Source organism: Flavonifractor porci (assembly GCF_037572415.1).
In the GTDB taxonomy this organism is placed as follows: domain Bacteria; phylum Bacillota; class Clostridia; order Oscillospirales; family Oscillospiraceae; genus Flavonifractor; species Flavonifractor porci.
Genome location: NZ_JBBHLB010000009.1, coordinates 1 through 51353 on the forward strand (window position 1 = coordinate 1; position 51353 = coordinate 51353).

Sequence of the window (51353 nt, forward strand, 5' to 3'; positions counted from 1 at the left end):
TGCGCGTTTATCGGCTCCTCCGGTGTGGGAAAATCCACCCTGATCAACTGCCTGCTGGGCGCACAAGCCATTTCCACTCAGGTGATTGGCAAGGGCGACAAAGGTCGGCACACCACCACTGGGCGGGAAATGTTCCCCTGCCCGTTGGGCGGCGTGGTGATCGACACACCTGGTATGCGGGAGATGGGGGCGGAGAGCGCGGACCTCTCCCAGACCTTTGGGGAGATCGAGGATTTGGCTGGACATTGCAGGTTCCAGGACTGCACCCATACCAACGAACCGGGGTGTGCTGTCCTGGCAGCGGTGGAACAGGGACGGTTGGATCACAGACGGCTGGACAGCTATTGCAAACTGGAGCATGAGAGTAGTTACAACGGACTGAGCAGCAAGGAAGTTGAGGTCAAAAAGGCGGAGCGTATGTTCAAGGAAGTGGGCGGCATAAAGCAGGCCCGGCGGTTTGCCAAGGAACACAATCAGCGCAAGCAGGGCAAATTCCCCGGCGGAGGGATGTAAGGAGGACAAACGTATGAAGCAAGAGAACATCATCATCCGCCGGGAGATGCTGACAGACTGCGCTGCCGTAGAACATCTGACCCGGGAGGCCTTTTGGAATGTGTACCGCCCTGGCTGCCTGGAGCACTATGTGGTCCATGTGCTGCGTGAGGATCCGGACTTTGTGCCGGAGCTGGATCTGGTCATGGAGCGGGACGGAGAGCTCATCGGCCATGTGCTGTATATGCGGGCCAAAATCGTAGCCGACGACGGCCGGGAGATCCCCATGATGACCTTCGGCCCCATAAGCATCCGTCCCGACCTGCAGCGGCAGGGCCTGGGCAAGTATCTGCTGGACTACTCCATGGAGTTGGCCAGAGACCTGGGGGCCGGGACTCTTTGCATCGAGGGCAACATTGACTTCTACGGCAAGTCCAGCTTTGTGGTGGCTGGGACGAAAGGTATCCGCTACCACGGGGAAGCGGAACAGGAAATTGTCCCCTATGTCCTGCTGAAAGAACTCCAACCCGGTTTTCTGGACGGTATCACCGGCGTCTACCACACGCCAAAGGGCTACTATGTGGACGAGGCAGCGGCGGAGGAATTTGACCGCAGCTTCCCGCCCAAGGAAAAATTGAAGCTGCCAGGGCAGCTGTTTTGAGGGAAGAAGCCCTTCAAATTCTGGGCCGCAGAAAACAAAATAAGGCGGGCACCCCTGAAAAGGGGTGTCCGCCAAGTGGTCAAAACAGAAATCCGTCTGTGGTATTTCTGTGGTCAAATGAGAAATCGCCGCAGTGAAAACTGCGGCGATTTCCAGTTTTGGTGGACCAAAAGAGACTTTATACGAACACCCGGCGGGAGTATTGTTTTCTATGCTGTCCACAAGAGAGGCATCCAGCGGGACATCCACAAAATTCTTTTTCCCAGTGATATTAAATTCGAGCTTGAAGTGGTCGTCGTAGAGGTACACGGCCACCAGGAATGCGTCGAACAGTTTGGTCTGGTAGCCCTTGTTCTCGACATCGCCGTTCCGATATAGGGACATAGCCGAAATGATGTCGTCCCTGGAGTAGTCCAGAAGCGACGCCTGCTCCTCGGCCAGCCGGGAGACAAGGACGGCCTGCTCCCGCTCCAGCTCCAGCAGCCGCTCCTTTGTGGTGGGAGTGATGATCCCCTGCTCAATGGCCGTCAACAGGTTTTTCGTGGCCCTTTTATTGTCGGCGAGCTGGGCCTCCAGTGTACCTACGCAAGTCTGCTCCCGATATTCCTTAGCAAACTTCATGGCGCTGTCCGCGATCCACTCCAGGACGTCATCCCGCATGATGTAGTCGCGGATCGCCCGGGCGACCTCCCGCTCTATGGTGTCCCGGCGCACGGTGGCCTTATCGCAGGATTTCTCCATCCGCTTCTTCTGGCAGATGTAGTAGTAATGCAGCTTCCCGCTCTTGCCCGTCCCGGATATTCCGACCATCGGGCTCTTACAATGGCCGCAAAACAGCTTCCCGGTAAGCAGGTACTCCCCGTTTGTCCGGTGGCGGCCCTGTGGATTCTTCTTCGTTTTCAACACCTCCTGCACCCGAAGGAAAAGGCCCTTGTCCACGATCTGGGGGACGCCGCCCTCGATGCGGATGTCCCCGTAGATGTAGACGCCGGTGTATCGTTCATTGGTGAGCAGAGCGTGGAAGCTGTTCTTCCCCCACTGGCCTCCCCTGCTGGTCTTTATGCCCCTGGCATTCAAATCTGCAGCGATGTCAACAAAAGGCTCCCCGCAGGCCACCCGGCCGAAGATCTCCCGAACGATCTCATCCTTCGGGGGATCGAGGGCATACCGCATATCCTCGCCCTTCTTGTAGCCGAGGGGGAGGCCGCCGTTTGCGATTTTGCACTTGGAGGCGTTGTCGTAAAGCCCGCGCTTGATGTCCTCGGCCATGTTCTCGGAATAGAACTGGTTGACGTTCATCATGGAGCGGAGGGCAAAGCGGCCGGCCGCGGTGTCATCGAAGTCCTCCTCGGTGTAAAGCACCCGGATTCCAAGGTCGTTCAGCTTGGCCTCGTTCATCATGGCCTGAAGCATATTGCGGCCCATGCGGTTTGACTTCCAGGCAATTACATAGCGGAACTTCCCCTTTTCGGCATCGCGCATCATTCGCTGGAAGTCGGCGCGCCGGTCGGTCTTTCCTGTTATGGCCCGGTCGGAGTAGGTGGCGACGATGCGGATGCCCTGGCTCTTTGCATAGGCCAGGCACTCCTTGATCTGCTGCTCGATGCTGGCGTCTTTTTGGGAGTGGCTGCTGTATCTGGCATAGATGACGCCGTCCTCCTGCTCCTGGAGGGTAGCGCCCCTTTTCATGACCACCGGCGTCACCTCCTTCTACCGATAGCTTTCCTAAGACTGGTTTTAGAGTTTTAGATTTAGAACAGGTGTAGGTATAGGGATAGAGATAGAGAGTAGATATAGGCGCGTCGCGCGCGTGTGCGCGCGAGTATCCATACCCTATCCATACGGTATCGATAGCGTATTTACAAGCCGAGCAACTGACGCTTCTTTGCGTCGAATTCCTCCTGAGTCAGAATTCCGTCATCCAGCAAACCTTTCAGCCCTCGAATTTCTTCGACCACAGATACAACCTTCGCTCCGGCGGCGGTATCATCGGCAGAACGCTGCCTCTCCTCATAGCTGGTGACATAATCCCGAAGCGCCAGCGCCGCCCCCAGATCCCGCTTTTGGTAAAAGAAGTTCTTTTCTGCTCCGATTGAAGCCCCGAAGCCAAAGCCGAGGCTTACTCCGGCGGTCGCGGCCTGCGCCGTGCGGAACGTAACTGTCCCTTGACTTAATCCTCTGGGCTCTTTAAGCGCGAAAGACTGGATCTTGGAAATGGGGAAAATCTCCTCGCCGCGCTTCGTTGCAACAATCAGATTTTGCCCTTTTGCGTGGAGCGTAAAGCCGTTCATGCAGGGCAGGGTAATATCGTATTCCGACATATTCCATCCTCCCACTTCATGTCGCGATTCAAAAAATCGCGTCGAAGTCCGTCATAAGTGATTTTATATCTTTTCCAGCAAAAATCTGTATGATTTGCTATAATGGTGACACTGCCGGCAGCAATTCAACTTGAAGGAGCTGACCAAACATGAAAGAAACTGAATACCAGGCTTGCTGTGAAATGGGTTTGGTCGCAAAGCGCGCCCTCCGTGCCGAGGGCGTCGACGGCGGCGAGGACTTTATTGCTTTCCTTCGGTATTGCTCTGGGAGGTTAAATAAAGGCGACTCAGTTCAAGCAATTTGGCGCGATTTTCAGAAGAAAGCGCAGTGAAAATCTTTACGATCTCTGCCAGCCCGTCATCATCCTTGGTGGCGGGCTGCTCTGTTTCTATCCAGCCCATCAAATAGGCCGGGGAAACCTGCAGGGCCTCGGCCAAGGGGCCGATGATGGATATGGGAAAGTTCTCAATATCATCGCTCTCATAGCGGTAGACGGTAGCCCGGTTTTTCCCGAGCCGAGCCGCCAGCTCGTCGACGGACATACCGAGCTCCTGGCGCTTTTGACGAATTCTGCTGCCGATTGTAGACATCTTATAGCACCTCCTGCACGACCACCATTCTACCATTGAAATCGCATATTTGCAACACCAAAAGACGACTTTTATAAAATTTTTCGCGTCAAGCGCGAAAAATGTGTTGACAGGCCGGTGAGCAGGTGGTAATATGCAAGTGTCGCATGGGACGCGAATGAGAGGAGGTGCAACGATGAACGTCAATGTGAACAAGCTCAAGGGTAAAATCGTTGAAAACGGGATGACCGTCTCCGCCCTGGCTGAAAAGATCGGTGTTGACCGGGCCACGCTCTATCGGAAGTTAAGCAATAATGGGGAAACTATGCTCGTCAAGGACGCGAACGCCATTGTTTCCGCGCTGCATCTGACTGCCGAGGACGCGCTGGCGATTTTTTTTAGTCAGGTAGTCGCATAGTGTGCGACAAATGCGTGGAAAAGGGGTGATGGTTTGTACCGAGAGCGGTCGACGGGCGGCGTGGCCCAGCTCGACTTCACGGTGGCGGACATCCCGGAGCACGCCGTGAGGATCGCGGCGATGGCGGCCATTGAGCTTACCGAGAGCATCCTCAGGCAGCCGGGCGGCCGCGAAATGCTGGACGCGGAAACCGCGCGGCGAAAGGCGGCGAAGGCCGCAGGCCAAAAAAACGAAAGGAGCTGATATTCCCTCATGTATTTCAAAGTGTGCTCCCGCTGCGGTGCGCACCTCGACCCCGGAGAGCTGTGCGACTGCCGGGAGACAGAAAAAGAGGCCGCCCCCGCTGCCACGGGAACGACCTCACGCAAATGGACACAAGCCCAGTCTATCAGCCTGCCGGCTGGAAGTCAAGGGCTGGAGGTAATGCCATGCCGGACAATGAACTGAGAAGCCTCCGCATTGAGCTGGGCCTGCCGGCCCGCGACATGGTGGCTGTCGTCCAGGGGCTCTACCCCAAGTACGACAAGACCATGCAGAGCAAGTGCGAGAACGGCGATGACTACGGGATCTCCCTCCGGCCGGACGCCATGAGGGCGCTGTATGAGAAGTTCGCCCCTGGCGGCACCAAGGCCAGTCGGCGGAAGAAAGACCGCCACCGGCTGACGGGCCGCATCACCTGCCGCCTGGAGGACGCTGATATGGAGGCGTTGCAACAGCGCATGAAAGCCGATGGGTACTCCACCGCGCAAGAACTCCTGGCTGACCTGGTGCGGCGGTACCTGCTGGGAGGTGACTTAGATGCCTGACCTCCCGGATCACCCTGTCATCCGCAACCTGGAGCGCACCGGATATCCAGACGGTGAGGAGCCGCGATACCCAAAGTGCCCTGTCTGTGGAGGGGAGTGTGAAACGGTCTACAAGACCAAAGACTACGAAATCGTCGGCTGCGACCTTTGTCTGCGACCGGTCGACGCCTGGGAGTGCTCTGAGTGCTTCCAGTGAAAGGAGCGAAAAGAATGATTGAAGCGAAACAGACCTATTGCGGTCAGCGCGTACGCTATGGCGACTTCTTCCGCGTTTGGGATGTGCACACGGACCTGCCTGAAGAAGATGCTATTAAGTGGTGCTTCGAACACCTCTACAACAACCGTGTGGTTCCGCCTATTCAGGAGTGGAAGGCAAACATCGGTTATGGCGCCCCCAAGTTTAACGATGCGGGCTACTACTTCGCGGGCTACTACTCGACCAGGAAATTTGAGGGCGGCTTTGAATTCACTATCTGCGTGCCGTATGCGGACTGATGGAGGGTAAGATGCCTAAGTTTTATTTTACCTATGGCACAGAGGGGCAGCCGTTTGTCGGTGGCTGGACGGAGGTTGATGCCCCGGACGACCACGCGGCCTGTGATGTGTTCCGGGCCTATCATCCGGATAAGACCGACGGCCTCCTGAACTGTTCCGGCGTGTACGACGAGGCCCATTTCAAGCTGACTGGGATGTATCGGAGAGGCAATTTTGGCCACCGGTGCCGCGAGGTCATACGGGTCACCAGAGAGGAGGTCTCCGGGTGAAAGGGATTGTCATCACCACCGCGGACGATGTCAGCGTGCAAGACTTCACGCCCCCTCTTCACGAAAGCCTCGGCCGAGCTGTCGGCGGCTACATCGAGATTGTCCATCCGCAGGGGCTGAACCGGCCGTACTGCATGGTGGTCAATGAGGAGGGCCTGATTCATGGGCTTCCCCTCAACCGCGCCGGCTCGCTCTTGTACGGCACCCAGTTCCACGGCTCGCCCATCGTAGGAGACATTGTCATCATGGCTGAGGGCGAAATGGACGGAGGAATTGACTTCGTGGACATTCCGAGTGACCGGCTCGAGGCCATCAAGAAAGAACTTATCAATTCGTTTGAGCTGAAAGGAGCAGAACAATGATTAGAAATCCCAATGAAATCCAGGAGGGCGCCAAGAAGATCCGTATGCTGATTGCCGGCTACCCTGGCATCGGTAAGTCCACCCTGGCCCTCTCCGCCCCCCGTCCCCTGCACATTGACGTGGACTTCGGCATCGACCGCATCGAGCCCCGGTACCGCAAGCCCTACATCCAGCCCAAGAGCTACGACGAGATCCTGGAGGACCTGACCCCCCTCAACGTCAAGGACTTCGACACGCTGGTCTTTGACACCGGCGGGAAGCTCATTTCCCTCATGTCTCAGTGGGCCATCAAGAAAGACGTCAAGTATGGCCAGCGCGACGGCTCTCTCTCCCTCAAGGGCTATGGCTTCATCGGCCGAGAGTTCCAGCGCCTCATGGATTACTGCTTTTACGAGCTGGACAAGCACATCGTAGTGGTGTTTCACGCCATCGAGGAGAAGGACGGCGACAACACTCGGCTGCGTATCAAGGTAGAGGGCCAGACCAAGAACAACGTCTGGGAGCCGATGGACCTGGGCGGCTTTGTGGAGATTCAGGGCAATAACCGCACCATCGGCTTCTCCAACTGCGAGCGGTACTTCGCGAAGGGCACCCGGGGCATTCACGGCGTTTGGCAGGTCCCCGAGCTGGGGCCGGACAAGCCCAACGACTTCTTGACCCGGCTTTTTGCCCAGTACAACGCGCTCTCCGCCGCGGAGGTGGCTCAGAACGCGGAGGAGCAGGAAGCCTACGAGGCGGCCATGGCCGAGGGGCGGGAAATCGTCGCCGGTATCACCGATGCCGACAGCGCCAACGCTGCCATGTCCAAAATCAAGGCCGTCAACCACGCCTTGACCTCCAAGAAAGAAGTCAACGCGGCGTTCAACGCCAAAATCAAGGAGCTCGGGCTGTTCTACGACAAGGTGCTGAAAAAGTACACCCCGGCGCCGGCGGAGGGAGAAAAGGGGGCGGAGTAAATGGCCCGGTATCTGATGACCCACTCTCTGCTGTCGTCCTGGCTCTACGCCATGAAGGAAAACCCCTACGAGGACGCCAGCACCGAGCGGGACCCCTATGCCGAGTTCCTCCAGGTGCTCCGGCGGGAGCCGACCCCCACCACCGAGGCCATGCAGAAGGGCGTCGACTTCGAGGACCTGGTGACCGACATCGTAAACGGCGCCGGCGACACTCAAAACCGCTGGTATGACGCCGCACAAAAGGTCGCCGGGTATGTCCGGGGCGGCATCCTCCAGTACAAGGCCCGCCGGATCATCACCGTCCGGGACACTGAGCTGGTGCTATATGGCCGGCTGGATTGCCTCAAGGCTGGCGACATCAAGGACATCAAATTCTCCAGCAGCTACGACCGGGGCAAGTATTTCAGCAGCACCCAGCACCCCACCTACTTCGAGATCGTCCCGGAGGCCAAGTCTTTCACCTACCTGGTGAGCAACGGCTCCGAGGTCTGGACGGAGCGGTACTACCGCGAGGAGACGCCCAGCATCATCCCCACCATTTCAGACTTTCTGGAATGGCTGGATGCCCTGGAGCTGGACCCGCTCTACAAAGAAAAATGGCTGGCCCTATGAGGGGGCGGCTGGTCGACCTGACCATCGGGCTCAACCGCAAGCAGCGCATCACCGTGGAGGTCGACCGGGATTACCGCGAGGACTATGAGCGGCTGAAAGACGCCGAGCTGGACATCGAAATCAAGAAGCACCGGGAGAAACGCTCCAAATCCGCCAACGCCTATTTCCATGTGCTGGTGAACAAGATCGCCGCCGAGCGCGGCGGCAGCGACGAAGCTACCAAAGCCTCCCTCGTCGTGGAGTATGGGGCGCTGGCAAAGGACGCTGATGGGCTGACGGTAGGCTTTAAGCCCCCCGCCTCTGTGGACGTGTCTACCATCTATCCCTATGTGAAATGCTTTGACACCCGCGAGGAGAACGGCAAGCTGTTCAAGTGCTACCTGGTCTACAAGCAGACGCACCTCATGGACAGCAAGGAAATGGCCCGGCTGATTGACGGCGCCATCGAGGTAGCCAAGGAGCTGGGCATCGAGACGGACACCCCGGAGCAGCTGGCCCGGTACAAGGAGGACTGGAATAAGGAATGAGAAAAGTTTACTGCGACTACTGCGGCCGGCAGGCCGAGTATGTGGACAGCAAGGTCGTCTACGGCAAGAGCTACGGCATGATGTACCTCTGCCGGAATTGCATGGCCTACGTCGGTGTTCACAAGGGCACCGACAAGCCCCTGGGCCGGCTGGCCAACGCGGAACTCCGCTACTGGAAGAAGCGGGCCCACGCCGTTTTCGACCCCCTGTGGCAGCGGGGCCGTTTCCGCGGCCACCGCAACGCGGCTTATGGCTGGCTGGCCCAGAAGATGGGCCTGCCCGTGGAGCAGACCCATATCGGAATGTTTGATGTGGCGCAGTGTCGCAAGGCCATCCATATCATCGAGAACGAAACGAGAGGAGGAAGCTCACATGGATGAAAAGAGAAGCCCCGAGGAGCTGCTGGCGCAGCTGTGCCTGGAGCCTGGCTTCGTGCTGGTGCCGCAGGATCGCTTTGAGGAGCTGGTACGGGCCGAGGCGGAGCGCGACGTCCTGGAGGCCACGATCCCGGGCGAAAACAGGTATGCCGTCGGCACCGTTTTGGACGCCATCAAGAAAGCCCGGAACAAGGTGCTCCTGGGCAAGCCGGAGGTAGAGGGCGATGCTCAATAGAATCATCATCATGGGTCGGCTGACCCGTGACCCGGAGCTCCGCCATACCCAGAGCGGCACGGCCGTCGCCTCTTTCTCCCTGGCGGTCGACCGCGACTTCAAAAACCAGAACGGGGAGAAAGAGACAGACTTCATCGACGTGGTGGCCTGGCGCAATTCTGCGGAGTTCGTGTCCCGGTACTTCGCCAAAGGCCGCATGGCCGTGGTGGAGGGGCGGCTGCAGATCCGCCCCTGGCAGGACCGGGACGGGAACAAGCGCCGCTCGGCTGAGGTCGTCGCCGACAACGTGTACTTCGGGGACTCCAAGAAGGACGGGGACGGAGGCGGGGGCTACCAGGGCGGCTACCCCCAGGACGCCTACGGCGGCGGGTATGGCGGAGGCTATGCACCGTCCCAGGCTGGGCGGTCTGGCCCGCCGGCCGGAGGCTATCCGCCATCCAACTACGGCGGCGGAGACTTCACGGAGCTGGGCGATGACGATGACGGGGAGCTCCCGTTCTGATCTGTGCGGGCCGTCCCTTCGGGCGGCGGCCCGCCACCAAAAGGAGGTGACGCAAGTGTGGCAAAGGGACGCCTTATCAGCACAAATTTCTGGATGGACGGCAAGGTGGAAGATGATTTCACGCCGGAGGACAAGTACGCATACCTCTGGTGCCTGACCAATCCGCACACCAACCTCTGCGGCTGTTACGAGGTCAGCATCAAGCAGATTGCCCATGAGCTGGGGTACAACACCGACACCGTGGAGCGGCTCTTGAAGCGGCTGGATGGGGCGCACAATGTCATCCGATACAGCGCCCCCACGAAGGAGCTCCTGGTGCTCAACTGGTACCGCTACAACTGGAACGCCTCGGAAAAGCTGGATAAGCCCCTGCTGGCCGAGATTCGGACGGTGAAGTGTGACAGCTTCAGGGAGTATCTGGCCGACCGCTACAACGAGCGGGACAGCGTGAGTGTCCCCTATGAATACTGGGCCGACCAGCCGCCGGCGGGCAGCGAGCCGCCTCCCCCGCCCAGGAAAGGCGGCGACGGCGCCGAGGCCACCCCGGAAAGGCAGGTGCGCCACAAGCGCGGCCAGTACGGATGGGTGCGCCTTACCGACGAGGAGATGGACCGCCTCACCCGCGACCTGGGACCGGACGAGCTGGCCCGCTGCATTACCTATGTCGACGAGGCCGCCCAGACCACCGGCAATAAGAACAAGTGGAAGGACTGGAACCTCGTCATTCGGAAATGCAGCAAGGGGCGCTGGGGACTTGAGCGGACGCCGGCTCCAGCGGGCGGCACGAGGAAAAGCGCATCCCAGGGCGCTGCGGAGGATCTGCGGGAGCTCCACGAGCTATTCGGCGAGGGGTGATGTTGTGACCAAGAAGGAAATGACGGAGATCTTCAGCGTCATGCTCCTGGCGTGGCCCAACGCTGAAATGTTCAAGGGCGGCGTCGCCAAGCTGGGGCCGACCATCGAGCTCTGGACAGCCTGCCTCTCTGATGTGGACTTCTGGCTGGGCCAGCAGGCCGTTATCCGGCTGTGCCGCGAGTGCAAATTTCCACCCTCTATCGCAGAGTTCAAGGAAAAGGCGGACAACGTCCAGCAGGAAATCAGGTCGCGCATCGACCTGGATTGGAACGATATCAAGTTCTCCCGCTTGCTGGATAAGGCGCCGCAGGAATGGTATCAGAGGCTACCCCCCAACAGCGACGTTAAGGCTGTGATTGACGCCCTGGGCGGCGTGGAGAAGTTCGCCACCAAGGGAGAAGGGGGATGGAACTACTACGAGTTCCGGGATATGTACGAAAAGCTGATACGAAAAGAAGTGCCCGGGGCGGTGGCGCGGCTGACCTCCGGGAAAAAGAAGGAGTTGAGTCCATGAGAACGAGAAAAAGCTACCGCCGCCGGGTCTGGGCGCAACGCATCGTGCTGGTGCTGCTCCTGGCGGTCGTTGCAACGCTGGTAATCGCCCGTATAGGGGCGGAGCCGGTGGCGGGCGAGGTATCTACCACCCCGGAGACAGCGCCCCAGGAAACGGCTGTATTGCGGCCGGAGCCTACCTATGTCGTGGAGGTCATCCCGACCCCGGAGCCGACGCCGACGGTAATGGCCCGATATGCGGATGTCACCATGACCGAGGCAGAGCGCGACGAGCTGGCGGCGATTATCTACCTGGAGGCTCGCGGAGAGCCGGCCGAGGGACAGCAGGCGGTGGCCGAGGTCGTCTTGAACAGGGTGGTTTCCCCGGACTTCCCGGACAGTGTGAGCGAGGTGCTGCACCAGGGGGAGGGTACTGCGGTGCCGCAGTTCTCCACCATCGGCCTCCTGTCTGCGGCCGAGCCGGGACAGGCCCAGTATGATGCCATCGACGCGGCACTGTACGGCCCGTCCATCCTGCCGGTCGATGTGGTGTTCTTCTCCCGGAACGGAGAGAATGACCGGGTGTGGGGCAAGATCGGTGGCCATGTGTTCTGTTACGCCTATGTCTGGGAGTGAGTTTATGAGAGCAAAGAAATTCCGAACTATCTGCGGGATCGTGGCTTGCGCCGGACTATTCCTCATGCTTGGGGCGGCCGGTGGAAGCGATACTGGAACCCTTGACCTCCAGGAAATCTTTTGGATGACGGTCCTGGGACTCGGGCTTTTCGCCGGCGGGTGCTATCTGGGAGGCTACATCGAATGACCAAAGAAAAGGACCCCCGCCGCCAGCTGATGGGAAAAATCAGCAAGGCCAAGGGCAAGCACTTCGAGGAGCGTCTGGACGCCTCCTTTGCCTACTACCGCGACCGTGGGTACGCCATCATCGAAAAGACTCCTGAGCCCATGCGCCCGACAAAGAACCTGGGCAACGGAAAGTTCATCGCTTTCTTTGAGAAGAAAGCGCAGCCCGACTATAAGGGCGTCATCAAGGGCGGTCGCACCGTCATGTTTGAGGCGAAGTTCACGGCAAAGGAGCGGATGGAGCAGGACCGCGTGGAGCGGGAGCAGGGAGAGTACCTGGACCGGCACGAGCGCCTGGGGGCGCGGTGCTATGTCCTGGCCGGCTTTGGCTCCGGCGAGGTCTACCGCATCCCCTGGGCCATCTGGCGCAGCATGAAAGAGCATTTTGGCCGAAAGTATGTTACTGAGGCCGACCTGGAGCAATACCGAGTACATACGGCGTGGAACGCCACGCTGCAGCTGCTCGACTGAAAGAAAGGAGATTACCATGAGCGAGATTTCCATGTACGAGGCCCAAAAGAAGAAGCTGCAGGGCCTCTGCGACGAGCACGACCTTGTTTTCCGCTTCATCAAAGACCGCTACCCCATCACCCTCACCATCAAGCCTGTGCAGGGCATGGACGCACAGATTTCCATGCTGGAGAATGTCGAGGAGGTCGGCTATCGGAGCCCGGATGCCTCCATGACCTGGATCTTCGAGGACGGGGTGCTGGAGACGAAGGTCACCGGCGGTACCTTCACCATCAGCAAGACCCTCCGGGGGAAAATCGAGAACGTCCTAGTGAAGATGATCGCCTACTGGCAGCAGTACTTCTTCCGGGACGTGATGGAGAAGAATGCCCTGCGCCCCGGCGTAATGCCCGTCATCGACGAGGACGAGGCCGACGACAGAGAGGCCCCGCCTATGCCGGAGGGCGCCGAGCCCCTGGAGGAATACGAAGACGACGGCGAGATCCCCGGGGACGAGGAGCTCGACGAGGATGACCCGGACATCCAGGAGGCTACCCGCATCGTCCGGGGCGAGAACAAGGCCTCCACGGCCCTCTTGCAGCGGCGCATGAACATCGGCTATGCCAAGGCTGCCCGCCTCCTGGATGCTTTGGAGCGCCTGGGCGTGGTCGGCCCCTACAATGGCTCCGACCCGCGAGAGGTGCTCCCCAGCGACCTCCCCGATGACGATGACGGCGAGGAGGGCGAGAGCGATGATGAGGCGTGAGGACTACAAAGCCGTGAAACACATGGGCAAGACCCAGATGGAGAAATATCTCCAGACGGTCTACCAGCGCGGCTTCGATGCGGGCGTCAAGTCTGTCATCGCCAAGACCAAGGCTGCCATCCAGGCGAAGGCCACCAGCAGCGTGCCGGAAGCGGAGGGGTAAGTCATGGGAAAGGCCATCCGTCTCCGTGGTGAGTGCCAAAAGAATATCGTCAAGTTGCTGGACGGCTTGTGCGGCCGCTACTCCAGGTGGGAAGTGTGGCAGGACTTCATCATCATGTCCGCCATCAGCATTGCGAACGTCCTGGGCGGCCCTCACCGGGAGGCCCGGGAGCGGGAGTACACGAATCACGCCTCCCGGTATTCCCTGAAGGAGCTGGAGGTATTCGCGCAGATGCTGGCGGAGGTAGCCATGGAAATGGAGCGAGAGCCCGACCAAGACCTCCTCGGGGAGCTTTTTATGGCCCTCGGCCTCAGCAACGAGTGGAAGGGTCAGTTCTTCACCCCGTACTCCGTGTGCCGGGCGATGTCCACCATGACCTACGGTGACGATTTCAAGGCGCGCATCGAGCAGAAGGGATGGGTGGCCGTCAATGATCCGGCCTGCGGGGCAGGGGCCCTGCTGATTGCCTTTGCAAACGAGTGCCGCCGCCCTGGCCACGACATCAACTTCCAGACGTCGGTGCTGTTCGTGGCCCAAGACATCGACTTCCTGGCAGGGATGATGTGCTATATCCAGCTGAGCCTCATGGGCTGCCCTGGGTATGTGGTCATAGACGACAGTATCTCCCACCCCATAACAGGGATTGATCCTCATGGGCTCATTCCTCGCGACGGACCAAACGTCTGGTACACGCCCATGTACTTCCGGGACGTTTGGCACTGGCGCCGGCTGTGGGTGCAGATGGATCGCGTATTGTTCACGGCGGCTCCGAAAGGCCAGGCGGAAACGCTGGCCCCGGAGCCGCCAGGCACAAATGGGCCTACATTGTCCGAGGGCAAGGGCGGCCAGCTGACACTGTTTTGATGGGAGGGGAGAAAATGCGCGTATCGCCGCCGCTTGGGAAAAGGACATGGACGGCGGAGGAAGAAAACTACCTCCGGGAGAGCTGGGGTACCGTGACGGTCGATGGAATCTGCCGCCACTTGAACCGCACAAAAAACGCTATCATGGTAAGGGTAAACCGGCTGGGGCTTCCGCCCTACCTGGAGAGTGGAGAATACATCACCCTGCACCAACTGTCACGCGCACTTGGCTTCGGGGCATCATCGGATAAGTATTTCATGAAAAGCTGGGTGGAAAACCGGGGCTTCCCCCTGCACTACAAGCGGCGGGGAGCATCGACGATCCGTGTGGTCTACCTGGGTGAATTCTGGGCGTGGGCCGAGAAAAACCGCTCTTTCCTGGATCTCTCCAAAATGGAGCCCCTGGCACTGGGGGAGGAACCAGACTGGCTGCCGGGGCAGCGCCGAAAAGATTATGAGGCCTATGCGCTTCAGAGAAAGGACGCATGGACACCGACAGAGGACTCCCGCCTAAAAATGCTGGTCAGCCTGCACAAGTATTCGTGGGCCGAAATTTCCGACATGATGCACCGCTCCAATGGAGCGATTTCCCGCCGTTGCCGCGACCTTGGTATCAAAGACCGGCCTGTGGCTATGGAGTTGACCGGGAAGCGCGGGACATGGTCACCGGAGGACTTTGAGGCACTGGTTGACGGTATTCGCAATGGCGACAGCTACGCCGCCATCGGGAAGGCCGTAGGCCGGTCGGAGAAATGTGTCCGCTCCAAGGTCTACAACGACTACCTGACCGAAAACATGGACAAGGTGCGTGAAATGCTCGGCGACGGACCCTGGGGATCCGGAGCCCCGGAGATGGACGTCAAGCACGGCTTCTATATCTCGCGCACCAGACAGCAGGTCCGGCGCGACCTCTCCACGCTGGCGGTGCTGCTCCGCAAAAGGATGAACGACCTCGGCTACGACCCCTACTGGCAGCGGTTTATGTGCATGAACTGGGATGACGTTGGCGGGTGTTCCGCTGGTTGTAAGGACTGTGATTCCTGCACGGAGTTCCGCCGCATACCCCCGCAATACTGCGCCCGCTGCGGGGCCACCTTCTATGAGCGCAAGGAAAATCGCTTCTGCTCGGCCTGCCGCACAGCCAGGAAGAAGCAGGCACAGCGCCGGTGGTGCCGGATGAACGGAAACATGAGAAAGGAACGCTGAAATGTTTTTCCTGGAACGCAAAGAGCCGGTTGCTATGCCGAACATCCTCGGCAACACCAGCCAGCCGGTCCACACATACCGATGGAAAGCGATATACACCTGTCCGGAGCGGTGGCCCCTTGAGGCCCTCCTCCAGCACATGGACCCCAAGACGCACCGCATCACATCAAATTCCCCGGCCGAGGGATAAGCCGGCCACGAAAGGAGCTTGTATGAAAAAATCAATCAACGACCGCTGCCCGTTGCAGGTCGAATGTGAGCGGAAGAAGTGCGACTTCATCCGTAAGGAGCTGGAATGCCCCTACTACTCCGTGAATGCGCGCAAGGATTATTACATCGACGACCAGGAGGAAATTCGGGAGCGGCAGTATCGGGAGTGGCAGGATGCGCAATTCCTGGAGTCGCTGGGTAGCAATGACGATGATGACACCGCCGACGGCGGCCTGGTCTATATCCCCATTGAACAGCTCTACCCCCATCCCGACAACCCCCGTAAAGATCTGGGCGACTTGACTGAGCTGGCCGATAGCATCAAGGCCAACGGCGTCCTCCAGAATTTGACCGTTGTCCCCCGTACCGTGACCGGGGAAATCACGGGCGAAACCTGGCAGAAAGGCTATACCGTGGTCATCGGCCACCGCCGCCTTGCGGCCTCGAAGCTGGCTGGGCTGAGAGAGCTGCCCTGCGTCATCACTGATATGGATCTTCGGAGCCAGGTGCAGACCATGCTTATGGAGAACATTCAGCGGTCCGACCTCACCCTTTACGAGCAGGCCCAGGGCTTCCAGATGATGCTCGACCTGGGGGACAGCATCGACGAGATCGCCCAGAAGTCCGGCTTCTCCCAGACGACCGTGCGGCGCAGGGTGAAGCTGCTGGAGCTCGACCAGGAGAAATTCAAGGCTTCCGTGAGTCGTGGCGCCAACCTCATGGATTACATGGAGCTGGACAAGATCGACGACCCGGAGCTGAAGAATGAGGTCCTGGAGGCCATCGGCACCAACAACTTCCGGCAGAAGCTGGCCAGCGCCATCGAGATAGAGAAAAGCCGCAAGCTCATCGCGGAGCGGGTGCAGGCCCTTTCCGCCTTTGCGACTCAGGTTGAGAAGGTGGACCACTCCACCATGCGGTATGTGCGGAATTACGGCACCTGGAATAAGAAAGATGAGGTGACGCGCCCCGATGACGCGGACACAGTGGCTTACTTCTTCTGTGTGGGAATGCACCAGGTAGACCTTTATCGCCAGATCGTTGAGGAGCCGGAGGACAAAGAGGCGGCAGCCCGGGCGGAGCGAATCAAGGCCGAGCTGGAGCGCAGGCACGCAGAGCTTGAAACCATCTCCAGGGCAGCATACCAGGCCCGATACGCATTCATCAAGGACTTCTCGGCGGCGAAAAAGAACGTGGCGACTGTCTGCCGGTTTGTCGCTGGGATGCTCCTCCGGGGCCACGACGATCCGGACGACGCCATGATGTCCGAGCTCTTGGGGATTGGCATTGATGCCGAGAATGACGAAATCGACATCCCGGCCTTTGATGAACGGTCGAAGGAAAGCCCGGAATATACTCTCCTGGCTACCGCCTACGCGTCCTTTGACGACGAGAGAGTAAATTATTTCTGGTGGCGCTGGGACTCTGCAAAGCACAGCATGGCCTGCGCCTACCAGGAAAACGAAAGCCTGGACTTCCTGTATAAGATCCTCACTGAGCTCGGATATGAGATGTCCGACGAAGAAAAAGCCCTCCAGGACGGCACCCATGAGCTGTTCCAGGAGGTGGACGGATGAAGGCCCTCACCATTTGGCAGCCCTGGGCCTCGCTGCTGGTGTCCGGCCAGAAGAAATACGAAACCCGGAGCTGGGCCACCGCCTACCGAGGCCCTATAGCCATTCACGCCGCCATGCGGCCGGTGCGCCGGACCATCGACGCGCTGGTTGCCGACAGGGAGGGGAGCGGGTGGGATGTGCTGGAGCGGCTGGATAGCCTCTTCCTCCGTCCCGGGGCGCTTGACCAGTTACCTACCGGGGCCATCGTCGGAAAGGCGATTCTGACCCGTTGCAATCTGATTACAGAGGACTTCCGGGCAAAGCTGTCGCCCCAGGAGCTGGACCTGGGTGACTTTTCGATTGGCCGGTATGCGTGGGAGTTTCATGTGATGGTCCCGGTAGACCCGCCGGTGAAAGCCTCCGGGAAGCAGGGGCTCTGGACTTGGGAGGGAAACCTGGAATGAAGAAAAAGCGAGCGAGATCCCAGCCGATACCGGGGCACACCGCCCCGGCGCCGGCGACCGGCGGCCGTGTCCAGGTGGGCGATGTAGTCTACCGCAAGCCCATCTCCTTTTCGGACAGCGACGCCAAGAACGCCCAGACGATGCGCGGGACGGTGGTCTGGGTACACCCGGCCGGCCGCTTTCATGTGGTCGAATTCGAGAAGGGCGTCCGGGAGAGCTTCATGGGGGTGCAGAGGTAAATGCTGATTATCACCATCGAGGTCAACGCCCGGCCAGGCCAGGCCATCGGCATCAAGGAGGACCTGGCCCTCTACCTGGAGCGGTACGGGGACGCGCGGGTGGTGTCGGTCGAGGAGGCCCCGCAGAGGCAGATGGAGCAAATGACGATAGGAGGTGGCTCATACCGTGAGGAAAAGCGTGTGTCGAGGGTGCGGCGCTGAAATCATCTGGGTCAAGACGCCCGCCGGAAAGAGTATGCCGTGTAATCCCCGCATGGTCCCGTTCTGGGAGCGGCCTGGCGCACCCGGAAAGGTAGTGCTCCAGAGTGGAAAGGTTATCAGCTGTGATTTTGAAGGGCCGAGGAATGAGCTGACCGGTTTCGGCTACACGTCGCATTTCAGCACCTGCCCACAGGCAAGGAATTTTCACAAGAAGAAGTAGACGATATAAGGGGGTGAGCCAAAATGACGCTACAAGAATTATCCCATCATTTCAAGTTGCGCGAGCGGCTGGAACGGGACACGGATCTTCTCAAATCCCTGGAGGCCGCGGCTTGCCCTGGAGCGCAGGTTTTGACGGGGATGCCCCACGCCCCCGGCGTTCGAGATAAGGTGGGAGACCTGGCCGTGGAAATCGCCGACCTGAAGGAGCGCATCCGGTACCTGGAGAATGAGATTGAGGTTGAGGAGCAGGAAGTCACCCGCTTTATCACCGCCATCCCTGACGAACAGCTTCGGGTCATTTTCCGGCTCCGCTTTCTTCGGGGATTGACCTGGGGCGAGGTTGCGGCCGTCGTAGGAGGCCGGAACACCGAGGAGGCAGTGAAGTCCTCGGCCTACCGTTATCTCAACTCCTGAGAAGTTGCAACGGCGTGTTACGCCGTGTTGCGTGACATTCCGACCATCATAGAGTAGGATTAGACTCGTAAAGTCCTACATAGCCAGGCGGCCCTTCTTCGGAGGGGCCGCCATTCTTATGGGAAAGGAGGTCCGGGCCTGCGCGTTACTCCTTGCGCGCCGGTCATGCGCCGGGTCAAACGCTTCGCCAGCGGACGGCAGCGGCGACACGACATAAGGAGGAGTTCCCCACAATGTACGGCTTCATCGTACTCGCGGCCTATACGGTGCTGATGGTTCTCGTGACCATCGCCCTATCCAAAAGGTCGCAGACATCCGAGAGCTTCCATGTCGCCGATCGGAAGCTCGGCCTGGTCCAAAGCGCCATGAGTATTGCGGCCACATGGATCTGGGCTCCCGCACTGTTCACCTCGGCAGAAAAAGCATACACCAACGGCATCCCGGGGCTGTTCTGGTTCCTGGTACCAAATGTACTTTGCCTCCTGGTATTCGTCCCCTTCGGAAAGAAAATCCGAAGCCAGATGCCCGGAGGCATCACTCTTTCCGGATACATGGCCGAGCGGTACCGCTCCAAGGCGGTGCATGGCGCATACCTATTCGAGCTGTCGGCTCTGTCCGTCCTCTCGACCGGGGTGCAGTTGCTCGCCGGCGCCAGCATTCTCGCGGCGGTAACGGGCTGGCCATTCTGGCTTCTGACCGTTATCCTGGCAGCCATCGCCTATTCTTACTCCCAGTACTCCGGCATCAAGGCATCGGTGCTCACCGACGCCCTGCAGATGATTTTGATGCTCGCCTGCTGCGCGCTGCTTGTTCCGTGGGCACTCTCCATGGATGGGGGCGTTGACCATCTGGCAAGAGGCTTCGCTGGTTTCTCCGGCGAGTACATCAGCCTGTTCGATAGAAACGGCCTGCAGGTCTTGTTCTCCTTCGGTGTCCCGACGGCCATCGGCCTGCTCGCTGCGCCTTTTGGAGACCAGTGCTTTTGGCAGCGGGCGTTCTCCATCCGCGAGGACAAGGTGGGCGGGGCGTTCAAGCTCGGCGCTCTGCTCTTTGCCGTTGTCCCGCTCTCCATGGGCATCCTCGGATTCATCGCCGCCGGCTCTGGATTCGCGGCCACGAATGCGGGCCAGGTCAACTTCGAGCTGGTGGGCAGCCTGTTCCCAGCCTGGGTCATGCTCCCGTTTCTGTTCATGCTGCTCTCTGGCCTGCTGTCTACCACGGACAGCAATCTTTGCGCGGTTGCCTCGCTGACCAGCGATTTCGGAGGCGGCGTCAAATCGGCCAAAGCCTCCATGCTCGCCCTGCTCGTTCTGGCCGTCGGCATTGCCAACATCCCAGGGCTTACGGTGACAGGACTGTTCCTCGTGTACGGGACGCTTCGGGCCACGACAATGCTCCCTACGGTGTTGACGCTTATGGGGAAATCGTTGTCGGCGCGCGGGGTGTTTGTCGGCATTCTGGCATCCATCGTTATCGGAATGCCGATTTTCGTTGCTGGAACCGTACTGAGCAGTGCGGCGCTCAAGACTGCTGGCAGCCTGTGCGCGCTCCTGCTCTCCGGCGCGGTGTGCGTTTTCACCGCCCCCAGAAAGGCGGTGGCCGCATGAGCCTCGGACGGAAGCAGCGCATCACCAACGACACATGGCTGGAGGCCGTCGCCTCCATCGAGAGCGTGGTTTCACGGGAAGAACTGGCTGACCTGTCGGCCCTGGCCATTCAGGACATAAAGTCCAAGGCAAAGGGAAAGCGAGCAGCCTATGCCTGGAGCGGCGGTAAGGATAGCATCGTCCTTGGCAAGCTCTGTGAGGCCGCCGGCGTGACCGACTCCATGATTGGCGTATGCGACCTGGAGTACCCGGCCTTCGCTGCGTGGATCGAGTCCAACAAACCGAACGGGTGCGAGGTCATCAATACGCACCAGGACCTGGACTGGCTGGCCGCTCACCCGGAGATGCTATTCCCACAGAGTTCTGCGGCGGCTGGGCGATGGTTTTCCATCGTGCAGCACCGGGCGCAGCGCATCTACTCCAAGACCCACGGCCTTGACCTCATCATCTTGGGCCGCCGCCGGGCGGACGGGAATTATGTGGGCCGAGGCTCCAATATCTACACCGACGGCAAGGGCGTCACCCGATTCAGCCCGCTCGCGGACTGGACACATGAGCAGATCCTTGCCTTCATCCATTACCACCAGCTCCCCGTGCCGCCCATCTATGGCTGGCCAAATGGCTACCTGTGCGGCACGCATCCGTGGCCAGCTCGTCAGTGGACGGGCAGCGTCGAAAACGGCTGGCGTGAAGTGTACGACATTGACCCGACTATCGTCATCGAGGCCGCCGAGAAGATCGACAGCGCCCGGACCTTCCTTGAGGGGGTGCGGGCATGACGGTTGTGAGAAAACCTCTGTCGGAGCTTCGCCGTCCGAACCGAAATGTGCGGATGCACACCGACAAGCAGCTGAAGGAATTCCGACGCTCCGTGGAAATGTTCGGCCAGATCCGGCCCATCGTGGTCGACGAGGCCGGCGTCATTCTTGCCGGCAACGGCCTGTATGAGACCCTGGTCCAGATGGGGGCGTCCGAGGCGGACTGCTATGTAGTCTCTGGCCTCACCGAAGCGCAGAAGAAAAAGCTCATGCTGGCCGACAACCGTGTCTTTGACCTGGGCGTCGATGACCTCGCTGCGCTGGATGCCTTCATCCTGGAACTGAAGGACGACCTGGACATCCCGGGCTTTGAAGAAGACCTGCTCCGGGCGATGGTGATGGAGGCCGACGAGGCCGCCGCCACTCTCAGCGAGTACGGCACCATCGACGAGGATCGGGTCGAGGAGATCCGGGACGCCAAAGAGCGGGTAGAGGCCCAGGAGGAGGCGGCCGCCCAGAAGGCGGTCGAGTATATTCCTCCAAAACCGGAGGAGCGAGAGGGCCAGCCGGAGCCGGCCCGCAGGTTCATCCTGTGCCCGAAGTGTGGTGAACGGATATGGCTGTGAAGCGTGTCCGCTCGAACTTGGATGTGGTGACGGCCGCCCGGCAGCGCATCAAAAACGTGTTCTCCAACGGTGTCCCGGTCTATATGTCGTTCTCGGGCGGAAAGGACAGCCTGTGCCTGGCCAACCTCACCTTGAAGCTGATCCAGGCCGGGGAAATCGACCCGGCCCTGCTGACCGTCCTCTTCATCGACGAGGAGGCCATCTTCGACTGCATCGAGGAGACGACCAAGGCTTGGCGCAAAAAATTCCTGCTGGCCGGCGCTAAGTTCCAGTGGTGGTGCATCGAGGTCAAGCATTTCAACTGCCTCAACGAGCTCTCCAGCGACGAGACATTCGTCTGCTGGGACCGCCGCAAGCGGGATGTCTGGGTGCGGCAGCCGCCGCCCTTTGCCATCCGCAACCACCCTCTGCTCAAGCCCAGGGTGGACAACTATCAATCCTTCCTGCCCCGCGTCACCCGGGACGGCATTATGATGACCGGCGTCCGGGCGGCCGAATCCGTCCAGCGCCTCCAGTACATGGCGGCTCTGGGCGTGGGCGGCAAGGGGATCACCAACACCAACACCATCTACCCAATCTACGACTGGAAGACCACCGACGTGTGGCTCTACCTTCGCAACGAGCGGGTGGAGATCCCCAAGGTCTATCTGCAGATGTACCAGGTCGGGGTCAATCGCAACCAGCTGCGGGTTTCGCAATTCTTCTCTGTCGATACTGTCCCCGTCCTGGTACATCTTGCGGAGTATGACCCCACTCTGATGGAGCGCGTGCTCCGCCGTGAGCCCAACGCCTACCTTGCCATGCTCTACTGGGACAGCGAAATGTTCCACCGCACGACGCGGAAGCGCCGGGAGCTAGAGGGCAAGGACACGAAGGACTACCGCGCGCTCCTGAAGGAGATGCTGTTCGAGCGCCCCGCCGATTTCTTCAACACACCGCACAAGTGCGAGGTCGCCAAGCAGTACCGCAAGCTCTTTATCCGCATGGACGGCATGGCCCGCCCCCGGGACTATCGGAAGATGTACGAGGGGCTGGTGGCCGGCGACCCCAAGCTCCGCACCCTGCGGGCGATCTACCAGGATATTTACTGCGCCTACGCAGCCTACGCCAAGTCCTTCCGGAAGGGAGGTGAGGCAAATGGCTGATGTGGACCTGTTCGCCCCTCTGTCCTCCCTGCAGTGGGTGGACCGCGACCAGCTCAAGCCCAACGACTACAACCCCAACAAGGTCAACCGGGAGAACTTGAAGCTGCTGGTGCAGTCCATCCTCACCAACGGCTGGACGCTACCCATCGTGGTGCGCCCCGACTACACCATCATCGACGGCTTCCACCGCTGGACGGTGGCCGGAGAGGAGCCCTTGCACACGAAGCTGGGCGGCAAAGTACCCGTGGTTGTCGTGCGGCATGACGACCAGACCGAGGACATCTACGGAACCGTCACCCACAACCGCGCCCGTGGTACACACCTGCTGGAGCCTATGAAGGCCATCGTCAAGCGCCTGCTGGCCGACGGGAAAAGCGTGCAGGAAATCGGGAAGCAGCTGGGCATGAAGCCCGAGGAGGTATTCCGCCTGTCTGATTTCTCACGAGATGACTTCCTCTCGATGATGACGAAAGGCGTACATGGGTACAGCAAAGCAGAGCTGCTGACCAAGTACTGAGGCATACCCCATGCCCCCATACACCAAGCATAGCCCAGGACAGGGCCATACAAGGCGTGAGAGCCGCGTATGTGTTCTGCCCTGGGCGTTCTCATGCCGGGGCGTGGAGGGGCGTTGCAAGCCCTGGAAACGGGCATTGAGGGCAACGACGAGAAGCGCGGCAAGGTACTGTGACGGCCCCTACCCAAAGGGTGCGGGCTCGCCGACCCCAAAAAACGATTAGTTAGTGCGCGAGAAAAGGGCAACTTTAATTGAAATCTTGTATGAAATTATCGACTTCTTGACCTTCCGCCGGGCGTGGGACGCCCGCCTCCTATCACATGGCCTGGCCCCGGAGCGGAAACGCCCCGGGCGTCGGGCGGAGGGCCAAGACACAGGAAAGGAGCGTGGCCTATGGCGGCAAAGAAGCAGGATGTGGTCGTAGAGGACGGAGCCGTGTACGTGCTGCGCGCCGGGACGCCTGTCTACGTCAAGACTGCCGACATCTGCTCGATGACCGGGAAAAGCAATCAGTGGATCGGACAGCTGGCAGCCCAGGGGACGCTGCATAAACGCAGCACCCCCCACGGGAGCCTGTTCGATGTCACCGAGGCTGTGCGCGCCTACTGTTCCATGCTGGAGGCCCGCGCGGGACCGGCCAAGACCGAGGAGGAGATCAAGCAGGAAATCAAGCAGGAAAAGGCGAAGGCGGCCGCCGACGTGACAATGAAGATTGCCAAGGCCAACATCGCCAAGGCCGAGGCCGACGAGCTCCAGGGCAAAATGCACCGGAGCGAGGACGTGGCCGCGATGACTACCGACTTGATCTATGCCATTCGCGGGGCGATGATGGCCCTGCCCGGCCGCCTGGCCGTGGACGTGGCCTCGGCGAACTCCCCAGCGGAGGCCGCCGAGACTATCCGCCGCGAGGTCAACAAGGCCATGCGGGAGCTCTCCAATTACCGCTATGACCCAAAGAAATACGAGGAGCGCGTCCGGGAGCGGAGGGCCTGGGAAGCTGACAGCGGGCGTGATGCCGATGACGGATAAGGAAACGCGCCGGCTCATAGAGGAGAAAGAGGCCCGCGAGCGGGTAAAGAGGCTGAATGCCGTCATCGGGAAAGTCTTGGCCGGCATGAAGCCGCCGGACGACCTGACCGTGACGGAATGGGCGGAGAAAAACCGCCGCCTGTCCACCGAGGCCAGCGCCGAGCCCGGCCCCTGGCGTACCGACCGCACCCCTTACCTCCGGGAGCCGATGGACGCCTTTACCGACCCCAGGGTGCACCGCATCGTCATGGTGGCGGCGTCCCAGGTGGGAAAGTCGGAGTTCCTCAACAACACCATTGGCTATATCATCGACGAGGACCCCGGCTCCATCCTGTTCGTCCACCCCACGACCATTGACGCCAAGGAGTACTCCAAGCTCCGTATCGCTCCGATGATTCGGGACTGCCCCACCCTCAAAAAGAAGGTGGCGGACCCCAAGAGCCGCGACAGTGGAAACACCATCCTGCAAAAGACATACCCCGGCGGCATCCTGACGATGTGCGGCTCCACAGAGGCCCACGCCCTGGCGTCCAAGCCCATCCGCTACATCATGGGGGACGAGCGCGACCGCTGGGCGACCTCCGCCGGCAACGAGGGCGACCCCTGGGAGCTGGCCCAGGCCCGACAGACCACGTTCTACAACGCCAAGGCGCTGGAGGTCAGCACCCCCACCGTCAAGAACGCCAGCGCAATCGAGGCGTCCTACGCCGAGGGCACAATGGAGCGGTGGAAAAGCAAATGCCCCCACTGCGGCGAGTACCACGAGATCAACTTCGAGGACATCCGCTATGAGCACGAGGAGGGCGTGGTAGCCGGCCGCAAGACCTTCAAGGTGCTGCACGTCTGGTATGTCTGCCCCGGCTGCGGAAGCATATCTGACGAGACGACCATGAAGCACCAGCCCGCGCGCTGGGAGGCGGACAACCCCGACGCATACGCCCAGGGCGTCCGCTCTTTCTGGCTGAACGCCTTTGTTAGCCAGTGGGCTTCCTGGAGCTCCATCGTACTCAAGTATCTCAAGGCTATCGGCAACACCAGGAAGCTCCAGGTGGTCTACAACACCTGCTTCGGCCTGCTGTGGGAAGACCGCGGCGACCTGGAGGACGAGGACAGCCTCATGGCCCGCCGGGAGGATTACGGTACCCGGCCGGACGGCTCCCCCGTGGAGCTGCCGGAGGGGGTGCTGGTACTCACCGCCGGCGTGGACACCCAGGACGACCGCATGGAGTATGAGGTCGTCGGGCACGGCCACTTCGGGGAAACCTGGGGAATTGAAAAGGGCATCGTCATGGGCAGGCCGGATGACCCGGACACCTGGGCCAAGCTGGACGAGATGGTGTTCAACCGAGTATTCCGCTTCGAGGACGGCCTGGGCCTCCGAAGCTCTATGACCTTCGTGGACGAGGGCGGCCATTTCACCCAAGACGTCCGCCTCCAATGCCGGGCGCGCATCTCCCGCAAGGTGTTCTGTATCAAGGGTATGCCCGGGGCGGATAAGCCCTACACCTCTCCGCCGAAGAAGATGAAGATCGTGGTCAATCAAATCGCCATCGGCACCTGCTGGCAGTACCAGCTCGGCGTCGACTCCGGCAAGCAGATCATCATGGACAACCTCAAGGTGCAGAAGCCGGGCTCGAAGTACTGCCACTTCCCGAGGCGGGACGACTACGGCCCCGGCTACTTTACCGGCCTGCTCTCTGAGCACCTGGTATATGACCCGGCCAAGAAGCAGCCCTGGGTGTGGGAGAAGATACCCGGCCACGAGCGCAACGAGGCCCTGGACTGCCGCAACTACGCTCTGGCGGCCTTCAAATGCACGCCGGCCAACCTTGACGAGATAGACAGGCGGCTAAAGGCGGCTCGGGGGAAAGCCCCCTCTACGGGCGTTGCAACAGCCCCGCCGCCCCCCAAAAAGCAGACCAAGCGCGGCTCCGCGCTGAAGAAATACTACGACGAATGGTAGGTGATGCCCGATGGCAGATATGACCGACGTGAAAATCCGGCTGAACTTCTGGCGCTCCGCCTATGAGAAGCTGACTGCGGCTTACACCGCCCTGGTGGACGGCCGCGTCAAGAGCTATACCATCGACGACCGGCAGCTCACCCGCTTCGACCTCGGCACCCTCAAGGACGAGATCGAGGAGGCTGAGCAGAAGATCGACGAGCTGAACGCCCTGCTGAACGGCAGGCGGCCCCGCAAGGCCTTCGGCGTCATCCCCCGCGACTGGTGACCTTTTTCGTGAGGTCACGAAAATGATATGGGTACAAGCCTGAGAGGGCTTTACCACGGGCAGCCCGGCGGAGTTTGTCAGCTCCTTTCGCCGCCGGGCGGCCCGTTTTTTATGCAACACATAGGAGGTGGGCGACATATACCGCGATAAGAAAACCGGGCTGTTCCTGCCCGACACAGCGCGCCCCCAGGCCAAGGGATACAGCGAGGCCGGCGCCAGCATGACCCGGCGGGCGCTCAAAGGCTTTACCCCGCGCAGCGGCTCCCCCAGGGAGGACATCGACTGGAACAACTTTACCCTCCGCCAGAGGGGGCGGATGCTGTATATGTCCTCCCCGGTGGCGACGTCAGCCATCAATACCAACCGGACGAAAGTGGTCGGCGTCGGCCTGACCCTCAAGAGCTCCGTGGATCGGGAGGTGCTGGGCATCTCCCCGGAGGCGGCCAAGGAGTGGCAGCGGCGCACCGAGGCGGAGTTTTCCCTGTGGGCCAAGAACAAGGCGAACTGCGACGCTACCGGCATGAACAACTTTTACGGAATGCAGCAGCTGGCGCTGGTGGCGTGGCTCCAGAGCGGAGACGTTTTCCCCGTGTTCAAGCGGAGAAACCCCACGCCGGTAAATCCCTACTCCCTGCGCATCCATCTTGTGGAGGCCGACCGGGTGCGCACCCCCGCCGAGTACGGGGGTGGAACGGCCGTGGCCCACATCACGGACGGGAAGAACCCGGAGAACGGCAACCGCATCTTTGACGGGGTGGAGGTGGACAACGACGGCATGGTCGTCGCCTACTACATCCACAACACCTACCCCTGGCAGACCACGACAGAGCCGACCAAGTGGACGAGGGTGGAGGCCTACGGCCCCAGGACAGGCTTGCCGAACATCCTCCACATCATGGGGAGCGAGCGGCCGGACCAGTACCGGGGCGTGACCTATCTGGCCCCGGTGATCGAGCAGCTGCTGCAGCTGCGCCGGTACACGGAGAGCACGCTTATGGCCGCCCTCGTCCAGTCTTTCTTTACGGCGTGGATCATCACAAAGACCAGCCAGACCGAGATCCCCATCAACGAGGTCGGCGCCGGCGACATCGCCGGTGTCCCCGCGGCAAATCCCATCGAGAACAACCTATCCGGGAGCGACAGCGAGTATGAGATGGGCCCCGGCACGGTTTCCCACCTAGCGGAGAATGAGGACATCAAATTCGGAAACCCCAGCATCCCCACCACGGGCTTTGATGCTTTCGTCAAGACCTTCTGCCAGCAGGCCGGCGCGGCCCTGGGCGAGCCCTACGAGGTGCTGATGAAGACCTTTAACTCCAGCTACTCGGCCTCCCGCGCTGCTCTCCTGGAGGCCTGGGAAGAGTTCAAGATGCGCCGGAGCTGGTTTGTGGCCGACTTCTGCCAGCCGGCCTACGAGGTATGGCTTGCGGAGGCGGTGGCCCGTGGACGCATCAAGGCCCCCGGCTTCTTTGAAGATCCTCTGGTGCGGGCCGCCTGGTGCGGTGCGCGCTGGATCGGCCCCGTCCAGGGGCAGCTCGACCCGCTGAAAGAGGCCAACGCCGCCGCTGTCCTGGTCGACCACGGATTCAAGACCCACGAGCAGGTCACGCGCGAACTGGGCGGTGGTGACTGGGAGGCCAACGTGGAGCAGCTGAAAGCAGAAAACGCGAAACTCGCGGAGGCGGGCGGCGCGCGCATCACCAACCTGCCAAGCTCCGGCGCCGATGATGGCGACGGCGGCGATGGCAAAGGAACAGGAGGAAACGCATGAGCAAAACAGTGCCTACCACGCAGCCCGTCGTGAACATCAAGCGGGCCGCCTATGCGATGGCTACCGCCGACGGCCAGAGCGCAGAGATCACCATGTACGGCGACATCTACGAGCAGCAGCCCACGGACTGGTGGGGCGATCCCGTAGAGGGGCAGTTTATTACCCTGACCGAGTTCCTTGAGGACCTGGGGCAGATTGCCGCTTGCAAAGACATCACCATCCGCATGAACAGCTACGGCGGCGACGCCGGCGTGTCCAACACCATCCACAACCGCCTACGGGAGCTGTCACGGGACGGAGCAAAGCTTACCTGCATCGTGGACGGCGTGGCGATGTCCGGCGGCTCCCTTATCATGTGCGCCTGTGACACAGTGAAGGTCAATCCCTCCAGCCTGATTATGATTCACAAGTGCTGGGGCTTCTTCTGGGGCGGCTACAACGCCGACGAACTGCGCGAGGCGGCTGGGCAGTACGACGCCTGGGACAAGGCCCAAATCGCAATCTATAAGCGAAAGACCGGCCTGACCGAAACTGTCCTGTCCCACATGATGTCCGATACAACCTACATGACAGGCCGCGAGGCGGTGGAAAAGGGCTTTGCCGACGAGCTGATCGAGGACGCGGAGCCCCTGGACGTTGCCGCCAGTGCAGACGGCCGGCGCCTGTTCGTCCGAGGCCGCACCATCCACCTTACGGCTGGAATGTTTGCCCCGGACAATATCCCTACGGTCGATCCCGAGGCCTCGGCCCCGGCTGAGACACATACAAATCCGCCGGCAAAGACCGGCAGAAAAGGAGGAAGTACATCTATGGCAAGTACTGTTGAGGAGCTCCGGGCGGAGTACCCGGAGCTGACCGCGCAGCTGGAGGCCGAGGCAAGAGCTGCTGCCACCCCCGCCCCCAGCGCAGCAGCCGCAGGCGACGGCGGGGCTGACCCCGCCCAGGTCGAGCGCCAGAGAATCCAGGACATCGACGCCCTGGCTTCCCTCTATGACGCGGAATCCATCCGCGAGGCCAAGTATGGCGAGCACCCCTGCACCGCCCAGGAGCTGGCTTACCGCATGGCGCAGAAGGCCGCCCAGCAGGGCAAGAGCTATATGTCTGCCCTGGAAGCCGACACTGGCGCATCTGGCGCGCAGCAGGTCGGAGCGGCCAGCAACGAGGGCGCGCCTGTCGGCGAACTCACCCCGGAGCAGCGCATGGCAAAGGGCCGCGCCGACGCGAAGGCCCTGAACAAGAAGGAGGACAAGTAATATGGCGAAGCATCTGAATGACAAGATCGGCTCTATGGAGTACGACAAGCTGATCGCCGGTATGACCCCGCCTCCCAAGGTGGCTTCCGGCGTCATCACCAAGCTGGCGACCGCCGCTACCTATCCGCGCGGCACCATCCTGTGCCGCAGCTCCGGCACCGGGGGCGACGGCAAGCTGAAAATCCTCGGCACTACCGCCGGCTCCAACGAGACCCTGACCCCCGACTGCATTCTCTGCGATGACGAGGACATCGGCACCGACGCCGATGCCAATGTCGCCGTCTATGTGATGGGCTGCTTCAATGAAGACGCCCTGACCGTGGATGACGAGTACACCATCACCCAGGCCGACAAGGACACCCTGCGCGAGCGTGGTATCTATCTGGCCCAGGTCCTGGACTAAAAGGAGGACAAGAATATGCCTTTCGACATTTTTGATACCTACTACATGGCGGGCATGGTCCAGGAGATCGCCCCCGTCCAGAGTTTCTTCCGCGACCGCTATTTCCCCACCAACGCGGCGACCGACATCTTCAACGCCAACAAGGTGCTGGTGGAGTACCGCGACCGCGACCGGGCCATGGCTCCCTTCGTTGTGCGCCGCGCCGGCGACATCCCTGTGGCCCGCGGCGGCTACGAGATCCACGAGTTCGAGCCGCCCTTCACCGCTCCGTCCCGTCTGCTGACCCTGGATGACCTGCAGAAGCGCGGCTTCGGGGAGGCTCTGTATGCTGGCAGCACCCCCGCCGAGCGCGCCCGGGCGCTCCAGATGCAGGACCTCACCGACCTGGACCGCCGCATTCAGCGCCGTGAGGAGTGGATGGCCGTCCAGACCATGATCAACAACGGCTGCACCATCGTCGCCTACATCGACAACGACACCGTGGGCGAAACCTACGACATCTTCTACTTCGACACCACCGGCTCCAACCCCGCCAAGTACACCGTGGCGAACAAGTGGGACGCGTCCGGCGGCGACTGGAAGGGCGATGTCGCTGCGATGGTGAACGACCTGCTGGACCGCGGCCTTCCTGCCGCTGACCTGATCGTGGGCACCGACGTGGCCGCCTTCATCCAGAGCGACGAGGCCACGCTGAAGCTGCTGGACAACCGGCGCGCCGAGTATGGCCGCCTGGCGCCCCAGGTGCGTTACCCCGGCGTGGTGTGGATCGGCAACCTGAACTTCGACGGCACCGACCTGGACATCTTCTCCGTGCGCGAGACTGTGCTGGACAAGGACGGCACCATCCGCCTGTTCCCCGCGACCTCCGCGATGGTCACCGCCCCCGACTGCGGCCACATGATGTACGGCCGTGTCGACCAGATCGAGGACGACAACGAGTACCACAGCTTCGCCATGCAGCGCGTGCCCAAGTTCGTCGTCGACAAGGACAAGGACACCCGCAAGCTGCGCCTGGCCGCCCGCCCCCTGGCCGCGCCCCGGAGCAAGGCCCCCTGGATGTACGCGGCCAACGTGGTCGGCACCTGATAGGGCCGGGAAAGGAGCAATATCATGAAGCGTGTAAAAATCACCAACGGCCTGTACGGCTACCGGCCCGAGGGGGCGAAGCACCCACGGCCGGTGTCCGCCGGCGGCCTCTGCATCGTGACTGACACCGAGGCCGCCCGCCTGGCCTCCCTCGGCGTGGGCGTCGTCCTCGAGGACATCCCCGAGGAAGATACCGCAGGAGCCGTTGCAACGCCCGTAGAGGACGAGGACGGCGCGGGGTCGGGCGTGGACACTCCCAGCCAGGACGGGCCCGCAGAGGGCAAGGAAACCGCCCACCTTGACCCTGAGCAGCTCAAGGAGTTCACCAACGCCAAGCTCAAGGAGCTGGCCGAGGAAATGGGCATCGACACCGCCAAGCTCAAGACCAAGGCGCAGTTGATCGCGGCCATCACCGACGTGCCCCTGGAGGACGCAATCTCCAGCGAGGAGGACGACGAGGGGGCCCCGTCCGGTCTCGGCGCGGAGGGGCCGGTGGAATGAGCGGCTTCAAGGACATGGTGGCCGATGACGTCCACGCCGTTTTCCTCAACCTGGACGAGTTCGCCGAAAAGCGCACCATCCGCTACGACGGCGAGGAGTACCAGGACATCCCTATCGTCTTGTCCGGCCTGAAGGAGCAGGAGCGACGCCAGCTCCAGTCCGACCATGTCCAGGGGCTCTACCTCGTGTCATCCGTGCTCCACTGTGCGCTGTCCGACCTGGGCGGCAATCAGCCCGAGAAGGGTATGCGCATCCAGATCAACAACCGGGAGGGCGGCGGCGGATTCTTCCGGGAATTCTATGTCGCCTCCTCGGTCTGTGAGATGGGGATGCTGCGGGTGGAACTGGGGGCGATCGACGAATGAGCTACGCCATCACCATTGACGAAATCGACGATAGCCTTGACCGAGTATCGAAGCTCCTGGCCGGCATCCCCGACGGCGTGTACCGTGCCGTCGGAAGCGCCTTGAAGCGGTCGGCGCGGCACGGCCTTACCGTCGGCATGAAGATCGTTTCCGAGGAGTACGCCATTTCCCAGGGGGAGCTGAAGTCCCGGACGAAGACCATCAACACCATCGTCAAGGACTCCGCCAGCTCCTATCAGGTCACCTTCGGCTATCGGGGGAACGTCATCCCCCTTATCAAGTTCGATACCAAGTTTGGAGCGGACGGCAAGGTGCATACCCGCGTCCTGCGCTCCAGCGCACAGCAGACCCTTGAAAACGCCTTTGTCACCCATGTGGGCGGGCATACCGGTGTGTTCGAGCGCGAGGGCCCTGAGCGGTTCCCCATCCGGGAGCTGTTCGGGCCTTCTGCTGTCCAGGCATTCTATGCCCACGAGGAGACGACCGACAAGATGGACGAGGAAATCTTGAAGACCTACGAGAGCCGTATTGAGCACGAAATACTGCGGGTGCTCAACGGGTGGGGAGGGTAGCCCATGGACCGAGTTATGCTCCTGGAGGAGTTGAAAACCGTTACCGAGGAGGCCGTCAAGGACCTTATCATGCCTGTGAAGATACAGAGCGCCGACGAGCAGCAGCAATATCGGGCGGCGGAGGTCTATCTCATGAACTTGCCCGATGCCAGGGCCGCGAAAAAGAAGGTGCCCTATATCATTCACCAAGCCATCACCAGCAAAGACATCCAGCCGGAGGGAGAACGAGAGTACGGTATGGCCGTAGTGCGTTCCATCTTCGCCGTTTACAACGATGACGCCCAGGAGGGCGGGCTTATGCTGCTCAACCTCATGGATCGGCTGCGTATCCGCCTGCTACGTCAAGTCGTTATCGGGCAGCGCTATCAGCTTGATCTCTCCGCCGGTATCGAAACATTCATCTACCCCAACTCCGAGGAAGTCGCGCCATATTACGCCGGAGAGATGACCTCCACCTGGCGCGTCCCAGCCGTTGAAAGAGAGGTTAACCTATGACCGACAAAATCATCGACACGGCGTCAAAGACCGCCGATGCCGCTGCGGACACTCCCCCCAAGGTGGCAAAGAAGCGCCCCGCCGCGCCGAAGAAGTCCGCCGAGAGCGGCGGCTTCTGCGTCTATCTCGGCCCGACCCTGATGGGCGTGATCCAGCGCGGTACCATCTATCGCGGCGGTCGCAGAGAAGTCCTTGACACCCTTACACCGGTGATCGAGCAGCACCCGCTGATCGCGTCGCTGGTGGTGAGCGACGACACGCTCCCTGCTGACCGCATCAAAGTCAAAACGCCCGGGAACCTGCTGTATGTGAATTATCACAAGCTGTCCAAGGGCATGAAGTAAGGAGGAATTTTCAATGAACCACGGCGTATATGTCTCTCAGCAGGCTACCAGCGTCAGCACTCCTGTCGTGGCGGAGTCCGGCGTCCCCTTCGTGGTTGGCCTGGCTCCTGTCCAGGCTGCGGATAAGCCCGCCGTCCCTGGAACGCCCGTCCTCTGCACCAGCTGGGCCGAGGCGGTAGAGAAGCTGGGTTATTCCGACAACTGGGCAACCTACACACTCTGCGAATTCATGTATTCGCACTTCAAGCTGTTCGCCTGCCAGCCCGTCATCTTCTGCAATGTTCTCGACATCGCCACCGCAAAGGAGGCGGTTTCCGCCACCGACATCGTGGTGGCGGAACACAAAGCGAAGCTCCCCATCGAGGCCATCAATGATGCCACACTGGTTGTCAAAGCTGCTGGAGGCACCGGCGCTGCTTATGTGTCCGGCACCGACTACAACGCCTATTACAACGGCGAGCATCTGGTGGTGGAGCTGCTGTCCACCGGCAGCGCCTATGACGCCGAGCAGGTGAACATCGCCTACAACAAGGTCAAGGCCTCCACCGTCACCGCATCTGAAATCGCCTCCGCCATGGAGAATGTGGAGCTGTGCCTGACCCTGCTGGGCATCGTCCCAGATCTGCTCTGCGCCCCCGGCTATTCCCAGCAGTCCACCGTGGCCGCCGCGATGACCGCAAAGGCGGGCAACATCAACGGCCTGTTCCACGCCAAGGCGCTGGTTGACATTGACTGCGGCGCTTCCGGCGCACGCGCCTATTCCGATGTCCTCACCAAGAAGAATGCCGCCAACATCGCCGACGAGGACGAACTTGCCTTTTGGCCCATGCTGAAGCTGGGCGATCACAAGTTCCACATGTCCACTCAGCTTGCCGGCCTGATGGCGCAGATCGATACCGGCAATGGCGGCTGCCCCTATGAGTCCCCTTCCAACAAGGGGCTGCAGTGCGACGGTCTTTGCCTGGAGGACGGCACCGAAGTCAACCTGACGCTGGCACAGGCCAACTACCTCAACAGTGTTGGCGTGGGTACGGCTCTGAACTTCATGAGCGGCTGGGTCGCCTGGGGCAACTACACTGCCTGCTATCCAGCCAACACCGACGTCAAGGATTACTTCATCCCGGTCAGCCGTATGTTCGGATGGGTCGGCAACTCCCTCGTCAAGACCTTCTGGAGCAAGCTGGACAAGCCCATGACCCGCCGTCTCATCGACACCGTTCTCGATACCGCCAACATCTGGCTCAACGGTCTGGTGGGCATGGGCTACCTCCTGGGCGCTCGCGTGGAGATGCTGGAGAGCGAGAATCCGCTGACCAACCTCATGGCCGGTATCATCAAGCTCCATGTCTACATGACGCCGCCCTCTCCCGCCCAGGAGATCGACTTCGTGCTGGAGTATGACGCCAGCTATGTCACCAGTGCCCTGCAGGGCTAAAAGGAGGTTTGAATCATGGATCAGAGCATTATCAATTTCAAGGTCTACGAAGACTCCGTGGAGTATGTCGGCATGGCGCAGGCGACCCTGCCCGATCTGACCGCGCTGACGCAGTCCATCTCCGGCGCCGGCATTGCCGGCAATGTGGAGGCAGTCATCCTCGGCCACTTCGACGCGATGACGCTGGGCCTCAACTTCCGCACCGTCACCGATCAGAGTGTGAAGCTCTCCGAGCCCCGCCGCCACACCATCGACCTGCGCATTGCACAGCAGGACGAGGATGTTGTGGCCGGCAAGGTGGTCGTCCGTTCTGTCAAGCACATCCTCGTGGTCATTCCCAAGAGCGACAAGGGCGGCTCCGTCGCCCCCGCAGCGCCCTCCAACGGCTCCGGCGAGTACGCCGTCCGCTACTGGGCGACCTACATTGACGGCAAGAAGGTGCGCGAGGTTGACCAGCTGAACTTCATCTGCTATGTCAACGGCACCGACTACCTGGCCGACGTCCGCAAAGCGCTCGGTATGTAAGGGACCAGACCAAAGCCCGGGGCGGGAGATCCGCTCCGGGCATCTTTTTGAGATTTGAAAGGAGTTATCATCATGGCTGACACTAAGAAGACCGTTGTCCCCGCCGACGCTTTTTCCACCGTCGATCACGACGAGTACGCCGCTGCCGAGGCGCAGGCCAAGGAGAGCGTGGGCAACTTCACCCTCAAGCTGAAAAAGCCCTTCACCTATGAAGGGCAGACCTTTGACGAGCTGAACTTCGACTTCGAGGGGCTGACCGGCGACGACGCCCTTGCCATCGAGGACGAGCTTCAGGCCATTGGCAAGCCCACCATCTCGCCCACCTTCTCCGGCCAGTTCCTGGTACGCATGGCGGCGCGGGCCTGCACCAATACCATCGTTGACGCCAGCGGTCGCCCCCGCCGCATCGGCGACGACGCTCTGCGCGCCCTGCCCATCTTCGAGTTCAACCGCGTCAGAGGCAAGGCCCGCTCTTTTTTGCTGGCATCGGAGCTGTAACCGGCGACGGCGGCGTCTGGCTCCGCAGGCAATGCCTTACTATGGCAAAAACCAATCAAGCCCCCGTTTCCTACTGGCTGTCGCTATCCCTGCCGTCTTTGTGCAAGTGGATCAAGGTCAGCAACCAGCTCGTGAAGGAAGCGCGGGACAGGCGCAAGAAGAAATAATCTGAAAGGAGGGCCGTCTATGGCAGTCCGCAAAGAGTATGAGATGCTATTCCAGCTGAACGCGCAGCTTGGGGGCAGCTACAGCAAGACCTTCAAGGCCGCACAGCAGGAAATCGTGTCCATGCAGAAGGAAATCCAGGCCCTCTCCAAGACGCAGGCAGATATTTCCGCCTTTCAGAAGCAGCAAGCCGCCGTGGAAGCGACGCGGAAGCGGCTGGAGATGCTGCGGCAGCAGTACGACAATATCCAGCGGGAGATGGAGGAGACCGGGAACGATTCGGCCGACATGAAGAACAAGCTGCTGGCAAAGCAGCTTCAGATCGACAAGACCTCCGCCTCGCTGGAAAAGCAGACGGCAAAGCTGAACGAGCTGAGCGGAGCGCTGGAAGAGGCCGGCGTCAACACCGATGACCTCACCCACAGTTCCGAGCAGCTCTCCGGCAAGATCGACACGCTGAAAAAGAAGCAGGGCGAGGCCACCGATAAGGCCATGACTTTCGGCGACAAGGCCGGACAGGCGTTCAACCAGGTACACGAGGCCATCGTGGCCGCAGGTATCGCCGTCGCCCTGAAAGAAATCTACGAATATTTCGCCAGCTGCGCGCAGGAGTCGATGGATTTCGAGAGCGCCATCACCGGCGTAGCCAAGACCACCGACCTCACCGACGAGGAGCTGGCGGCGATGTCGGATTCCATCAAGGCGCTGTCCACGGAGATCCCGGCAACCACCGAGGAAATCGCGGCAGTTGCCGAAGCCGCCGGACAGCTCGGCATCCAGAAGGCTGCGCTGCTGGACTTCACCGAGATCATGACCATGCTCGGCACCGCCACCAACATGACGGCGGACGAGGCGGCGACCGCTCTTGCGCGCTTCGCCAATATCACCGGCATGGCGACGGACAATTACGGACGGCTTGGCTCCGTCATCGTCGACCTGGGCAACAACTTCGCCACAACAGAATCCGAGATCGTGGCGATGGGTACGCGCCTAGCGTCGGCCGGCAAGCTGGCCGGACTGACCGAGCCTGAGATCATGGCTCTGGCGGCGGCTATGTCCTCCGTGGGCATCGAGGCCGAGGCTGGCGGCACTTCCATGACCCAGACCCTCAACGCCATCGAAAAGGCTGTTGCAAAGGGCGGAGACGACCTTTCGGAGTTCGCACGCATCGCGGGTATGTCCTCCGATGAGTTCTCCATCGCATGGAAGAACGATGCCATGAGTGCCCTGACCTCCTTCATCGGCGGTCTGGGCAAGCTGGACGAGCAGGGAGAAAGCACCGTGCTCGTGCTGGAGGACCTGGGGCTGACTGGCATCCGGCAGAGCAATATGCTCAAGGCTCTGGGCCTGGCCGCAGACCAGATGACCGGCGCAGTAAATACCGCAAATACCGCGTGGCAGCAGAATACCGCCCTCACCAACGAGGCCAACAAGCGGTATGCCACCGCGCAGAGCCGGTTGACCATGATGCAGAACGCCTATAACAACCTCAAGGTGGCCATCGGCGACGCCTACACCCCCGCGCTCAGCGAGGCATACGGCGTCGGGACAAAGGTGCTGAACGGCATCACAGCGTTCATTCAGAAAAATCCCGCGCTGGTCAACGCCATCACCGCTTTCGTCGGCGTTATCGGCGCAGTCGTCGCGGCGCTTGCCGCTTACGCAGTAGCCGCGAAGGTGGCCGCTGCCGCCAGCGCGATCCTCACGGCGGCGATCCCCGGCGTCAATGTCATCATGGGTGTCACCGCTGCCGTGGCCGCGATCACGGCCGGCATCGTTGCCCTGGCTACCGCTGCGTCGAACGACGCCGTACCCAGCGTGAAGGAGCTGACCGAAGCCGCCCGCGGTATGCGGGAGGCAATGGACGACGCCAAGGCCACCTACGACGATACCGTCACCTCCACCATGGCGGCGGCAGGTGTCGCAGACACCTACATCGGCAAGCTGGAGGAGCTGGAGGCCGCCGGACTCAACACCGACGAGCAGCACAGGCAGTATCACAATACGCTGGCATTGCTCTGCCAGGTGGTGCCGGAGCTGGCCGATTACATCGACCTGGAGACCGACACCATCAACGGCGGCACTGCCGCGCTCCGCGCCAATACCGAAGCGTGGAAGCAGAACGCCATGCAGCAGGCGTATCAGGATCAGCTTACCGAGCTGTACTCCCAGTATTCCGCTGTGCTGATCGAGGCAGAGGAAAACAGCATCGGACTCACCAAGGCGCAGTACAGCCTGGAGGCCGCGCAGCAGAAGCTGTCTGATACCTACGCGCAGATGGATGCGCTGTGGGCGGACGCTCAGAAGCAGGCGGACGACTACTACGACCAGTACGGTTACTATGCCGACGCGACCTCTTTCCTATCTCAGGAATACTACGACCTGCAGAATTCCATCTACGACACCAACGACGAGATCTGGGCAGCCGAAAAAGCCATCAAGAACTACAACAAGGCGATGGAGGAGGACGCGGATGCCGTTTCCGAGGCCGAGGAGGAGATCGCCCTTGCGGAAGAGGCGGTCAAGAATCTAACCGACGCCATGAACGAAGGCGCCGGCGCATCCGAGGAAGCCGCTGCCCAAAGCAGCGAATTCCAAGCCGTCATCTCCGGCGTTCAGGAGAAGCTCGCCGCCCTCACGGAGTCCTACACCGAGGTGTACAGCGCGGCATATGAGAGCATATCCGGACAGTATCAGCTTTGGGACGAGGCCGCAGATGTCGTTGCAACGAGCGCGGGCAGCATCAATACCGCGCTGGAGAGCCAGATCACCTACTGGCAGGATTACAACACCAATCTGCAATCCCTCACCGACCGCAGCGCAGACATCGAAGGCCTGGGCGACATGATCGCCTCCTTTGCGGACGGCAGCTCCGACAGCGTGAACGCCATCGCTGGCATGGCAGGCGCCACCGACGAGCAGCTGGCCGCTATGGTAGCCAACTGGCAGACCTTACAGCAGGAGCAGCAGAACGCGGCCGGAAGCGTGGCAGACCTCAAGACCGACTTCACGGCCACCATGGACGAATTACAGGCGGCGCTTGCCGAGGACATCGAAGCGATGGACCTGGGCGACGAGGCCAAGGAAAGCGCGCAGGCTACCATTCAGGGCTTCATCGACGGCGCTGTCGGTATGCTGCCCCAGGTGACTGCTGCCTACAACCGCATCGCCGCCGCAGCCAAGGCCGCGTTGTCCACCGCAGGCACCGGCACCGCCGGCAGCATCCCCGGCTATGCGGTCGGCACACAGTCCGCCGCACCGGGTTTCGCCCTCGTCGGCGAGAACGGCCCCGAGCTGGTCTACTTCAACGGCGGCGAGCAGGTCATGACTGCCGAGGAGACTGCCGCCATGCGCGACAGCATGGAGATCCAGGCTATCACCTTCGCCCCGCAGCTCCTGGAGGCGCTGCACGCCATCCAGGGCGACGGCGCGCTTTCAGCCGAGCCGGGCGCAGGCCCAGGCGTCGGCGTGGTGGAGCTGCAGGTCGTGTTCCAGATCCAAGGCAACGCAACGCCGGAAACGGTGGAAGCCCTGCGCGAGTACGGCGATGAATTCACCGAGCGCGTCCTCGAAGTCATGGAGGAGGCCGGCATCGACACCGCAAGGAGGGCCTACAAATGAGCAAGACCTATACCACCATTCAGGGCGACATGTGGGACAGCATCGCATTCTCCCAGCTGGGGAGCGAGGCCTACACCGACCGGCTGATGAATCTGAATCCGCAGTATCTCGGGAACTATACTTTCCCTGCGGGGATCGTGCTGAAGTTGCCAGACCCTGCTGAGAATGTCAGCGACGCCCTGCCCCCGTGGAAGCAGGTGGTCGGATGAGCAACCCGAATCAGGCGCGCCGCGTCACGGCGCAGATCTTCTTCCAGGGCGCAGACATCACCGGCAGTATGCGTCCCTATTTCCTGTCGGCCACCTACACCGACAAGGAGGCGGACGAAACCGACGACCTGCAGCTGAAGCTTCAGGACCGCGATGACATATGGCTCAAAAAGTGGCTGGCTGACGCCATCGACGCGGCAGCCTCCGCAGGGAGCCTGTCCGCGTCCTCCAAGGCCAAGACCGAGAGCACGGCAAAGTCCTACAAGGTCACAGCCAAAAGCGGCTTGAATGTCCGCTCCGGCCCCAGCACCAGCTATGGCAAATACGGCGCGCTGGTCTGCGGCGCGGAGCTGCAGGTCGAGGGCATCGAAAACGGCTGGGCGAAGGTCAGCTACAACGGCAAGACCGCCTATGTCAGCGCATCGTACATCAAGGAATCAGGCGGCGGGGGCGGCGACGCTTCCGCCGCTGCTCCCGCGTCCGCCTCCGGCGCCGGCTTCAAGATCAGCGCCGTTTTCGTCCGGGAAAACTGGACGGGCGGCGGCAGAGATAAGGTGCTGGACTGCGGACAGTTCGAGCTGGACAGCGTTGACGCCTCCGGCCCGCCCAATACCATCACCATCAAGGCGACGGCGCTGCCGTACAGCGCACAGATCCGCCAGACGGAGAAGTCCAAGGCGTGGGAGTTCTACACGCTTTCCGGCATTGCGAACGAGATGGCCGCAGCCAACGGCATGACCTGTATGTATCTCTCCAACAGCGACCCGTCCTACGGCCGCGTGGAGCAGTACAAGCAGAGCGACATCGCCTTTCTTTCCAAGCTGTGCCATGAGGCGGGCATCTCTCTGAAAGCCACCAACAACCTGATCGTACTTTTCGACCAGGAGGACTACGAGAAGAAAAATCCTGTGCTGACCATCGTCCGCGGCAGCGGCAGCTACACCAAGCACAAGCTGAACGCGGGAACGGCCGGAACGCAGTACGCCTCCTGCCGCGTCAGCTACACAGACCCAGGCACGGGGAAGTGCATCGAGGCCACCGTCAAGGTCGAGGACTACAACGACAAGGCCAAGAACAACCAGCAGCTGGAGATCACCGCGAAGGTGGCGAGCGTGGCCGAGGCCAAGACCAAGGCCGAAAAATATCTCCGGCTACACAACAAGTACGCGAAGACCGCCACCTTCACGCTGCCCGGCAATCCGGACATCGTGGCCGGCGTCACAGCTAAGCTCACCGGCTGGGGCGCATGGGACGGGAAATACATTGTCGAGCAGGCCGCGCATTCGGTCGGCTCATCCGGCTATACCACGCAGGTCAAGCTGCGGAAGACATTGGAGGGGTACTGATGGACGAACAGCAGAATATCCTTTCGAGGCTCGTGCAGACCGGCACGGTAACGGCCATCGACAGCGCAAAGCGCAAGGCCCGCGTCAAGTTCAAGGACACGGGTATCATTTCAGACTGGCTCTATGTGCTCCAACATTACGGAGCGAATTTCTACATCGAGCCAGACGCAAAGCACACCCACGAGATCACGGACACCTTCACCGGCGGCGGCTCGGCAAGCGAATACCCCGCGCACGACCATCTGCCCGGCTCGCATTTGACCTACTGGATGCCAAAGGTGAACGACCGCGTCCTCTGCCTTTACCTGCCGGTATTCAATGGGGACGGCTTTGTGTTAGGAGGCTTTTGATTATGGGAATGGTCGGCTGTCTGGGCGACATCGTTTTTACGGTGTCTGACCGCACCGTCGAAACGATCAACAATGTAACCTGGTCGGGGGCTGCCCGGTATGCGACCCATCAGCGGCACGGCACACACGCCCTCACGGAGTTCACCGGCCTTGACCCCGATAAGATGACCTTCGACATCGTTCTTTCTGCCTACCTCGGCGTTGATCCCATCGCCGAGGTCGTGAAGCTGTGGAACTATGAGCGCGGCGGCGTCGCCGTTCCGCTGGTGATCGGCAACAAGGGCTATGGGAAATATCGCTGGTCCGTACTCGACCACAAAATGAAAATGCAGACCTATGACGGGCGCGGAAATGTCACCAGCGCCACCGTGTCCGTCAGCCTGCAAGAGTATCTGAGGGGGTGAAGCTGGCATGAGCTACAAAGTGACTGCATCCGACATCGGCGCGGTGCATCTCAACGAGACTGACACCGTTCGCTCCGTCTTGCAGAATATCGCCATTATCCTTTCTACGCGGCAGGGCACTTGCCCGCTGTACCGCGGCTTCGGCCTGCCGCAGAAGTTCGTGGATAAGCCCCTGCCAGTGGCTATGCCCATGATGTATTCCGAGGTCAAGGAGGCCGTGGAAGAATACGAGCCCCGCGCCGAGGTGGTGAATGTGACCTTCGCGGCCGACAAAACCGCCCTGGGCAGGCTGATCCCTACCGTGGAGGTGAACATCATCAATGAGTGACAGAAACACGGAATATCAGTTCGTTTCCACCGATACCGAAACGATCGAAGCGCTGCTGATCTCCATTTACGAAAAAATCACCGGCGTCAGCGTGAAGCCCGCCAGCCCCGAAAAGCTGTTTATCCAGTTCGTGGCCGCCGTGGTGATCCAGGAGCGCGGGCTGAACAACTACACCGGCAATCAGAACATCCCCAGCCGCGCCGAGGGCGAAAACCTTGACGCGCTGGCCGAGCTGTTCTATGTCACGCGGCGTCCGGCGGCGCAGGCAGCGGTCTGCACCGAGCGCTTCCACATCTCCGAGGCGCAGAGCACGGCAATCCTCATTCCGGCCGGTACGCGCGTCACCGACGCCAGCGGCACGCTGATCTGGGAGACCGTTGCGGACGCCTATGTGTATGTCGGCGCGACCCACGCCGATGTGCAGATCCGCTGCCAGACAGCCGGTGCGGTCGGCAACGGCTACGCCGCTGGACAGATCAACACATTCATTGACCTGTTCGACTACTGCGAGAGCTGCGAAAACCTCACCGTCAGCGACGACGGTGCGGACGAGGCCACCGACGATGAATTCTATGAGCTGATGCGCGCCAGCCAGGACGCTTATAGCTGCGCCGGAGCCAAGGGCGGGTATATCTACTTTGCCAAGCAGGTCAGCACCGAGATCGCCGATGTGGTAGCGAACAGCCCCAGCGACGGGGCGGTGGATCTGTATGTCCTCATGGACGACGGTACCATCGCCACCACAGAGATCAAGAACGCCGTCCTCGCCGCCTGCAACGATGACACCGTGCGCCCGCTGACGGACAAGGTTTCCGTCAAGGACCCGCAGGAGGTGAGCTACAACATCACCTTCACCTACTATGTGCCAAAGGACAGCTCCCTCAGCTCCACGGAGATCAAGGCCGCAGTCGACAAGGCCGTGGCCGAATTTGTCGCATGGCAATGCGGGAAGCTGGGACGCGACATCAACCCCTCTGTGCTGATTGGGAAGCTTATGCAGACCGGCATCAAGCGCGTGGCGCTGACCAGCCCGGTCTTTACCACGCTGCGGGACGGCTCCGATGACACGACGCCGCAGGTCGCGGCGGTCGGCACCATCACCGCCACGAACGGGGGCTACGAGGATGAATAAGGCGCACGGCATCACGAAAGAAAACCTGCTGGCATCGCTGCCGGCAGTCCTGGCCAACGATGACAATATGGCGGCGCTGGCCGCTGCCGTCGCCGAGGTGCTGGCCGACCGCGTAGGCGAGATCGGGCGCGTGTCCATCTACTCACAGATCGACCAACTCCCAAACGAGCTGCTGGACATCCTGGCGTATGACTTCAAGGTAGACTGGTGGGACGCCAACTACACTTTGGAGGAAAAGCGCCGGACGCTGAAAGACTCCTGGAATGTCCACCGCAGGCTCGGCACCAAGGCGGCTGTCGTGTTGGCCATCTCCGCCATCTACCCCGATACGCAGGTCAGCGAATGGTGGGAATACGGCGGCGAGCCGTACCACTTCAAGTTGCTGATCGACGCCACCTATGAGGATGTCGACACCGCCCGGCACCAGCGTGTGATCGACCGCGTTGCCTTTTACAAGAATCTGCGCTCGGTGCTGGACGAGGTGGAATACTACGACGCCGGAGGGCTGGCAACGGAGTATTTCGGCGCGGCCTGCATCGGCTGTGAGATGGTCGACGGCGCGACCGCTATTCGATACTAAAACGGAGGTGTCCTACAATGGCAACATGGAACGGCGTCATCACCAACGCCGGAAACAGCCTGCTCAACGAGTGGGTGAATGAAAAAACTCTGAACTTCGACAGCGCGGCTGCGGGTCAGGGTACCGTCGCGGTGGCGGCGATGATGGCGCAGACCGCCCTTGCCAACCAGAAGCAGGCGGCAAGTCTGCTGGGCGGCGAGAAGATAGCTTCCGGCATTCGCCTGAAGCTTCGCATCGCTGCGCCGGACACGGCCTACACGCTGAATCAGTTCGGCGTATGGGCCAGCGTGGATGGCGGGGCGTCCGCCATGCTCGCCCTGTTCCAGTTGGAGCAGGGCATTCCAATCCCCAGTAAGACGGAATCGCCGGATTTCGTCTACACTTTCTATGCGCTGATTTCCTGCTCGAATACCGGCACCTGGACGGTGACGGTCGACACCAGCACCTGCGTCACGCAGAGCGATATGACTGCCGCCATCACCGAGGCCGTCAAGACAAAGCAGGACAAGATCACGGTCAAGGGCCTGCTGCTGGGCGACGGAAACGGGAACATCTCTGCGGCAGTCGCCGGAAAAGACTACGGTTATCCACTTGCAACAGGCTCAGGAGCGCCGACAGCCGCGACCGCTGGTACCGCAGGGCAGCACTACTACGACAGCTCTACGGGCAAGGAATACGTCTGCAACGGCAAGGACAGCAGCGGAAAATATCAGTGGAAGCTATCCGGCGCCAGCGACGCGACCGACCTGACTTATAACGGGCAGGCTCTCGATGACTTCCTTGACGGCGTTTCCAACGACCTCACTGATCTCGCGGAGGGACTGGACGGCAGTAAGCCACTCACCGGCGCGACTGACCCGACCTCCAGCACGAAGGGCGCAGTCGGCCAGTCGTATCTGAACACCGACACCATGCAGACCTTTTACTGCACGGCGGCCAACGATCAGACCGGCGTCTACACTTGGGAGAAGCCAAAGGGCGGCGGCGTGGCTCCGCAACTGGAGGTCACTGTTACCACCGGCTCGGCCATCACCTGCACGGACGGAGAGACCGTGCTGACTGGCGCCAGTGTCGGCGGCAAGTGCATTTTTGACCTCCCCGGCTATGGTACATGGTCGCTGTATGCCACACTGAACGGGCAGACCACCGCCACCGAAACCGTGGTCGTGGATCAGGTCAAGCAGTACGCGGTGACGCTGAGCTACTTCGCGGCCACGCTGACCGTAACGGCGGAATCCGGTGCCGTTGTGACCGCCACGCTCGGCACGAAGCAGTATTCCGGCACCTGCGGCAGCAACGGCAAGTGTGCGCTGACCGTCAACTATGCCGGCGCCTATACCGTGACGGCTACCAAGAACAGCGTCTCCTCGTCTACGGTGACTGCGGTGGTATCGGCCTCCGGCGGCAGCTATTCCGCCACGGTGAAGTTCTGCACCCTCACCGTGACCATCGACAGCGGCTCCACGGTCAAGGCGGTCAACGGCTCCACCACGCTCACGGCTACCAGCACCGGAACGGTAAAATTCTACCTGCCGAACACAGGCACATGGAATGTCACCGCCACCCGGAATGGAGAGACGGCCACCGGCAGCGCGGCTTGCAGTTCCTACACCGGCTACACGCTGGAGCTTTCCTATGTCAAGGTCTTCGGCGTCTGCTGGAACTACAACGCACAGTCCACGGCGCTGACCCGCTTGAGCAAGACCAGCGACCCGAACGGGCTGGTCAATGTCAACATCACCACAAATCCCGTGCCTGCGGTCGGCACCGGCACCGGCAGCTCACCCTTCGACAGCTATCTCCCCTGGAGCGGCATGGACGAGTACAACATCATCAACAATGCCGTCAGCTACAGGAAGGGAACGACCGGCTTCTCACGGAGCAGCTACGATACCGCCGTCTATATCCCGGAGTATTACTTCCGGATCATCGACGACGCTGCCAACAAGAAGCGGTACTTCTACATCGCGGACAAGGCCAAGAGCGGCTTCACCAAGCACCCCGGCTCCGGCAAGTATGTCGGCCGCTACAACACGATCTCCGGCCATTACTCCAAGACCGGCTCTGCGCCGCTGGTCAACCTGACCCGCGCATCGGCGCGCTCCGGCGCAAGAGGCAAGGGCAGCAAGTGGAGCGAATACGACTTTGCCTCCTGGTGCGCAGTCTGGCTGCTTTATCTGGTAGAATTCGCGGACTGGGACAGCCAGAGCAAGGTCGGGCGTGGCTATGTTGACAACAACAATTCGGCCATCAATTCCGGCGGGACAGACAGCATGACCTATCACACCGGACGCGCATCCGGCACAGACGGCAAGACCGCCGTCCAGTACCGGCATATTGAGAACCCCTGGGGCAATGTCTTTGAGTGGATCGACGGCATCAACTTCAGCGATGGAACCGTCTATGTCTGTACCAATCCGGCCAACTACGCCGATGACACCGCAAGCAACTACTCAAACATCGGAACGAAGTCACAGACAGACGGCTTTATCAAGTCGCTCGGCATGTCGTCGTCTATGCCGTGGGCGTTCTTCCCGACGGCCACCGGCGGATCTGAAACTACCTACGTCCCGGACTACGCCTTTTATTATTCTGGCTGGCGGGTGCTCCACGTCGGGGGTTACTGGAACTACGGCTCGTTTGCCGGCTTGTTTTATTTCTACGCGAGCAACGCCTCGTCGAACACGAACTCCGGCGTCGGTGCGCGGCTCCTTTTCCATCCCTAATGGGGGACCGGGGGCCGCAGCCCCCGGAGGCTTCGTCGACCGCTGCGTGCGCGTGAGAAGTGCCGGCGCGGCAGCGCCATTTTCCTATACCGCGCGAAGCGCGGTCGCGCAAATTTTTGAAATAACGTAATCCGTTATTTCCTCCCGTTTTTCCGTATGCGCAGAGCTGCGGAGTTATAATTCCAAAAGGGACTGTCTGCACGGTGCGCCGGGGGCTTTTCCTGCCCGCCTATTATAATTCTGGCTGGCGGGTGCTCCACGTCGGGGGTAACTGGAACAACGGCTCGAATGCCGGCCTGTTTTATTTCAACGCGAACAACACCTCGTCGAACACGAACTCCAACGTCGGTGCGCGGCAACTTGTTTTCTTTCTCATTGTGCAGGCTTTTCCTCACCGCTTGGTGAAAATATTGTCGGGAGGACAGGGTTTAGTAGGCTGCGGCTCGAAAGACCTTGCAGACAAACAAGGAGCACGAAAGATGCCAAAACGAGTTGGATTCCTCTACGAAAAGATGATGGATCGGGATTTCATCCGGGCCACCATTTACAAGGCCGCAAGGCACAAGCACAAGCGGCGCGAGGTGCGCCGCGTTCTGAAGAACATCGACGAATATGTAGACAAAACCTATGAGATGGTCGCGTCGGAGAGTTTCGTCCCTACGCCGCCCCACGAGAAAGAGATCTACGATGAGAGCAGCCAGAAGCGGAGGGTCATCAAGATCGTACCATTCTGGCCGGACGGTGTGATGCACTGGCTTCTGGTCGAGGCCATGCGGCCGGTACTGATGCGCGGGATGTATCACTGGTCCTGCGCTTCCGTCCCCCGCCGCGGTGCAACGCGCATCCAGAAACATATCCGGCGCACTCTGCGGGACGATCAGAAGGGGAGCAAGTACGCTGCTGAACTGGATGTGCATCACTACTACCCAAGCATTCCGCCCAAGCGCCTGATCTGGGCGCTTGCCCGGAAAATCAAGGATAAGCGGTTCCTGCGCACTGTCTACGCCGTTATCGAATCCTGCGGTGGCGGGCTGGCCATCGGCTACTACATTTGCCAATGGCTGGCGAACTACTATCTGGAAACGCTGGACCACTTCATCTGCGCCATGCCGGGCGTGAAGACGATGACCCGCTACATGGACAACATCACCCTGTTCGGCCCGAACAAGAAGAAGCTGCACAAGGCGAGGCAGGCCATCTCCGACTTCCTGCGTGACCGACTGGGGTTGAAGCTTAAAAGCAACTGGCAAATATATCCCACGGCGAAGCGGATGGTGTCGGCTGTCGGCTATCGCTTTGCACAAACGCATACCATTCTGCGCAAGCGGAACTTCCTGCGCTTCACCCGTCAATGCCGGCGTGTGAAAAAGAAACTGGACGCCGGAAAGCCCATCCCACCCCGGCAGGCATCCGGCCTGTTGTCCAGGGTGGGACAGCTCAAGCACTGCGACAGTCACAACATCAGGGTCAAATACGTCGATCCAATCGGCGTGAAGCATCTAAAGGAGGTAGTACGAAATGAGAGTAAGAGGCGACAACGCGCCCAGCAACGCCTTCTCGCTGGAGGAGCAGCCTAATAATCCGGGGGTAGCCCTGGTGCGCTTCTACGAGAACGCCGAGCCGTTCGAGGAAAAGCGGGACGAGCTGACCATCAGCGGGTGGGTGTATGACGAATATCACCTGGAGCTGGATATGTACGACGGTCTGAGCGAAGACATCCTCGGAAACTATGACGGCTATCTGGCACAGGCCAAGCTGCACGAGGCGGAGGGCAAGACCATCCCCGCCCTGCAGCAGCAGGTAGCCGATCTGGAGACCGACAAGGCGGCGCTGGCGGAAAAGGTGACGACTCTTGAAGGGCAGGTCACCGATACGCAAATGGCGCTGTGCGATGTCTATGAGCAGATTGTCGCCGCGGCTTCTACGACTGGAGGCGAGTAACCGATGGCGAGCAATTACATGGTGAAGGTCTATGCAGACCTGATCCGCAAGGGGAAAAAGACGATCGAGGAAGTTCCCGAACCGCTGCGAGCGGCAGTCCGGGAGATCCTCGAAAATAGCGAGAATGGAGCTGAGGGCTTATGAAAAGCCTTCGGCTCTTTCTTTTATCCATCCTACTGCGAAGGGAGGTGCAAGTCATGGCTGTTGTCTACGCGACCCTTATCATCAAGGGTAAGAAGACCATCGACCAGGTTCCGAGCCTGATTCGGAAGCAGGTCGAGGACATCCTGGCAGATCTCGAAGTCACCATCTGACCACGGCATTGATACGGAGGGCAGCTCCTGCGATGGGGGCTGCCCTTCTTATCACGCGCAGAGGAGGATTGAGAGATGACGCTCAAGGAGATTTTGTTAGGTGGGGGCGGTACGCTGTTTGTGCTGCTGACGCTGATCCAGCTCGCCCCCATCAAGATCAATCCGTGGTCTGCAATGGCAAAGGCTTTCGGGCGCGCTATCAACAGCGAGGTCTTGGAGAAGGTCGGGAGGCTCGAAAGCGAGCTGCAGGGCGTTCGGTCTGGCATGGCCGAGGAAAAGGCCATCAACTGCCGGGCGCGCATTCTCCGCTTCGGCGATGAATGTCTCCACGGCGAGCGCCACACAAAAGACCATTTCGACCAAACGCTCCGGGACATCGCCGCCTATGAACGGTACTGCGAGGATCACCCGGAGTTTGAAAACAATGTAACGGAGCTGACCAGCGACCGGATCAAGGAGATATACCGCCGGTGCTTGGACAGCAACGACTTTTTGCAGTAAGGAGGACTTTCGATGAATGTGCTGGACATGACGATCATTCGCCTGGCCGCAGGCCTTGTGCTGCTGATTGCCGCAAATATCGCCCTCGGCTCCATCAACGCCATCGTTGCCGGCGAATGGGATCGGGCGAAGTTCCGCAACGGCTGTATCAAGAGCGCGGTCGTGGCAATGGCGCTGATCGCGGTCTACTTTTCCGGATACCTCAACCCCGATCTGATGGTGGTGGAGGTCGACGGGCAGACTGTGAATCTGATAACGGCGGTATCGCTGGCCATGCTGGCAGCCTTTACCGCTTACGCCGTCGATGTACTGAAAAAGCTGAAAGATATGCTCTCCACCGCAACACCCGGGGTGGATGCGGCGCCTGCTGCGCTGCCTGCCGGCGAGAGCAAGGAAACCCCTGCCGCCCCCAAGGAGGAATGACCCATGACCGCAGTAGAGCGCGTGATCGCTACCGCAAGAACTGAGATCGGCTATGTGGAGAAAGCCACCAACGCCCAGCTTGAAGATAAAACCGCCAACGCCGGCAGCGGAAACTGGACGAAGTACGCAGCTTTTCTCGACGGTCTCGGTGTCTACAACTTTCCGAAGAACGGCTACGCCTGGTGCGATATGTTCGTGGACTGGTGTTATATCACGACCTTTGGCCTGAGCATCGCCATGAAGATGACGAATCAGCCAATGGGCGGATGCGGCGCGGGCTGCACGCAGTCCGCTGGATATTACCGCGCAGTCGGCCGTTTCCACAAGAAGGCCCCACAGCCCGGAGATCAGATTTTCTTCACCAATGACGGCGGGAAGTCGATGTACCATACCGGCCTCGTTGTCAAGGTCGCCGGCGGAAGGGTCTACACCATCGAAGGGAATACTTCCAGCTCACCTGGTGTCGTTCCGAACGGCGGTATGGTGCGCGACAAAAGCTATTCCATCAACTATGCGCAGATCGGCGGCTATGGTACGCCGGACTGGGATCTCGTCAAGGAGGAAGAGAATATGGCAGAGATGACACAGGACAAGTTCAACGAAATGTTCAAGGTCGCAATGAACGCCTACCGCGCCGAGCTTCAGGACAACGACTGCGGCAATTTCAGCGCGGACGGCCGGAAGTTTGTCACCGAGAGCGGCTTACTGGTCGGCGGCAGTACGCTCCCGAACGGTGAGGCCAATTTCATGTGGCAGGATTTCCTTACCCGTGAGCAGTTTGCAACGGTGCTGTACCGCTTCGCTCAGAAGTTCGGGCTGAGCTAATGGCAAGGCGCAAGCGCAGAGCTGCGAAGAAGCGCAAGATCGAGTGGAGCAAGGTCGTGTGCCTGCTGGCCATGCTGGCCGGTCTGCTGATCGTCCAGGAATGCCTGTTCCTCATGTATCTGTGCATCAAGAGCGGCTACACCGCCGCCGCTGCATGGCTGACCGCGGCCACCGGCGTTGGCGAGGCAATCATCATCGCCGGTGCAAACGGCTACCTCTCACTTGCGAAGTCCGACCACAAGCGCGGCGGGATCACCTTCGAGGCGGCCAAGGCGAAGAACTTCCGCACCGACGAGGAAGACGGAGGCAGCGTCGACAGCCCCGCTATCTGAATAAGGCCCCGTGAAAATGCAAAGTACAGTTGCAGTCCTTGCGGTCGAAAATGTAAGCTACGATTTGAAAAGCCCCCTCGCAGGATTTTCCGTCCTGTCGAGGGGGCTTTTTCCGTTTTCCGGCGCTTTCCCATTTACGGGGCGCACAGGCGCTTTTTCGGCTTGGGCATGCGTCTACCCCATGAGAACACAAATGGCGTGTTGCAACTCACCTACGGGCCTGTCAGGTGGTGTTCCCGCTGACATCCACTATGTCCACCGCAACAATCTCCACCAGTCGGTCGCCGGCCGCGCCCATATTGAGGCAGGAGCCGATGCGGTAGTAGTCCCGGATGTCCTTCTCGGTTCCGTGGATTCTGGTGGTGATGGTGTCGCCGTCGGACAGGCGAACCACCACTACCTTTTCGGTGCACCGCTCCAGATGGGCACA

Annotated in this window: 68 protein-coding genes and 1 pseudogene (1 of these 69 running past the window's edge); 65 read left to right on the forward strand and 4 right to left on the reverse strand. The window is 60.6% G+C overall.

The annotated features are described in order from the left end of the window. A partial coding sequence (rsgA, locus tag WHJ28_RS09095; protein WP_340041867.1) for a ribosome small subunit-dependent GTPase A occupies positions 1-513 on the forward strand: 513 nt, incomplete at its 5' end. A gap of 46 nt (positions 514-559) precedes the next feature. Next, the gene (locus WHJ28_RS09100) at positions 560-1153 is read left to right on the forward strand and encodes a GNAT family N-acetyltransferase (RefSeq protein WP_340041976.1); all 594 of its coding nucleotides are present in this window, start codon (positions 560-562) and stop codon (positions 1151-1153) included. A gap of 681 nt (positions 1154-1834) precedes the next feature. Here the strand turns inward: WHJ28_RS09100 and WHJ28_RS09105 are convergent. The 3 genes and pseudogenes from WHJ28_RS09105 to WHJ28_RS09115 all read right to left on the reverse strand — a co-directional run. Next, positions 1835-2842: pseudogene (locus WHJ28_RS09105) on the reverse strand (recombinase family protein); the annotation flags it as partial. 170 nt (positions 2843-3012) lie between these two features. Next, positions 3013-3474 (reverse strand): SHOCT domain-containing protein, encoded by a 462-nt coding sequence (locus WHJ28_RS09110; RefSeq protein ID WP_087394677.1) that lies wholly within the window; start codon positions 3472-3474, stop codon positions 3013-3015. A 240-nt stretch (positions 3475-3714) separates the two neighbouring features. Beyond that, on the reverse strand, positions 3715-4065 hold the full coding sequence (locus WHJ28_RS09115; RefSeq protein ID WP_087394678.1) for a helix-turn-helix domain-containing protein: 351 nt from the start codon (positions 4063-4065) through the stop codon (positions 3715-3717). 175 nt (positions 4066-4240) lie between these two features. On the opposite strand from WHJ28_RS09115, the gene WHJ28_RS09120 reads away from it, so the two are divergent. The 63 genes from WHJ28_RS09120 to WHJ28_RS09430 all read left to right on the forward strand — a co-directional run bounded on the left by WHJ28_RS09120 (position 4241) and on the right by WHJ28_RS09430 (position 50923). After that, entirely contained in the window at positions 4241-4462 is a 222-nt protein-coding gene (locus WHJ28_RS09120; protein ID WP_087394680.1) for a helix-turn-helix domain-containing protein, read from the forward strand. A 33-nt stretch (positions 4463-4495) separates the two neighbouring features. Then, on the forward strand, positions 4496-4705 hold the full coding sequence (locus WHJ28_RS09125; RefSeq protein ID WP_340041870.1) for a hypothetical protein: 210 nt from the start codon (positions 4496-4498) through the stop codon (positions 4703-4705). A 185-nt stretch (positions 4706-4890) separates the two neighbouring features. Further along, the gene (locus WHJ28_RS09130) at positions 4891-5268 is read left to right on the forward strand and encodes a ribbon-helix-helix domain-containing protein (protein WP_340041872.1); all 378 of its coding nucleotides are present in this window, start codon (positions 4891-4893) and stop codon (positions 5266-5268) included. Further along, a complete protein-coding gene (locus WHJ28_RS09135) occupies positions 5261-5464 on the forward strand; it encodes a hypothetical protein (protein WP_325207114.1) in 204 nt (67 codons plus the stop codon). The genes WHJ28_RS09130 and WHJ28_RS09135 overlap by 8 nt, the downstream gene beginning before the upstream one ends. A gap of 14 nt (positions 5465-5478) precedes the next feature. Beyond that, positions 5479-5763, forward strand: coding sequence for a hypothetical protein (locus WHJ28_RS09140; protein ID WP_340041875.1), 285 nt, complete (start codon positions 5479-5481; stop codon positions 5761-5763). Between the two features lie 11 nt (positions 5764-5774). After that, a complete protein-coding gene (locus WHJ28_RS09145; RefSeq protein ID WP_325207116.1) occupies positions 5775-6032 on the forward strand; it encodes a hypothetical protein in 258 nt (85 codons plus the stop codon). Further along, the gene (locus tag WHJ28_RS09150; RefSeq protein WP_325207117.1) at positions 6029-6394 is read left to right on the forward strand and encodes a DUF3846 domain-containing protein; all 366 of its coding nucleotides are present in this window, start codon (positions 6029-6031) and stop codon (positions 6392-6394) included. Before WHJ28_RS09145 ends, WHJ28_RS09150 begins: the two co-directional genes overlap by 4 nt. Continuing rightward, positions 6391-7350 (forward strand): ATP-binding protein, encoded by a 960-nt coding sequence (locus WHJ28_RS09155; RefSeq protein WP_340041877.1) that lies wholly within the window; start codon positions 6391-6393, stop codon positions 7348-7350. Before WHJ28_RS09150 ends, WHJ28_RS09155 begins: the two co-directional genes overlap by 4 nt. Beyond that, positions 7351-7962, forward strand: a complete 612-nt coding sequence (locus WHJ28_RS09160) for a hypothetical protein (protein ID WP_340041879.1) — start codon at positions 7351-7353, stop codon at positions 7960-7962. It begins immediately after the preceding gene. Further along, complete coding sequence (locus WHJ28_RS09165) at positions 7959-8489, forward strand: hypothetical protein (protein ID WP_340041881.1); 531 nt, start codon at positions 7959-7961, stop codon at positions 8487-8489. Before WHJ28_RS09160 ends, WHJ28_RS09165 begins: the two co-directional genes overlap by 4 nt. Next, positions 8486-8869, forward strand: a complete 384-nt coding sequence (locus WHJ28_RS09170; protein WP_087394697.1) for a DUF3268 family zinc-finger domain-containing protein — start codon at positions 8486-8488, stop codon at positions 8867-8869. The genes WHJ28_RS09165 and WHJ28_RS09170 overlap by 4 nt, the downstream gene beginning before the upstream one ends. Beyond that, positions 8862-9101 (forward strand): hypothetical protein, encoded by a 240-nt coding sequence (locus WHJ28_RS09175; protein ID WP_340041883.1) that lies wholly within the window; start codon positions 8862-8864, stop codon positions 9099-9101. The genes WHJ28_RS09170 and WHJ28_RS09175 overlap by 8 nt, the downstream gene beginning before the upstream one ends. Further along, positions 9091-9603: a single-stranded DNA-binding protein gene (locus WHJ28_RS09180; RefSeq protein WP_340041884.1), complete on the forward strand. Its 513-nt coding sequence runs from the start codon at positions 9091-9093 to the stop codon at positions 9601-9603. The genes WHJ28_RS09175 and WHJ28_RS09180 overlap by 11 nt, the downstream gene beginning before the upstream one ends. A gap of 57 nt (positions 9604-9660) precedes the next feature. Beyond that, complete coding sequence (locus tag WHJ28_RS09185) at positions 9661-10458, forward strand: hypothetical protein (RefSeq protein ID WP_340041885.1); 798 nt, start codon at positions 9661-9663, stop codon at positions 10456-10458. A 4-nt stretch (positions 10459-10462) separates the two neighbouring features. Continuing rightward, positions 10463-10972 (forward strand): replicative helicase loader/inhibitor, encoded by a 510-nt coding sequence (locus tag WHJ28_RS09190; protein WP_340041886.1) that lies wholly within the window; start codon positions 10463-10465, stop codon positions 10970-10972. After that, entirely contained in the window at positions 10969-11586 is a 618-nt protein-coding gene (locus WHJ28_RS09195; RefSeq protein WP_340041887.1) for a cell wall hydrolase, read from the forward strand. Before WHJ28_RS09190 ends, WHJ28_RS09195 begins: the two co-directional genes overlap by 4 nt. Before the next feature lie 183 nt (positions 11587-11769). Beyond that, entirely contained in the window at positions 11770-12282 is a 513-nt protein-coding gene (locus WHJ28_RS09200) for a Holliday junction resolvase RecU (protein WP_340041888.1), read from the forward strand. A gap of 16 nt (positions 12283-12298) precedes the next feature. Next, positions 12299-13027, forward strand: coding sequence for a DNA translocase FtsK (locus WHJ28_RS09205; RefSeq protein ID WP_340041889.1), 729 nt, complete (start codon positions 12299-12301; stop codon positions 13025-13027). Next, positions 13014-13190: a hypothetical protein gene (locus tag WHJ28_RS09210; RefSeq protein ID WP_340041890.1), complete on the forward strand. Its 177-nt coding sequence runs from the start codon at positions 13014-13016 to the stop codon at positions 13188-13190. The genes WHJ28_RS09205 and WHJ28_RS09210 overlap by 14 nt, the downstream gene beginning before the upstream one ends. Positions 13191-13193: 3 nt before the next feature. After that, positions 13194-14054 (forward strand): N-6 DNA methylase, encoded by an 861-nt coding sequence (locus WHJ28_RS09215; RefSeq protein ID WP_050618997.1) that lies wholly within the window; start codon positions 13194-13196, stop codon positions 14052-14054. Between the two features lie 14 nt (positions 14055-14068). After that, positions 14069-15259 carry a Myb-like DNA-binding domain-containing protein gene (locus WHJ28_RS09220; RefSeq protein ID WP_340041891.1) on the forward strand — a complete coding sequence of 397 codons (1191 nt, stop codon included), beginning with the start codon at positions 14069-14071 and terminating at the stop codon, positions 15257-15259. A gap of 212 nt (positions 15260-15471) precedes the next feature. Further along, complete coding sequence (locus tag WHJ28_RS09225; RefSeq protein WP_340041892.1) at positions 15472-17046, forward strand: ParB/RepB/Spo0J family partition protein; 1575 nt, start codon at positions 15472-15474, stop codon at positions 17044-17046. Next, positions 17043-17489 (forward strand): ASCH domain-containing protein, encoded by a 447-nt coding sequence (locus WHJ28_RS09230; protein WP_340041893.1) that lies wholly within the window; start codon positions 17043-17045, stop codon positions 17487-17489. Before WHJ28_RS09225 ends, WHJ28_RS09230 begins: the two co-directional genes overlap by 4 nt. Continuing rightward, the gene (locus WHJ28_RS09235; protein ID WP_087394724.1) at positions 17486-17728 is read left to right on the forward strand and encodes a hypothetical protein; all 243 of its coding nucleotides are present in this window, start codon (positions 17486-17488) and stop codon (positions 17726-17728) included. The genes WHJ28_RS09230 and WHJ28_RS09235 overlap by 4 nt, the downstream gene beginning before the upstream one ends. Continuing rightward, the gene (locus tag WHJ28_RS09240; protein ID WP_340041894.1) at positions 17729-17929 is read left to right on the forward strand and encodes a hypothetical protein; all 201 of its coding nucleotides are present in this window, start codon (positions 17729-17731) and stop codon (positions 17927-17929) included. It abuts the gene before it with no gap. 243 nt (positions 17930-18172) lie between these two features. Continuing rightward, positions 18173-18565 (forward strand): hypothetical protein, encoded by a 393-nt coding sequence (locus WHJ28_RS09245; protein ID WP_340041895.1) that lies wholly within the window; start codon positions 18173-18175, stop codon positions 18563-18565. Between the two features lie 233 nt (positions 18566-18798). After that, positions 18799-20172, forward strand: coding sequence for a sodium:solute symporter family protein (locus tag WHJ28_RS09250; protein WP_340041896.1), 1374 nt, complete (start codon positions 18799-18801; stop codon positions 20170-20172). Then, entirely contained in the window at positions 20169-20951 is a 783-nt protein-coding gene (locus tag WHJ28_RS09255; protein ID WP_340041897.1) for a phosphoadenosine phosphosulfate reductase domain-containing protein, read from the forward strand. Before WHJ28_RS09250 ends, WHJ28_RS09255 begins: the two co-directional genes overlap by 4 nt. Beyond that, entirely contained in the window at positions 20948-21556 is a 609-nt protein-coding gene (locus WHJ28_RS09260; RefSeq protein ID WP_340041898.1) for a ParB/Srx family N-terminal domain-containing protein, read from the forward strand. The genes WHJ28_RS09255 and WHJ28_RS09260 overlap by 4 nt, the downstream gene beginning before the upstream one ends. Next, a complete protein-coding gene (locus WHJ28_RS09265) occupies positions 21547-22701 on the forward strand; it encodes a phosphoadenosine phosphosulfate reductase domain-containing protein (protein ID WP_340041899.1) in 1155 nt (384 codons plus the stop codon). Before WHJ28_RS09260 ends, WHJ28_RS09265 begins: the two co-directional genes overlap by 10 nt. Beyond that, complete coding sequence (locus WHJ28_RS09270; RefSeq protein WP_340041900.1) at positions 22694-23218, forward strand: IbrB-like domain-containing protein; 525 nt, start codon at positions 22694-22696, stop codon at positions 23216-23218. The genes WHJ28_RS09265 and WHJ28_RS09270 overlap by 8 nt, the downstream gene beginning before the upstream one ends. A gap of 393 nt (positions 23219-23611) precedes the next feature. Beyond that, entirely contained in the window at positions 23612-24247 is a 636-nt protein-coding gene (locus WHJ28_RS09275) for a hypothetical protein (RefSeq protein WP_340041901.1), read from the forward strand. Beyond that, the gene (locus tag WHJ28_RS09280) at positions 24237-26210 is read left to right on the forward strand and encodes a phage terminase large subunit family protein (RefSeq protein ID WP_050619011.1); all 1974 of its coding nucleotides are present in this window, start codon (positions 24237-24239) and stop codon (positions 26208-26210) included. The genes WHJ28_RS09275 and WHJ28_RS09280 overlap by 11 nt, the downstream gene beginning before the upstream one ends. A 10-nt stretch (positions 26211-26220) precedes the next feature. Then, a complete protein-coding gene (locus WHJ28_RS09285; protein ID WP_050619012.1) occupies positions 26221-26478 on the forward strand; it encodes a DUF6148 family protein in 258 nt (85 codons plus the stop codon). A 127-nt stretch (positions 26479-26605) separates the two neighbouring features. Then, positions 26606-28249, forward strand: a complete 1644-nt coding sequence (locus tag WHJ28_RS09290) for a phage portal protein (RefSeq protein WP_340041902.1) — start codon at positions 26606-26608, stop codon at positions 28247-28249. Further along, positions 28246-29502 (forward strand): head maturation protease, ClpP-related, encoded by a 1257-nt coding sequence (locus WHJ28_RS09295; RefSeq protein ID WP_340041903.1) that lies wholly within the window; start codon positions 28246-28248, stop codon positions 29500-29502. Before WHJ28_RS09290 ends, WHJ28_RS09295 begins: the two co-directional genes overlap by 4 nt. A gap of 1 nt (position 29503) precedes the next feature. Then, on the forward strand, positions 29504-29905 hold the full coding sequence (locus WHJ28_RS09300; RefSeq protein ID WP_340041904.1) for a head decoration protein: 402 nt from the start codon (positions 29504-29506) through the stop codon (positions 29903-29905). 15 nt (positions 29906-29920) lie between these two features. After that, positions 29921-30991, forward strand: a complete 1071-nt coding sequence (locus WHJ28_RS09305) for a major capsid protein (RefSeq protein ID WP_050619015.1) — start codon at positions 29921-29923, stop codon at positions 30989-30991. Positions 30992-31015: 24 nt separating this feature from the next. Further along, positions 31016-31492 carry a hypothetical protein gene (locus tag WHJ28_RS09310; RefSeq protein WP_050619016.1) on the forward strand — a complete coding sequence of 159 codons (477 nt, stop codon included), beginning with the start codon at positions 31016-31018 and terminating at the stop codon, positions 31490-31492. Next, positions 31489-31857: a hypothetical protein gene (locus WHJ28_RS09315; RefSeq protein ID WP_050619017.1), complete on the forward strand. Its 369-nt coding sequence runs from the start codon at positions 31489-31491 to the stop codon at positions 31855-31857. Before WHJ28_RS09310 ends, WHJ28_RS09315 begins: the two co-directional genes overlap by 4 nt. Further along, entirely contained in the window at positions 31854-32429 is a 576-nt protein-coding gene (locus WHJ28_RS09320) for a phage tail protein (protein ID WP_340041905.1), read from the forward strand. The genes WHJ28_RS09315 and WHJ28_RS09320 overlap by 4 nt, the downstream gene beginning before the upstream one ends. A gap of 3 nt (positions 32430-32432) precedes the next feature. Continuing rightward, positions 32433-32924, forward strand: a complete 492-nt coding sequence (locus WHJ28_RS09325; RefSeq protein ID WP_340041906.1) for a hypothetical protein — start codon at positions 32433-32435, stop codon at positions 32922-32924. Then, entirely contained in the window at positions 32921-33268 is a 348-nt protein-coding gene (locus tag WHJ28_RS09330) for a hypothetical protein (RefSeq protein ID WP_340041907.1), read from the forward strand. The genes WHJ28_RS09325 and WHJ28_RS09330 overlap by 4 nt, the downstream gene beginning before the upstream one ends. 13 nt (positions 33269-33281) lie before the next feature. Beyond that, a complete protein-coding gene (locus tag WHJ28_RS09335) occupies positions 33282-34703 on the forward strand; it encodes a phage tail sheath family protein (RefSeq protein WP_340041908.1) in 1422 nt (473 codons plus the stop codon). A gap of 15 nt (positions 34704-34718) precedes the next feature. Beyond that, positions 34719-35228: a phage major tail tube protein gene (locus WHJ28_RS09340; RefSeq protein WP_050619022.1), complete on the forward strand. Its 510-nt coding sequence runs from the start codon at positions 34719-34721 to the stop codon at positions 35226-35228. Positions 35229-35300: 72 nt separating this feature from the next. Beyond that, on the forward strand, positions 35301-35726 hold the full coding sequence (locus WHJ28_RS09345; RefSeq protein ID WP_340041909.1) for a hypothetical protein: 426 nt from the start codon (positions 35301-35303) through the stop codon (positions 35724-35726). 186 nt (positions 35727-35912) lie between these two features. Beyond that, positions 35913-39512: a phage tail tape measure protein gene (locus WHJ28_RS09350; protein ID WP_340041910.1), complete on the forward strand. Its 3600-nt coding sequence runs from the start codon at positions 35913-35915 to the stop codon at positions 39510-39512. Next, the gene (locus tag WHJ28_RS09355; RefSeq protein ID WP_340041911.1) at positions 39509-39721 is read left to right on the forward strand and encodes a tail protein X; all 213 of its coding nucleotides are present in this window, start codon (positions 39509-39511) and stop codon (positions 39719-39721) included. Before WHJ28_RS09350 ends, WHJ28_RS09355 begins: the two co-directional genes overlap by 4 nt. After that, a complete protein-coding gene (locus WHJ28_RS09360; RefSeq protein ID WP_340041912.1) occupies positions 39718-41067 on the forward strand; it encodes an SH3 domain-containing protein in 1350 nt (449 codons plus the stop codon). Before WHJ28_RS09355 ends, WHJ28_RS09360 begins: the two co-directional genes overlap by 4 nt. After that, positions 41067-41417 (forward strand): hypothetical protein, encoded by a 351-nt coding sequence (locus WHJ28_RS09365; protein ID WP_340041913.1) that lies wholly within the window; start codon positions 41067-41069, stop codon positions 41415-41417. Before WHJ28_RS09360 ends, WHJ28_RS09365 begins: the two co-directional genes overlap by 1 nt. Positions 41418-41419: 2 nt before the next feature. Then, positions 41420-41821, forward strand: coding sequence for a phage tail protein (locus WHJ28_RS09370; protein ID WP_340041914.1), 402 nt, complete (start codon positions 41420-41422; stop codon positions 41819-41821). Between the two features lie 7 nt (positions 41822-41828). After that, positions 41829-42149, forward strand: a complete 321-nt coding sequence (locus tag WHJ28_RS09375) for a GPW/gp25 family protein (protein ID WP_340041915.1) — start codon at positions 41829-41831, stop codon at positions 42147-42149. Next, on the forward strand, positions 42142-43281 hold the full coding sequence (locus WHJ28_RS09380; protein WP_340041916.1) for a baseplate J/gp47 family protein: 1140 nt from the start codon (positions 42142-42144) through the stop codon (positions 43279-43281). Before WHJ28_RS09375 ends, WHJ28_RS09380 begins: the two co-directional genes overlap by 8 nt. After that, entirely contained in the window at positions 43274-43861 is a 588-nt protein-coding gene (locus WHJ28_RS09385; RefSeq protein WP_340041917.1) for a phage tail protein I, read from the forward strand. The genes WHJ28_RS09380 and WHJ28_RS09385 overlap by 8 nt, the downstream gene beginning before the upstream one ends. 17 nt (positions 43862-43878) lie before the next feature. Beyond that, positions 43879-46587, forward strand: coding sequence for a hypothetical protein (locus tag WHJ28_RS09390; RefSeq protein ID WP_340041918.1), 2709 nt, complete (start codon positions 43879-43881; stop codon positions 46585-46587). Between the two features lie 479 nt (positions 46588-47066). After that, complete coding sequence (locus tag WHJ28_RS09395; RefSeq protein WP_340041919.1) at positions 47067-48164, forward strand: RNA-directed DNA polymerase; 1098 nt, start codon at positions 47067-47069, stop codon at positions 48162-48164. Then, positions 48106-48528, forward strand: coding sequence for a hypothetical protein (locus tag WHJ28_RS09400; protein WP_050619034.1), 423 nt, complete (start codon positions 48106-48108; stop codon positions 48526-48528). The genes WHJ28_RS09395 and WHJ28_RS09400 overlap by 59 nt, the downstream gene beginning before the upstream one ends. A gap of 3 nt (positions 48529-48531) precedes the next feature. Then, entirely contained in the window at positions 48532-48672 is a 141-nt protein-coding gene (locus WHJ28_RS09405) for a CD1375 family protein (RefSeq protein WP_340041920.1), read from the forward strand. Positions 48673-48725: 53 nt separating this feature from the next. Beyond that, entirely contained in the window at positions 48726-48842 is a 117-nt protein-coding gene (locus WHJ28_RS09410; RefSeq protein ID WP_340041921.1) for a CD1375 family protein, read from the forward strand. 75 nt (positions 48843-48917) lie between these two features. After that, the gene (locus tag WHJ28_RS09415; RefSeq protein WP_050619035.1) at positions 48918-49343 is read left to right on the forward strand and encodes a hypothetical protein; all 426 of its coding nucleotides are present in this window, start codon (positions 48918-48920) and stop codon (positions 49341-49343) included. A gap of 12 nt (positions 49344-49355) precedes the next feature. After that, positions 49356-49766: a hypothetical protein gene (locus tag WHJ28_RS09420; protein ID WP_340041922.1), complete on the forward strand. Its 411-nt coding sequence runs from the start codon at positions 49356-49358 to the stop codon at positions 49764-49766. 3 nt (positions 49767-49769) lie between these two features. Further along, positions 49770-50591 (forward strand): CHAP domain-containing protein, encoded by an 822-nt coding sequence (locus WHJ28_RS09425; RefSeq protein ID WP_325207148.1) that lies wholly within the window; start codon positions 49770-49772, stop codon positions 50589-50591. Continuing rightward, complete coding sequence (locus WHJ28_RS09430; protein WP_050619038.1) at positions 50591-50923, forward strand: hypothetical protein; 333 nt, start codon at positions 50591-50593, stop codon at positions 50921-50923. Before WHJ28_RS09425 ends, WHJ28_RS09430 begins: the two co-directional genes overlap by 1 nt. A gap of 223 nt (positions 50924-51146) precedes the next feature. Here WHJ28_RS09430 and WHJ28_RS09435 read toward each other — a convergent pair whose 3' ends face one another. After that, a protein-coding gene (locus WHJ28_RS09435) for a hypothetical protein (protein ID WP_340041923.1) crosses the window boundary here: on the reverse strand, positions 51147-51353 show its 3' portion. 84 nt of this gene lie beyond the right edge of the window; the window shows 207 of its 291 coding nt (coding positions 85-291); its start codon lies beyond the right edge, outside the window; it ends in the stop codon at positions 51147-51149.

Excerpts from the sequence above, each read along its gene's own strand:
- WHJ28_RS09410 (WP_340041921.1), top strand. The coding sequence starts at position 48,726 with ATGGCTGTTGTCTACGCGACCCTTATCATCAAGGGTAAGAAGACCATC.
- WHJ28_RS09390 (WP_340041918.1), top strand. The coding sequence starts at position 43,879 with ATGGCAACATGGAACGGCGTCATCACCAACGCCGGAAACAGCCTGCTC.
- WHJ28_RS09215 (WP_050618997.1), top strand. The coding sequence starts at position 13,194 with ATGGGAAAGGCCATCCGTCTCCGTGGTGAGTGCCAAAAGAATATCGTC.
- WHJ28_RS09230 (WP_340041893.1), top strand. The coding sequence starts at position 17,043 with ATGAAGGCCCTCACCATTTGGCAGCCCTGGGCCTCGCTGCTGGTGTCC.
- WHJ28_RS09210 (WP_340041890.1), top strand. The coding sequence starts at position 13,014 with ATGATGAGGCGTGAGGACTACAAAGCCGTGAAACACATGGGCAAGACC.
- WHJ28_RS09155 (WP_340041877.1), top strand. The coding sequence starts at position 6,391 with ATGATTAGAAATCCCAATGAAATCCAGGAGGGCGCCAAGAAGATCCGT.
- WHJ28_RS09110 (WP_087394677.1), bottom strand. The coding sequence starts at position 3,474 with ATGTCGGAATACGATATTACCCTGCCCTGCATGAACGGCTTTACGCTC.
- WHJ28_RS09275 (WP_340041901.1), top strand. The coding sequence starts at position 23,612 with ATGGCGGCAAAGAAGCAGGATGTGGTCGTAGAGGACGGAGCCGTGTAC.
- WHJ28_RS09340 (WP_050619022.1), top strand. The coding sequence starts at position 34,719 with ATGGATCAGAGCATTATCAATTTCAAGGTCTACGAAGACTCCGTGGAG.
- WHJ28_RS09270 (WP_340041900.1), top strand. The coding sequence starts at position 22,694 with ATGGCTGATGTGGACCTGTTCGCCCCTCTGTCCTCCCTGCAGTGGGTG.
- WHJ28_RS09225 (WP_340041892.1), top strand. The coding sequence starts at position 15,472 with ATGAAAAAATCAATCAACGACCGCTGCCCGTTGCAGGTCGAATGTGAG.
- WHJ28_RS09425 (WP_325207148.1), top strand. The coding sequence starts at position 49,770 with ATGACCGCAGTAGAGCGCGTGATCGCTACCGCAAGAACTGAGATCGGC.
- WHJ28_RS09250 (WP_340041896.1), top strand. The coding sequence starts at position 18,799 with ATGTACGGCTTCATCGTACTCGCGGCCTATACGGTGCTGATGGTTCTC.
- WHJ28_RS09385 (WP_340041917.1), top strand. The coding sequence starts at position 43,274 with ATGAATAAGGCGCACGGCATCACGAAAGAAAACCTGCTGGCATCGCTG.
- WHJ28_RS09260 (WP_340041898.1), top strand. The coding sequence starts at position 20,948 with ATGACGGTTGTGAGAAAACCTCTGTCGGAGCTTCGCCGTCCGAACCGA.
- WHJ28_RS09285 (WP_050619012.1), top strand. The coding sequence starts at position 26,221 with ATGGCAGATATGACCGACGTGAAAATCCGGCTGAACTTCTGGCGCTCC.
- WHJ28_RS09430 (WP_050619038.1), top strand. The coding sequence starts at position 50,591 with ATGGCAAGGCGCAAGCGCAGAGCTGCGAAGAAGCGCAAGATCGAGTGG.
- WHJ28_RS09420 (WP_340041922.1), top strand. The coding sequence starts at position 49,356 with ATGAATGTGCTGGACATGACGATCATTCGCCTGGCCGCAGGCCTTGTG.
- WHJ28_RS09310 (WP_050619016.1), top strand. The coding sequence starts at position 31,016 with ATGAAGCGTGTAAAAATCACCAACGGCCTGTACGGCTACCGGCCCGAG.
- WHJ28_RS09355 (WP_340041911.1), top strand. The coding sequence starts at position 39,509 with ATGAGCAAGACCTATACCACCATTCAGGGCGACATGTGGGACAGCATC.
- WHJ28_RS09170 (WP_087394697.1), top strand. The coding sequence starts at position 8,486 with ATGAGAAAAGTTTACTGCGACTACTGCGGCCGGCAGGCCGAGTATGTG.
- WHJ28_RS09345 (WP_340041909.1), top strand. The coding sequence starts at position 35,301 with ATGGCTGACACTAAGAAGACCGTTGTCCCCGCCGACGCTTTTTCCACC.
- WHJ28_RS09180 (WP_340041884.1), top strand. The coding sequence starts at position 9,091 with ATGCTCAATAGAATCATCATCATGGGTCGGCTGACCCGTGACCCGGAG.
- WHJ28_RS09335 (WP_340041908.1), top strand. The coding sequence starts at position 33,282 with ATGAACCACGGCGTATATGTCTCTCAGCAGGCTACCAGCGTCAGCACT.
- WHJ28_RS09400 (WP_050619034.1), top strand. The coding sequence starts at position 48,106 with ATGAGAGTAAGAGGCGACAACGCGCCCAGCAACGCCTTCTCGCTGGAG.
- WHJ28_RS09130 (WP_340041872.1), top strand. The coding sequence starts at position 4,891 with ATGCCGGACAATGAACTGAGAAGCCTCCGCATTGAGCTGGGCCTGCCG.
- WHJ28_RS09135 (WP_325207114.1), top strand. The coding sequence starts at position 5,261 with ATGCCTGACCTCCCGGATCACCCTGTCATCCGCAACCTGGAGCGCACC.
- WHJ28_RS09255 (WP_340041897.1), top strand. The coding sequence starts at position 20,169 with ATGAGCCTCGGACGGAAGCAGCGCATCACCAACGACACATGGCTGGAG.
- WHJ28_RS09415 (WP_050619035.1), top strand. The coding sequence starts at position 48,918 with ATGACGCTCAAGGAGATTTTGTTAGGTGGGGGCGGTACGCTGTTTGTG.
- WHJ28_RS09375 (WP_340041915.1), top strand. The coding sequence starts at position 41,829 with ATGAGCTACAAAGTGACTGCATCCGACATCGGCGCGGTGCATCTCAAC.
- WHJ28_RS09315 (WP_050619017.1), top strand. The coding sequence starts at position 31,489 with ATGAGCGGCTTCAAGGACATGGTGGCCGATGACGTCCACGCCGTTTTC.
- WHJ28_RS09165 (WP_340041881.1), top strand. The coding sequence starts at position 7,959 with ATGAGGGGGCGGCTGGTCGACCTGACCATCGGGCTCAACCGCAAGCAG.
- WHJ28_RS09205 (WP_340041889.1), top strand. The coding sequence starts at position 12,299 with ATGAGCGAGATTTCCATGTACGAGGCCCAAAAGAAGAAGCTGCAGGGC.
- WHJ28_RS09195 (WP_340041887.1), top strand. The coding sequence starts at position 10,969 with ATGAGAACGAGAAAAAGCTACCGCCGCCGGGTCTGGGCGCAACGCATC.
- WHJ28_RS09115 (WP_087394678.1), bottom strand. The coding sequence starts at position 4,065 with ATGTCTACAATCGGCAGCAGAATTCGTCAAAAGCGCCAGGAGCTCGGT.
- WHJ28_RS09330 (WP_340041907.1), top strand. The coding sequence starts at position 32,921 with ATGACCGACAAAATCATCGACACGGCGTCAAAGACCGCCGATGCCGCT.
- WHJ28_RS09280 (WP_050619011.1), top strand. The coding sequence starts at position 24,237 with ATGACGGATAAGGAAACGCGCCGGCTCATAGAGGAGAAAGAGGCCCGC.
- WHJ28_RS09380 (WP_340041916.1), top strand. The coding sequence starts at position 42,142 with ATGAGTGACAGAAACACGGAATATCAGTTCGTTTCCACCGATACCGAA.
- WHJ28_RS09160 (WP_340041879.1), top strand. The coding sequence starts at position 7,351 with ATGGCCCGGTATCTGATGACCCACTCTCTGCTGTCGTCCTGGCTCTAC.
- WHJ28_RS09360 (WP_340041912.1), top strand. The coding sequence starts at position 39,718 with ATGAGCAACCCGAATCAGGCGCGCCGCGTCACGGCGCAGATCTTCTTC.
- WHJ28_RS09235 (WP_087394724.1), top strand. The coding sequence starts at position 17,486 with ATGAAGAAAAAGCGAGCGAGATCCCAGCCGATACCGGGGCACACCGCC.
- WHJ28_RS09200 (WP_340041888.1), top strand. The coding sequence starts at position 11,770 with ATGACCAAAGAAAAGGACCCCCGCCGCCAGCTGATGGGAAAAATCAGC.
- WHJ28_RS09100 (WP_340041976.1), top strand. The coding sequence starts at position 560 with ATGCTGACAGACTGCGCTGCCGTAGAACATCTGACCCGGGAGGCCTTT.
- WHJ28_RS09395 (WP_340041919.1), top strand. The coding sequence starts at position 47,067 with ATGCCAAAACGAGTTGGATTCCTCTACGAAAAGATGATGGATCGGGAT.
- WHJ28_RS09140 (WP_340041875.1), top strand. The coding sequence starts at position 5,479 with ATGATTGAAGCGAAACAGACCTATTGCGGTCAGCGCGTACGCTATGGC.
- WHJ28_RS09405 (WP_340041920.1), top strand. The coding sequence starts at position 48,532 with ATGGCGAGCAATTACATGGTGAAGGTCTATGCAGACCTGATCCGCAAG.
- WHJ28_RS09265 (WP_340041899.1), top strand. The coding sequence starts at position 21,547 with ATGGCTGTGAAGCGTGTCCGCTCGAACTTGGATGTGGTGACGGCCGCC.
- WHJ28_RS09145 (WP_325207116.1), top strand. The coding sequence starts at position 5,775 with ATGCCTAAGTTTTATTTTACCTATGGCACAGAGGGGCAGCCGTTTGTC.
- WHJ28_RS09350 (WP_340041910.1), top strand. The coding sequence starts at position 35,913 with ATGGCAGTCCGCAAAGAGTATGAGATGCTATTCCAGCTGAACGCGCAG.
- WHJ28_RS09365 (WP_340041913.1), top strand. The coding sequence starts at position 41,067 with ATGGACGAACAGCAGAATATCCTTTCGAGGCTCGTGCAGACCGGCACG.
- WHJ28_RS09325 (WP_340041906.1), top strand. The coding sequence starts at position 32,433 with ATGGACCGAGTTATGCTCCTGGAGGAGTTGAAAACCGTTACCGAGGAG.
- WHJ28_RS09245 (WP_340041895.1), top strand. The coding sequence starts at position 18,173 with ATGACGCTACAAGAATTATCCCATCATTTCAAGTTGCGCGAGCGGCTG.
- WHJ28_RS09120 (WP_087394680.1), top strand. The coding sequence starts at position 4,241 with ATGAACGTCAATGTGAACAAGCTCAAGGGTAAAATCGTTGAAAACGGG.
- WHJ28_RS09320 (WP_340041905.1), top strand. The coding sequence starts at position 31,854 with ATGAGCTACGCCATCACCATTGACGAAATCGACGATAGCCTTGACCGA.
- WHJ28_RS09240 (WP_340041894.1), top strand. The coding sequence starts at position 17,729 with ATGCTGATTATCACCATCGAGGTCAACGCCCGGCCAGGCCAGGCCATC.
- WHJ28_RS09300 (WP_340041904.1), top strand. The coding sequence starts at position 29,504 with ATGGCGAAGCATCTGAATGACAAGATCGGCTCTATGGAGTACGACAAG.
- WHJ28_RS09295 (WP_340041903.1), top strand. The coding sequence starts at position 28,246 with ATGAGCAAAACAGTGCCTACCACGCAGCCCGTCGTGAACATCAAGCGG.
- WHJ28_RS09175 (WP_340041883.1), top strand. The coding sequence starts at position 8,862 with ATGGATGAAAAGAGAAGCCCCGAGGAGCTGCTGGCGCAGCTGTGCCTG.
- WHJ28_RS09305 (WP_050619015.1), top strand. The coding sequence starts at position 29,921 with ATGCCTTTCGACATTTTTGATACCTACTACATGGCGGGCATGGTCCAG.
- WHJ28_RS09220 (WP_340041891.1), top strand. The coding sequence starts at position 14,069 with ATGCGCGTATCGCCGCCGCTTGGGAAAAGGACATGGACGGCGGAGGAA.
- WHJ28_RS09370 (WP_340041914.1), top strand. The coding sequence starts at position 41,420 with ATGGGAATGGTCGGCTGTCTGGGCGACATCGTTTTTACGGTGTCTGAC.